This is a genomic window from Mycobacterium sp. NGS68 (genome assembly GCF_059812195.1).
In genome coordinates, this window is the sequence record NZ_JCALCE010000018.1 from 55,970 (window position 1) to 113,067 (window position 57,098).

Here is a 57,098-nt window from a genome sequence, read left to right on the forward strand (position 1 = left end):
GACAGCAAGGGCAACGTCTACGTGACCGACATCCAGGCCAATCGCGTTCTGAAACTTCCCGTCGGCTCGACCCAGCAGGAAGAAGTGCACTTCGGGCCCCTCGACGGTCCGTGGGGCCTGGCGGTCGACAACAACGGCAACGTGTACGTCGCGGACCGCACCGACAAGATCCTGGAGTTGAAGGCGAAATAGTCGCCTGCGACCGTCTGGTGTGCGGTTTTGCGCCGAGAACGGCGTTGCGGGTAAGGTGGGACAACGGTGCGGCCTCCCGTGCCGACTCTTGGCGTGCCTGTCCTGAGATTTTCGCGATAGCGGAATTTCCACCACCGGCTCACGTTTTAGTAGTCCGGACACATGCTGCGCCCAAGCAGGTTACTGACGAGGGATAGAAAAGGATCGCCGGAAAGTAATGGCCAAAAAGGACGGTGCCATCGAGGTCGAGGGTCGCGTGGTCGAGCCCCTGCCCAATGCCATGTTTCGCATTGAGCTCGAGAACGGCCACAAGGTGCTCGCCCACATCAGCGGCAAGATGCGGCAGCACTACATCCGCATCCTCCCCGAGGACCGGGTGGTGGTGGAGTTGTCTCCCTACGACCTGTCGCGGGGCCGCATCGTGTACCGGTACAAGTAACGAAGACTTTTAGAGAACAGGACCGAGACTGCCGTGAAGGTGAACCCGAGCGTCAAGCCGATCTGTGACAAGTGCAGGGTGATCCGTCGGCATGGGCGGGTCATGGTGATCTGCTCCGACCCGCGCCACAAGCAGCGGCAAGGCTAGCCGGGGCGGGCACGCCCGCCCGACACAACTGAATGCAGACCTCCCAGCACCACCGAGCGAATTCGTCGCTCGGACACGCCCGGACGGAGGCCGGGCCCCATGGCCGAATGTGATTTGGGCAGGGAACGGACTGGGAAAAGACCTCCGCTTGAGAAAAAGAGGAAACGCCACCTATGGCACGACTAGTAGGCGTCGATCTGCCGCGCGACAAGCGGATGGAGATCGCGCTGACCTACATCTTCGGCATCGGCCGTACCCGTTCCAACGAAATCCTGGCAGCCACCGGCATCGACAAGGACTTGCGTACCAGGGACCTGTCCGATGACCAGCTGACCCATCTGCGTGACTACATCGAAGCCAACCTCAAGGTGGAGGGTGACCTGCGCCGCGAGGTGCAGGCCGACATCCGTCGCAAGATCGAGATCGGCTGCTACCAGGGTCTGCGGCACCGCCGTGGCCTGCCGGTGCGCGGCCAGCGGACCAAGACCAATGCGCGGACCCGCAAAGGCCCCAAGCGCACCATCGCCGGCAAGAAGAAGGCCAGGTAACCGATGCCACCCGCAAAGAAAGCTGCAGCCGCGAAGAAGGGTCAGAAGACCCGGCGGCGGGAAAAGAAGAACGTCCCACACGGTGCCGCGCACATCAAGAGCACCTTCAACAACACGATCGTGACGATCACCGACCCGCAGGGCAACGTCATCGCCTGGGCGTCGTCGGGCCACGTCGGTTTCAAGGGGTCCCGCAAGTCGACCCCGTTCGCCGCGCAGCTGGCCGCCGAGAACGCGGCGCGCAAGGCGCAGGAGCACGGGGTGCGCAAGGTCGACGTGTTCGTGAAGGGCCCGGGCTCGGGCCGGGAGACCGCGATCCGGTCGCTGCAGGCCGCCGGCCTGGAGGTCGGCGCGATCTCCGACGTCACCCCCCAGCCGCACAACGGCGTCCGTCCGCCCAAGCGGCGCAGGGTTTAGGAGTAGATACAGATGGCTCGTTACACCGGACCCGTCACCCGCAAATCGCGCCGGCTGGGCACCGACCTCGTCGGTGGCGACCAGTCGTTCGAGAAGCGCCCCTACCCGCCCGGCCAGCACGGCCGCGCGCGGATCAAGGACAGCGAGTACCGCCAGCAGCTGCAGGAGAAGCAGAAGGCCCGCTTCACCTACGGCGTGATGGAGAAGCAGTTCCGCCGCTACTACGAAGAGGCCACCCGCCACTCCGGCAAGACCGGTGAAGAGCTGCTGAAGATCCTGGAAAGCCGGCTGGACAACGTCGTGTACCGCGCCGGGCTCGCGCGGACCCGCCGGATGGCCCGTCAGCTGGTCACCCACGGCCACTTCACGGTCAACGGCGTGCGCGTCGACGTCCCCAGCTACCGGGTGTCGCAGTACGACATCATCGACGTGCGGGACCAGTCGCTGAACACCGTGCCGTTCCAGATCGCCCGGGAGACGGCGGGTGACCGCCCGACGCCGAGCTGGCTGCAGGTGGTGGGGGAGCGTCAGCGCATCCTGATCCACCAGCTGCCCGAGCGCGCGCAGATCGACGTCCCGCTCACCGAGCAGCTGATCGTCGAGTACTACTCGAAGTAATCACGGTCCTCCGTCACCGCGACCGCGGCGTCGGATCACTTAGCGGCATCAAATAGCGGGTGCCGAGAAGGAGAAGAAGAAACACATGCTGATCTCTCAGCGACCCACGTTGGCCGAGGAAATCCTCACCGACAACCGCTCCCAGTTCGTCATCGAGCCGCTCGAGCCGGGATTCGGTTACACCCTGGGCAATTCGCTGCGGCGCACGCTGCTGTCGTCGATCCCCGGCGCGGCCGTCACCAGCATTCGCATCGACGGTGTGCTGCACGAATTCACCACGGTGCCCGGCGTCAAGGAGGATGTCACCGACATCATCCTGAACCTCAAGGGCCTCGTCGTGTCCTCCGAGGAGGACGAGCCGGTCACCATGTACCTGCGCAAGCAGGGTCCCGGTGAGGTCACCGCGGGCGACATCGTCCCGCCGGCCGGTGTCACCGTGCACAACCCCGGCATGCACATCGCGACGCTGAACGACAAGGGCAAGCTGGAGGTCGAGCTGGTCGTCGAGCGCGGCCGCGGCTACGTCCCGGCCGTGCAGAACCGGGCCTCGGGCGCCGAAATCGGCCGCATCCCAGTCGATTCCATCTACTCGCCGGTGCTCAAGGTCACCTACAAGGTGGACGCCACCCGTGTCGAGCAGCGCACCGACTTCGACAAGCTGATCCTCGACGTCGAGACCAAGAGCTCGATCACCCCCCGCGACGCGCTGGCTTCCGCGGGTAAGACGCTGGTCGAATTGTTCGGCCTGGCACGCGAACTCAACGTCGAGGCCGAGGGCATCGAGATCGGCCCGTCGCCGGCCGAGGCCGACCACATCGCGTCGTTCGCGCTGCCGATCGACGACCTGGACCTCACGGTGCGCTCCTACAACTGCCTCAAGCGCGAGGGTGTGCACACCGTCGGAGAGCTGGTCTCGCGCACGGAGTCCGACCTGCTCGACATTCGCAACTTCGGTCAGAAGTCCATCGACGAGGTGAAGGTCAAGCTGCACCAGCTGGGCCTGTCGCTCAAGGACAGCCCGCCGAGCTTCGACCCGTCGGAGGTCGCGGGCTACGACGTCGCCACCGGCACCTGGTCCACCGAGGGCGCCTACGACGACCAGGACTACGCCGAAACCGAACAGCTTTAACCACAATTCCGTCCCGGTCCTACCTGATACGGGGACCGGCCCCGAATAGGAGATAGTCGCAATGCCCAAGCCCACTAAGGGACCTCGTCTCGGCGGGTCGTCTTCGCACCAGAAGGCGCTTCTGGCCAACCTGGCCACGTCGCTGTTCGAGCATGAGCAGATCAAGACGACCGAGCCCAAGGCCAGGGCGCTGCGGCCCTACGCGGAGAAGCTGATCACGCACGCCAAGAAGGGCACGCTGCACAACCGGCGTGAGGTGCTCAAGAAGATCCGCGACAAGGACGTGGTGCACAAGCTGTTCGCCGAGATCGGGCCGTTCTTCGCCGATCGCAACGGCGGCTACACCCGCATCATCAAGGTCGAGGCGCGCAAGGGCGACAACGCCCCGATGGCCGTGATCCAGCTGGTGCGGGAGAAGACGGTGACGTCGGAGGCCGACCGTGCCCGCCGGGTGCAGGCCTCGAAGAAGGCCGCGCCCGTGGCGGCGGCCGCGGCGCCGCAGGCGGCGGTCGAGCCGGAGGAGGCCGTCGGCCCGACGGCGGACGAAGCCGCCGAGCCGACCGCGGAGGAGAGCACCGGCCAGACCGCTCCCGAGGCGGCGGCCGCCGCACCGCAGGCGGCTGTCGAAGAGGCGTCCGACGCCGACGAGGCCCCCGACGCCGACGAGGCCCCGAAGAATTAGTGGGGACGTCCGGCTTCGGCTTGACATCGCCTACGACGGAACCGGTTTCGCGGGCTGGGCGGCCCAGCCGGGACAGCGGACGGTCGCCGGCGTCCTCGATGACGCGCTGACGACCGTTTTCCGCACCCCGGTGCGGCTGCGGGCGGCGGGACGCACGGACGCGGGAGTGCACGCCACGGCACAGGTGGCGCACGCCGACGTGCCGGCCGACGCGTTGCCCCACGCGTATTCGCGCTCACCCCACGCCGAGGATGCGGAGTTCTCGGCGCTGCTGCGTCGTCTCGCCAGGTTTCTGCCCGCCGACGTCCGGGTGTTCCGGATCGCGCGTGCGCCGGCGGCTTTCGATGCCCGCTTTTCGGCGCTGCGGCGGCATTACGCCTACCGGCTGTCGACGGCGCCGTACGGCGTGGAGCCGCAGCGGGCACGCTACGTCACCGCCTGGCCGCGCGGACTGGACGTCGAGGCGATGAACGTCGCGTCGCGGGACCTGTTGGGACTGCACGATTTCGCCGCGTTCTGCCGGCACCGCGACGGCGCCACTACGATCCGCGAGCTGCAGCGGCTGGACTGGTCGCGCGACGGCGACCTGATCACGGCGCATGTCACCGCCGACGCGTTCTGCTGGTCGATGGTGCGATCGCTGGTCGGCGCCCTGCTCGCCGTCGGCGAGCATCGGCGCAGCGCGGCGTGGTGCCGCGAATTGCTCACCGCGACAGGCCGATCCAGCGATTTCGCGGCCGCGCCGGCGCACGGCCTGACGCTCGTCGGAGTGGACTATCCGCCCGACGACGAGCTGGAGTCGCGCAACCTGATCACCCGGGACCTGCGGTCGCGCTAGCGAGTTCTACAGCCGACCTGCGACGAAGGCGGCGGCCTGATCCACCAGGCCGGAGCCGATGTACGACGGCTGCAGGTGCGCGTTCCAATCCGTGCCGTTGCGACAGATAGGGTCACCCCTCGCGCACTGGTCGATCGTCTTGCCGGCGAAGGCGGGGGAGGGCCGCCTGGTGCCATTGCCGAACAACGCGACGGCCGCGACGTGGCCGTCGACCCCCGGCGGTATTCGACCCCAGGTCGCGACATCCGCGACCTCGGCACCGAGGGAATAGCCGCCGAGCACCTCGCGGGTGCCGGGGCAGGTCCTGGCCATGAATTGAACGTGGCCGGCCATGTCGTTAGCGCCGCTGTCGACGGTGATGTTGGCGGGGTAGTTGACGCCGTACACCCCGACCGGCAGACGCGTCTTGCCCCGCAGGGAATTGACGAAAGCGTCGCCGACCGCGCCGACGCCGGGGGGTTCCTCCCGTCCCCGGGCGAAGACGACCTCAGCGCCCGGGCACGCCGCCGCTGCCGCAGGTGGTGGAACGATCCCCAACGTCGGTGCAAGCAAAGCGACGGCCGCGAGGCGAAGCCTCATGACTCGATATTACGAGCGGTTTCGCGCAATCAAGCTGTGCGTTTTATATGCCTTTGGCTGCAGGTCAGTGCGCCTGGAGGCCGGCCCCGCGGGAGCCGACGACCGAGCCGTGCGCGACGTCCGCCGCCGGACCGGGCGACGCCGTCGGGCCGGGCGTCGGTGTCGGACCCGGCGCCGGGTAAGGGATGGGCGCCCGTGGGTCGGGGACCGGCGCCTGCGGGGAAGGGACGGGCGCCTGCGGGTAAGGGAGGGGCGCCTGCGGGGAAGGTACGGGCGCCTGCGGGTAGGGGCCGGGCGCCTGCGGGTAGGCCGGCCCGTAGCCGGGCACCTGCTGGCCGGATCCAGCCAATAGCTTGGAGGCGACGAACGCCGCGGCCTGGGTGGTGTACACGGGGACGTAGCCCTCGGTGTGCCCGCTCCACTCGTTACCCGGGCCCGCGTGGCAGATCGGATCGTTGGGGTTGCACAGGTCGATCGACTTGGAACCGAGCAGAGCGCTCTGGGTCGGCAGCGATCCGCCGGCACGGTCCGCCACGTCGCCGAAGGTCGCGACCGCCGCGACGTGGCTGGCCAGATCCGGTGTAATCGCACTGCCCCAGTTGATGCCGCCGATCGGGACGCCGGCCACGATGTCGATCACCGACGCGCCCTGCGAATAGCCGCCCAGCACAATCTTGGTGGTCGGGCACTTCTGCACCGCCTGCTTGATGCGATTGAGCGTGTCGTTGGCGCCGTCGCCACCGTGCAGCTGCAGCTTGCTCGCGGCGTAGTTGACGCCGTAGGTGTCGATGTTCAGGCCGCCGGTCTGCTGACGTAGCGAGGAGACGAAGGCGTCGCCGACGCGGCCCATGCCCGGCGGCTCGTTAGTGCCGCGGGCGAAGATCACCTCGACGTCCGGGCAGTCATCGGCCGACGCCGTGGGCAGGGTGCTGGGGACGCCGTTCGGCGCGACCAGCAGGACAGTGGCGGCGGCCAGGGCGACAGCTCCCGTGCTGGCCCAGCCACCTATACGGCGCAAATTCACGCCCAAATTTTACCCGCTACCAGGCCAGACGAAACGTCCCGAGCGTTGGCTCCGGCTTGTGCAGAACGGTCCACGCGTGGCCGTCGGGGGGCCTAGCTTTGGGCGCGTGCCGCGAAGACCGATCACCAGGCTGCACGTCAGCGGCCACCGGTTCCTACTGCGCCGCATCGAGTGCGCATTGCTGCGCCGGGATGTCGGCACCGTCAACGAACCCCTGCGCACGCGCGCAGCGTCGCTGGCGCTCGGTTGTGTCCTGGCGTCCGTCGCGGTGGCGGGATGCGGGTTGCTCGCGTTGCTGCGGCCCCAGCCGTCGCTGGATCGTGCACAGATCGCGATGGGCATGGAGTCCGGCGCGCTGTACGTGCGGGTGGGCGACACCTGGCATCCGGTGCTGAACCTGGCTTCGGCGCGGCTCATCGCGGCGACCGACGCCAACCCGCAGCCGGTGCGCGAGTCGGACCTGGCCCGCACCAAACGTGGTCCGCTGCTGGGCATTCCGGGTGCACCGCAACTGCTCGGCCACCCGCTGTCCGGTGCCGAATCGGGCTGGGCGATCTGCGACACCGGCGGCGGCGCGGCGACGACGGTTGTCGTCGGTCCGGTCGTCGGGCCGGCGCTGCGCGCCCTGACACCGGATCAGGCCATCCTGGCCGCGCCCGGCTCCGGCTCACCGGCCTACCTGCTGTACGACGGGCGACGCGCCCTGGTGGACCTCGCCGATGCCGCGGTTGTGCGCGCGCTGCGGCTGGAGGGCCGGACGCCGGTGCGGGTCGCGTCGTCGTTGCTGAACGCCGTGCCCGAGGCGCCGCCCATCACCACGCCGCGGGTGCGCTCGCGGGGCGCCCGGGGCCCGGGCGCGCTGGCCCGATTTCCCGTCGGCGGTGTGCTGCGGATCACGCGCGGCGACGGCGACGAGTACTACGTGGTGTTGGTCACAGGCGTGCAGCGGATCGGCCGGGTCGCCGCGGATCTGCTGCGGTTCAGCGACTCGCAGGGCTCCGCGGGTGTGGTCGCGGTGGCGCCCGACGTGATCCGCGCCGCCGCGGTGGCCGACGCGTTGCCGGTCACCACGTTTCCGGACCGGGCGCCGCTGGCCGTGGAGGGCGGGACCGCCATCTGCGTCACGTGGGCGCCCGGCACGCCCGGCCGACCGGGATTGCTGACCGGCGCCGGCCTGCCGGTGCCGGCGGGCCAGGCGCCGGTGCGGTTGTCGCAGGCCGACGGCGCGGGGCCGGCCCTGGACGCGGTCTACCTGCCGCCCGGGCGCAGCGCCTACGTGCGCGCGGGCGAGAAATACCTCGTCACCGACACCGGGGTGCGGTTCCCGATTCGCGACGACGGCGCGGCCCACGACCTGGGCCTGCCGCCGGCCGCGGTCCCGGCGCCGTGGCCGGTCCTGGCGGTGCTGCCGTCGGGACCGGAGCTGAGCCGGCGCGACGCGTCAGTCGCCCGCGACATCGTCGCCGCGGGACCGCCGTGACACGGCGCCGAGCGCCAGTGCGACCAGCAGCACCCCCAGGCAGATCGCCGCGCCCCGGAACGCCGCGGCCCGAGCGGAATCCGGCGGGGCGGGCGCCAGCTTGGCCGTCGGGACTCGGACCGGGTCGGGCCTCGCCGCGGGCGGCGGGACGGGGGTGCTGCTGAGCGCGGCGAGGACGTCGACCGTGCCGCTGCCGACCAGCGAGTCCCAGCCGCCGGGCGGGTGATGCGCGGTGGACTCGACGCGCTGCATCACCTGGCGGGCGGTCAGCTCGGGGAACCGGGCGCGGATCAGCGCGGCCAGGCCGCTGACCAGCGGCGCCGCGTAACTCGTGCCCGACAGCGGCGCCGAGCCGAGCGAGATCGTCCCCTCGCCGACGGCCGCCACATCCACCCACGGCCCCGGCATGGTGAACGCCGACGCCGTGCCCTCGGCGTTCACGGACCCGACGGTCAGCACGTAGTCGTCGTACCAGGCCGGGCTGACCGTAACCGTGACGGTGTCCCAGGTGGCGTCGGGCCGCTGCGGCGGGCACTGCGCGGCGCCGCCGGTATTGCCGGCCGCGGCGACGACGACCGCGTTCTTGACGTCGACCGCGTAGGCCAGCGCGGCGCCGAGAGCGCGATCATCCAAGGCCGAGGTGGCGGCGACGCACGCGACGGTCGAGATGTTGATCACCGACGCGCCGAGATCGGCGGCCGTGCGGACGGCCTTCGCCATGGTGTCGACGTCGCCGGACCCCGCGGTCGACCGGTCGAGCGGAGCGAACTTGGCGCTGGACTGCCGGATGCTGATCACGGTGGCATCGGGGGCGACGGCGGCGGCGATGCCGGCCACCATCGTGCCGTGCGCGTCGCAATCCTGGGTGCCGTCGCCGGTGGACACGTAGTCACCCCCGGCCACCAGGTTGGGTAGCCGCGGATCGCGCGCCACGCCGGTGTCGATGATCGCGATCCGCTGTCCCGCGCCGCGCGTGAGCGGCCACACCTGCGCGAGGTCGAGGCCGGCGAACTGCGCCGACGCGCCGGTCGTCTCGGTGGCGGTCGGCATCGGTGCGCACACCTCGCGCTGCACGGTAGGCCGCGGCGGCGCCGGCGGTCCCGCGCGGGGCAGCCACTTGTCGTCGACCGCGGGCGGCGAAACCGCGTGTGCCGTCGGCGCGGCGCACTGCGCCGCGAGCGCGATGCCCGCCAGTAGCCGCGCGAGGCGCCTCACGGCAGATCCAGGCCGCGAACGGCGGTGAAGACGCCGCAGACCCAGCACGCCAGCGGAGCCAGGGCCGTCAGCGTCAGGCACTCCAGCACCTCGACGCGCCGATGCGCGACGGGGGACAGCGGCCGCGCGGGAGCGACGAAACCGAGGTAGATCGCCGCCGCGGCTCCCGCTGCCGTCGCCGCCGCAATCCACGGCCCGTGTTCCGGATCCGCTGCGGCGGCCGTCAATGTCGCTCCGGCCGTGGCGATTCCGCCGACCACCAACACCAGCCTTCGGCTCCTCTCGGGATGCGCCCGCGCGCGCAGCAGGAGCAGCGCGGCAACCAGGGCGGCAAGCGTGAAGCGGCCGGCGCGCGGCGCCTCGCGGGCGAACGCGGTGACGACGGCGCCGGCGGTCGCCGACGCCGCGAACGCGGTCAGCAGGCTGGTCAGCCAGTTGTCGGCGCGGACCGCCCTGGCGCCCAGTTCGCCTGCCGCATCTGGGGATAGGCCCGCCAACGCGATCGACAGCCGCGCGGCCGCCTCCAGCAAGGCCAGCGACAGCAGCGCCGTCGCCGCTGCGACGACGTGCGGCGGCGCCTTGGCGACCGCACCGGCCAGTGCGGCGCCGGCGACCACAACCGCGAAGCACGACAGTGCCGTCAATGTGGCGACGCCGCAGCCGATTACGCGGATCCCCAGCACGCACGTGGCGGCCACCGCCATCGCGGCCAGCAGCGCGTGGGGAAAGCCCGGAGGGCCCGGGACCGCCAGCAGTCCGGCGACGGCCGCGAACCCGGCGGCGACGACGCCGAGCGCCAGCCCGGCGACCGGGTCGTGGTAGACCCGCTGCGCGAGCGCACCGCCGATCAGGGCCGCCAGGCCCGCCACCCCCGCGATCAGTGCCGTGCCAGCCAGGTTGGCGCCCGGCGCATTTCGGGCCAGCGCCAGGCACCCGACGCCGGTGCTGCCGCACGCCGCCACCGCGCCGGTGAGCCGCGTCGCGCGCCGGTTCCACACCGGGGTGCCGGTATCGAGGGTGACCGCGACTGCCTCGGCGACGTCGTCGCAGCGGGGCCCGGGCACGTCGGCGGCGGAGCGGGTCAACAGCAGGACGGCGCCGTCGCGGACATCGTGTTGCGCCAGCGTCGTCGAGGCTGGAAACGCGGCGGCGCCGGGCCGCGACAGTTGGTAGCGCCCGGGCGCTTCGGGGAGCTGCACTTCGAGGATTTCGATCATCGACGGGATCAGCGTGGCGATGGGCACCGCGGCGGGCAGGGACAGGTCGACGACGGCGGCGCCCGAATGGACGCAGACGCGGCGCAGCCCCGCATCGGTTGTGGACGACATTGGGCGCACGGTAATCGGACTGCGGGGGAGCGGTGTGCGTCGATCCACAGGTGACTTGCGGTGCCTCCCGGCGTCACTTAGCGTCCCCACACTGTCAAGAAAGGGCAGGTATGACAAGCAGTTTCACGCCGGCGGTGCGGCGGCCGTCCCCGGTGCCGGGCGGGGCCGACGTCGCGATCGCCGCGCCGCCGGAGGTCGCGCGGCCCACGGCGTCGGGCCTGCTCGTCCGGCTGTTGCCCGCCGTGATGGCGGTCGCGAGCCTGGGTGTGATGGTGGCGTCGGCCTCCTCGGGGGCGGCACTTGCGCGTAACCCCACCTTCCTGGCGCTGCCGCTGCTGATGCTGATTTCGGTGCTGGCGACGGCCGTTGCGGGGCGTGGCCGCGGGGCGGGTAGGGGGATCGACGCCGATCGGGCCGACTACCTCGGCTACCTCAGTGGATTGCGTCGCACGGTGACCGAAACGGCTGCGGCACAGCGCGCGTCGCTGCGCCGTGACCATCCGGATCCGGATACGTTGTGGACGCTGATCGGCGGCCCGCGGATGTGGGAGCGGCGCGCCGCCGACCACGATTTCTGCCTGGTCCGCGTCGGCATCGGAACCGGCCCGCTCGCAACGCGTTTGGTGGCACCGGATACCCGGCCCGCGGAGCGGTCGGATCCGGTCACCGACACCGCGCTGCGCCGGTTTCTGGGCGCCCACTCCCAAATCGCCGACGCGCCGGTAGCGGTGGCGCTGCGCGCGGGCACGGCGGTCACGATCGACGGTGATCCGGGGCGGGCGCGCGCCTTTTTGCGGGCGATGATCTGCCAGCTGGCGGTGCTGCACGCCCCGGATCAGCTGCTGATCGTCGGCGCGATCGCCGACCGGTGGCGTGCGGAGTGGGATTGGCTGAAATGGTTGCCGCACAACCAGCATCCGCACGCGGCCGACGCCCTCGGGTCGGTCCGGCTGCGCTATCCCACGCGGGCGGCGGCCGAAGCGGCGGTGGCCGGCTGCGGGCGGCACGTCGTGCTCGTCTGCGACCTCGACGAGCCTGCGCGCGCTTTCGAGTGCGCGAGCGTCCTCGCGGTGGGCACCGGCGGCGACGCGGCATCCCTGACGGTCCGGTGTCCCGCCGTCGTCGCGGGCCTGTCCTGCCCCGACCAGCTCGACCTCGTCGACGCGCTGGCCTGTGCCAGGCGGTTGGCGGCCTACCGGGTGGGCGTCCCGGGTCGTCGCGAGGGGGGCGCGGGCTGGCCGGATCTGGTCGGTGTCGACGTCGGCTCCTTCGAACCGAGTGCGCTGTGGCGCGGTCAGGACCATCGCGACCGGCTCCGCGTCCCCATCGGCACCACCCCCGACGGCGCGCCGCTGGAGTTGGACATCAAGGAACCCGCGGAAAACGGCATGGGCCCGCACGGGCTCTGCATTGGCGCCACGGGGTCGGGCAAATCGGAGCTGCTGCGGACCGTCGCGCTGGGCATGATGGCGCGGAACTCGCCGGCGGTGCTCAACCTGCTGCTGATCGACTTCAAAGGCGGCGCAACATTTCTCGACCTGGCCGACGCTCCGCACGTCGCCGCGGTGATCACCAACCTGGCCGAGGAGGCGCACCTGGTGGCCCGCATGCGCGACGCGTTGGCCGGCGAGATGAACCGCCGCCAACAGCTGCTGCGGGCGGCGGGCAACTTCGTCGGTGTCGCGGCGTACGAGGACGCGCGGCGGGCCGGCGCCCGCTTGGCCCCGCTGCCGACGCTGTTCATCATCGTCGACGAGTTTTCCGAGTTGCTCAGCCAGCATCCCGATTTCGCCGATATGTTCGTGGCGATCGGGCGGCTCGGGCGGTCGCTCGGCATGCACCTGCTGCTGGCCAGTCAGCGGCTCGACGAGGGCCGGCTGCGCGGGCTGGAGGCCCACCTGTCGTATCGGGTGTGCCTGAAAACGCTGTCCGCGAGCGACTCCCGGGCGGTACTGGGGACGCTCGACGCGCAACAGCTGCCCAACACCCCGGGCGCGGGTCTGCTGCGGACGCCGGGCGGCGAGTTGATCCGCTTCCACACCGCATTCGTGTCGGGACCGGCTCCGGCACACGCCGAACCGGTCGGCGCCGCCCCGTCGGTGCGGGTGTTCACGGCGGACCCCGTGGGCGGCGTCGCGCTCCAGCGCGGCGGGACGCGCCCCGTCCTGCGGGAGGTGCTGGAGCGCCTGCGGGGGCATGGGCCGGCCGCGCATCCCGTGTGGTTGCCGCCGCTGGACGCCGCACCCGCGCTGGACAGCGTGCTCCGCGACGCCGGTCCGGGGCGTGGCGCCCTGACGGTGCCGATCGGTGTCGTCGACCGGCCCTTCGAGCAGCGCCGGACACCGCTACTGGTCGACTTGTCCGGCGCCGCGGGCAATGTCGCGGTCGTCGGCGCTCCGCGGTCCGGCAAGTCGACCGCGCTGTGCACGCTGATCACCGCGCTGGCCGCCACCCACGACGCGGGTCGGGTGCAGTTCTACTGCCTGGACTTCGGCGGCGGATCGCTGGCGTCCCTGCGCGCCCTGCCGCACGTGGGTGACGTCGCCGGCAGGGGCGATCCGCGACTCGTCGAGCGCATGGTCGACGAACTCTTGGCGCTGGTCCGATCCCGGGAGGCTGCGGCGTGCCGGCGCCCAGATGTGTTCCTGGTGATCGACGGCTGGGCGGGCTTGCGCCACGAGTTCGAGTGGCTGGAGGCACCGATCACCGCCCTTGCCGGCCAAGGGCTTTCGTTCGGCGTGCACGTAGCGGTGTCCGCATCGCGCTGGGCCGAGATCAGACCGTCGCTGCGGGACCAACTCGGCACCCGCATCGAGCTGCGCCTCGGCGATCCCGCCGAGTCCGAGGTGGATCGCAAACGGGCCCAGCAGGTACCCCACGACCGCCCGGGCCGCGGCCTTTCCCGCGACGGACAACACGCGCTGATCGCGCTGCCCGCCGACGTGGCACGGTACCAGGACGGCGGGGCTGGTGCGCCCCCGATCCCGCTGCTGCCCAATCGGATCGACCACGACGCCGTCGTCCGGAGCGCGGGTGACCGACTCGGGTCGAGCATCCTGCTCGGCATCGACGAGCGCCGACTGCAACCCGTCACGGTCGATTTCGACCACAGCCCGCACCTGCTGATCCTCGGCGACAACGAATGCGGGAAAACCAGCGCGCTGCGCCTGCTGTGCCGCGAGATAGTTCGGACCAGGACCGCCGCGCAGGCGCAGCTTTTGATCGTCGACTATCGCCGCGCGCTGCTCGGCGTCGTCCGGTCGCAACACCTTGGCTGCTATGCACCGTCGCCGGCCGCGGTCAACGCGAGCCTGCCGGGCATGCTCGAGTCGCTGCAAGGCCGGATGCCGCCGTCGGACCTGAGCCACGCGCAACTGCTGACCCGGTCGTGGTGGTCCGGGCCGGACATCTACGTCGTGGTCGACGACTACGACCTCGTGGCGGCCCCGGCGTCCGCCAATCCGCTGTTGGCATTGCTCCAATACCTGCCCTACGCAACCGATCTCGGCCTGCACCTAGTCGTTGCACGGCGCAGCGGCGGAGTTGCGCGCGCCCTGTTCGAGCCGCTGCTCGCAGGCCTGCGCGACCTCGGCTGCCAGCAGCTGATGATGAGCGGCAGCCCGGACGAGGGGCCCGCGCCGGGATTCGCCCGTCCGGCGTCGCTGCCGCCCGGCCGTGGTGTGCTGATCACCCGGCCCGGCGACGAACGGCTGGTGCAGGTGGCCTGGAGCCCGCGCCGATGAGCGGGCACCGCACGGTGGTCGAGACCGGTCCGGGCGTCGTCCGCCGGTTGTGCTGCGGCGCAAAGGTAGCCACCGCGGACGCGGCGCTGAGCGCGATCGACGACCCGGTGGCGCTGGTCGACGGCCGCCCGGTTCGCGTCGACTCGCTGTGGCGTTCGGTGTTGCGGTCGGTGCGCTGTGGCGACTCGGACGGCGCGGTCGTCGTGCACCCGTCGTGGTGGTCGGCCTCGCGGGTCGGCGTGGTCGCCGCGGCGGCGCGAACCCTGTTCGAGGAACCGGAAAGCGTCGTGCTGCGCCCGCGCTCGTGGCTGCTGGCACACGCCGCGCCGGACGGGGCCGTGATCGTCGAGATCGCCGAGCGGCTGGTGGCGATCGGCGAGGGGCAGGCCTTGGCAGCGGTACCCCGCCGGATTGACGAGGGCATGGCCGAGCAAGTCGCGGCAGTCATGGCAGCGGTGTCCTCGCCGGTGGTCCTGATCGACGGGCCGGGCGCGGTCGCCGGGGCGCCGGCGCTGGCGACGGCCATCGCTGCGGCCGTTCGGGCCGCCGGCCGGAAGGTGGTGCACGTCGACGACGCCCAGCTGCCGCGACTGGCCCGGCTGGCCGCGGCGACCCCGCCGCGCGAGCCCGCCGAGCCGTCCGACGCACGCTTTCCCGGGCGCGTCCGGGCGATGGTCGGTCTGGGGACCGTCGGTGCCGCCGGTGCCGCCGTCACGGTGCTGAGCCTGGCGGCGCCGGCGCCGGTGAGTCGGCACGAAGGGGTCCCGGCGGGCACGACGTATCTGGTGGAGGGCCGGGTGGCGCTGTCCGTGCCGGCGGGGTGGTCCACCCAGCGGGTGATCGCCGGACCCGGCTCGGCGCGGGTACAGGTCACCTCGCCGACCGATCCGGAGGTGGCGTTGCACGTGACGCAATCGCCGGTGCCCGGTGAGACGCTGGCGCGCGCCGGCGAGCGGCTGAGGCAGGCGATCGACGCGGAGCCGGCGGGCGTGTTCGTCGACTTCAACCCCGCCGGATCCAGCTCCGGCCGGCCCGCGGTGACCTACCGGGAGGTGCGTGCCGCGCATCACGTGCGGTGGGCGGTGGTGCTGGACGGGCAGGTGCGCATCAGCGTCGGATGCCAGAGCAGGCCCGGCCGAGAGGACGCCGTGCGCGGGGTCTGCGACGAGGCCGTGCGGTCAGCGCACGCGGTCGGATAACTCGATGGAACCGAATCGGGCCCGCGGCCGTCGTACCTGCGATCGAGAGGAGAACGTGTGACAAGCAACGCGCTGAGCGCCGACTTCGACCTGATGAGGGCGGTCGCGGGGACAACGGACGCCCGCAACGAAGAAATTCGGGCGATGCTGCAGGCATTCATCGGCCGGATGAGCTCAGTGCCGCCCTCGGTGTGGGGCGGGCCGGCGGCCGTCCGCTTCAAGGACGTCGTGGACCGATGGAACGTCGAGTCGACGCGGCTCTACCACGTGCTGCACTCGATCGCCGAGACCATCCGCTACAACGAGGCCACGCTGCGTGAGGCCGGCCAGCAGCATGCCCAGCACATCGCCGCCGCCGGCGCGGACCTGTGATCGGGGGATGACCGTGGACCCGCTGCTGTCGTACAACTTCGGCGAAATCGAATACTCCGTCCGTCAGGAGATCCACCACACCGCGGCCCGCTTCAATGCGGCGCTGCAGGAGTTGCGCTCCCAGATCGCGCCGCTGCAGCAGCACTGGACTCGGGAGGCCGCGGCCGCATACCAGGTGGAGCAGCTCAGCTGGCACCAGGCGGCCACGGCGCTCAACGGGATCCTGCTCGACCTCGGCAACGCGGTCCGCGACGGCGCCGACGAGGTGGCGGACGCCGACCGGCGGGCGGCGGGCAGCTGGACGCGCTGAGACTGCCAAGACCCCTGTGGGTCCCGGCGGAGGAGAGCCGCCGGGGCCCACAGTGACTTATCAGCGCGGGAGGATTTTTGACCTGCGGGGATGCGCCTCGGTAAGCTGCTCCGTTGGCGTGCGGGTACGCGGGGCCTCGGGTCAATGTCGGTCGCCGAGACCAGCCCCACCGCCAACGCCTGACCGGCCCCCGGCGAGCACCGGGATCCACTCGAGGGAAAAGAAGGTAAGCGCTGTGCCTACATACGCGCCCAAGGCGGGTGACACCACGCGGTCGTGGTACGTCATCGACGCCACGGACGTGGTGCTTGGCCGTCTTGCCGTCGCGGCAGCCAACCTGCTGCGTGGCAAGCACAAGCCGACGTTCGCGCCCAATGTCGACGGTGGTGACTTCGTCATCGTCGTCAACGCCGACAAGGTCGCCATCAGTGGCGACAAACTGCAGAGCAAGATGGCCTACAGCCACTCGGGTTATCCCGGCGGCCTGCACAAACGCACGATCGGCGAGCTGATGCAAAAGCACCCCGACCGCGTCGTGGAGAAGGCGATCGTCGGCATGCTGCCCAAGAACAAGCTCAGCCGCCAGATCCAGCGCAAGCTTCGCGTCTATGCCGGCCCGGAGCACCCCCACACCGCGCAGCAGCCGGTTCCGTACGAGATCAAGCAGGTGGCCCAGTGACCGAGACAACCGAAGTGGTGGAAGTCGCGGAGGTCTCAGCCGAGGCTCCTGCCGCCAAGCCCGCCGAGTCGTTCGTGTTCGAGCGCCCCATTCAGACCGTCGGCCGCCGCAAGGAGGCCGTGGTGCGGGTGCGTCTGGTGCCCGGCACCGGCCAGTTCAACCTCAACGGCCGCAGCCTCGAGGACTACTTCCCGAACAAGGTGCACCAGCAGCTGATCAAGGCCCCGCTGGTGACCGTCGACCGGGTGGAAAGCTTCGACATCTTCGCGCTGCTGCACGGCGGCGGCCCGTCCGGTCAGGCCGGCGCGCTGCGACTGGGCATCGCGCGGGCGCTGATCGTGGCGTCGCCGGAGGACCGGCCCGCACTGAAGAAGGCCGGCTTCCTTACCCGTGACCCGCGTGCCACCGAGCGCAAGAAGTACGGGCTGAAGAAGGCCCGCAAGGCGCCTCAGTACAGCAAGCGCTGATCAACGACCACTTTCTGGCCGCAACCGTGCATCGGTTCGGCGTGTCTGCGCACAAACCTGCACGGTTTCGGTCAGAAATGAGTGGGCACAGTACGGCGTAGTAGGTCTTGGTAGGTGCGAGGCCCGCAATTGTGAGAGGTTAGTTCGCATGGGTCGACTATTCGGCACCGACGGTGTTCGCGGCGTCGCCAATCGTGAGTTGACCGCCGAGCTGGCGCTGGCGCTGGGCGCGGCGGCCGCTCGGCGCCTCGCGAGCTCGGGAGAGCCCGGCCGGCGGGTCGCCGTCGTGGGCCGCGATCCACGGGCCAGCGGCGAGATGCTGGAAGCCGCCGTGATCGCCGGCCTGACCAGCCAGGGTGTCGACGCGCTGCGGGTGGGGGTCCTGCCCACCCCGGCGGTGGCCTACCTGACCGGCGCCTATGACGCCGACTTCGGCGTGATGATCTCGGCGTCGCACAATCCGATGCCCGACAACGGCATCAAGATCTTCGGTCCCGGCGGCCACAAGCTGGACGACGAGACCGAGGACCAGATCGAGGACTTGGTCGCCGCCGGTCCCGGCCTGCGGCCAGTGGGCGCGGGTATCGGCCGGGTCGTCGACGCCGACGACGCGATGGACCGCTACCTGCGGCAAGTAAGTAAGGCCGCCACCGTCCGGCTCGACGGCCTGACTGTCGTCGTCGACTGTGCTCACGGCGCGGCGTCGTCCGCGGCACCGCGTGCCTACCGTGCGGCGGGCGCCCGAGTCATCGCGATCAACGCCGACCCCAACGGGCTGAACATCAACGACGCGTGCGGGTCGACGCACCTGGAGTCGCTGCGGTCCGCGGTGATCGCCCACCGCGCGGATCTGGGCCTGGCCCACGACGGGGACGCCGACCGGTGCCTGGCCGTCGACGCGACCGGTGAACTGGTCGACGGCGACGCCATCATGGTGGTGTTGGCGCTGGCGATGCGGGATGCGGGCGAACTGGCGTCGGACACCCTGGTGGCCACCGTGATGAGCAACCTGGGCCTGCACCTGGCCATGCGGTCGGCCGGCGTCGCGGTGCGCACGACCGCCGTCGGCGACCGCTATGTCTTGGAAGAGCTGCGCGCCGGCGACTTCAGCCTGGGCGGCGAGCAGTCCGGCCACATCGTGATGCCCGCGCTGGGCTCCACCGGCGACGGCATCGTCACGGGCCTGCGGCTGATGACGCGCATGGCGCAGACCGACCTGTCGCTGGCCGACCTGGCATCCGCGATGAAGACGCTGCCGCAGGTCCTGATCAACGTCACGGTGGCCGACAAGGCGACCGCCGCAGCGGCGCCCGCGGTGCAGACCGCCGTCGCCGAGGCCGAGGCCGAGCTGGGCGACACCGGGCGAATCCTGTTGCGCCCCTCCGGAACTGAGCCGATGATCCGGGTCATGGTGGAAGCGGCCGAAGAGGACGTCGCGCAGAGTCTGGCCAGCCGAGTCGCCGACGCGGTGAGCGCGCAGCGCTAATCCGCCAAGCATGGAACCCCGCCGCGGGCTTCGGCGTCGGATTAGACATGAGATCCGTTGACACCACCGTGGTCGACCGGGCGGCTGTGCGCGCCGCCGCCGACCGATTCAGCGCTGCCGCCGACCTTATCGACGACGCCGTCCACGACCACCTGGCGAGGCTGACCTTCGGCGCGTCCAGCGCGGGCCGCGCGCATGCCTCGCGGGGCGACGCGGTGCGCGCCGGGGTGCAGCGGCTCGCCGCCGAGTTGTCGCAATGGTCGCGAGCCGCCGGCGAGATCGCCGTCGCCCTGCGGGTCGGCGCCGACCGTTACGCCGATGCCGAACTGTATGCCTCGGCCCGGATCACCTGATCATGGCTGAGCGGTTGGACGTCGCCGGGCGCCTCGCCGAGGGCTGGCCCGCCGTCGAGCACACGCAGCGTTATGTGGACGCTTGCCATTTGCTGGGCTATCAGCATCCCGACCTGACCGCCCGTCCCGCGCAGGTACGCGACTGGTACGACAGCGAGGACGGCCTGGACCTGCTCGCGCTCGATCGCGACTGCGCGGAGCTGCGGGCCGCCGCGGCGGCGGTCGCCGAGGCGTCGCAGCTGCAGCGCGCCCAGATCGCCGCGCTGGACGCGGCCTGGACGGGGCTGGGCGCGGAGGCCGCGATCGGGTTTCTGCAACGGCACTGCGACGCGGCGAACACCCTGGCCGCCGAAGTTCGTGCGGCCGCGCAGCGGTGCGAGTCGCTGCGCGACAACCTGTGGCGGCTGGTCGACGGAAAGGTTGCGACGGCTATCGACGTCGACGACCGCACCCGAGCGCAGCGTCCGGCCTGGCTGGCTGCGGCCGATGCAGTCAGCGGCGGGCCGGCGGGCCGCGCGCCGGCCGGCGAGGTGATACTTGGGCAGGTAAAACCGCACGTGGACAACGACATTCGCATCGAGTGGTTGACCGCGATGCGGTCGGCGCAGGCCGGTGTCGCCGCGGCGTACGACATGGTGGTCGATCGGTTCGCCGCTGCCCCGGCGGTATCTTTCGAGATTCCCGGCGACCTCGCACCGGGCGGACAGCCGTTGCGGGCCGCCCCGCCGCCCGCCCCGATGGCACCCGCCGCCTCGGCCGGGCTCGCGCCGGTCGCGCCGGTCGCCGCTGTGCCAGCCGTCGCGCCGGCTCCCGCGGCGGCGGCTGCCCCGGATCCCGTGCCGGGCCTGCCTGCCGGCGGTGGGCTGGGCGTGCCGGGCAGCGGGCTCGAGGGACTCGGTGGGCTCGGTGGATCCGACGGGCTCGGCGGGGTCGGTGGACTCAGCGGGCTCAGTGGGCTGGCCAACCGCATCGTGCAGGCGATGGGCGGGCTGCTGGGCTCGTCGGCCGACGGGCTTCCCGACGAGTCGACGTTCGAGCAGGGCGTCGACCGCGAGCCCGACGGTGAAGGCCCCGACGAGGGTGAGGACGAGCCTCCCGAACACGCCGCGAAGGCCGAGCCGCCGGACGCGGCGCCGGGTGCGGCGGTGACGCCGGTGGACGCACCGCCGGCGGCCGACCCGCCACGGCCCGCGGTGCCGGTCGCCGCACCGGATGCGCCCGCCCCGACCGGGGTGTCGCCGCCCGTGCAGGGGCCACCGCCGCGGCCGGGAGGAGGGTCGACGCCCTGCGAGATCGCCGCCGACGAACTGCCGCAGGCGGGATAGCGATGGCCTTAAGCGCCAGCCAGCTCCAACAGCTGTTCGACGTAGCGCACGGACTCGGCGGGATCGGTGGATACCGGCCTGACCAGCAGCGTGGTGACCCCGGCCGCCGCGAAGGCGGCCAGCCGTTCGGCAACGTACCCGCGCGGGCCGATCAGCGAGATTCCGCGCGCCAACTCGTCGGGCACCGCGTCGATGGCCTCCCGCTTGTGGCCGGCCAGGTAGAGCTCCTGGATCCGGTCGGCGATCTCGCCGAACCCGTAGCGGGTCGCCAGGTCGTGATAGAAGTTGCGGCCTTTGGCGCCCATCCCGCCGATGTAGAGACCCAGCGTCGGCTTCGTCGCGGCCAGTCGGTCGTCGACGTCGTCGCCGATCGCCAGCGACGTGCCCACCATCACGTCCAGCGGTCCCAAGCCGGGATCCCGCTTGGCGGCCCCGGCGGCCAACGCATCACCCCACACCAGGTGCGCTTTGTCCGGATAGTAGAAGGCGGGCTGCCAGCCTTCGGCGATCTCGGCGGTAAGCTCCACGTTCTTGGGACCCAGCGCGGCGATGGAGATCGGAATGCGTTCGCGCACGGGGTGGTTGATCAGTCGCAGCGACTTGCCCAGGCCGGTTCCCCGGTCCGCGGGCAGCGGCACCTGATAGTGCTTTCCGGCGTATTGCACCCGCTCCCGACGCCACACCTGGCGGCAGATGTCCACGACCTCGCGGGTGCGGCCCAGCGGCGCGTCGAACTCGACGCCGTGGAACCCCTCGATCACCTGCGGCCCGGAGGTGCCGATTCCGAGGTTAAATCGCCCGCCGGACACGTAGTCCAGCCCCGCCGCCGACATGGCCAGCAGCGACGGGGTGCGGATGTAGATGGGAATCACGCCCGAGGCCAGCTGGACGGTGGTTGTCTTGGCGGCGAGATACCCGAGCTGGCTGATCGCGTCGTAGGCGTACGCCTCGGCCACCACCACCATGTCGACGCCCGACTTCTCGAGTTCGACGACGGTGTCCACGGCCTCGTGAAACCCGCCCGAATAGTCCAACGCGATCCCGATTCGCATCAACGATGCTTACCACAGCGGCGCCACCGGACCGCGTCGTCACTTCAGCAGCGCGACGATCTTCTCCTCGGGCGTGATGACGGGGGCCTCGGGGTCGATCGGGGTGGTCTTGGGCAGCTCCACGTCGGGGTCGGCGAAGTCGCGATACGTCTTGTCGCCGCCCAGTGTGAACAGCAGGTACCCGGTCAGCAGCGCCCGCACCGCCTTCTGCGTGCCGCGGTGGGACCCGGGCAGCCCGACAACGGTCGTCAGTCGGCGGCCCTCGGCCAAACCGCGGGCCTCGGCCTTGCTAACGATGCGCAGCATGGACGGCTGCCAGGCCGCGGCCAGGCTGAGAGCATTCGAGTTCAGCGTCTTCGGATCGTCCGGGGCGGTCAGGATCAGGCCCGGGACCCGCAGCGACCTGGCCGGTTGCTCGGCGGGCGGACTGGTGACGGTCGGGAACACCGCCGCCACCGCCGCGGGCTTGGCGGGCATCCCGGCCGCGGCGAACACGGCGGCCGAACCGCCGAAGCCGTGACCCGCCAGACCGAGCTTCGCGGGGTGCACGCTGATCTTGCCGGGACCCAGCCGCACACCGGCCACGATGTCGAGGGCCGTACCCAGGTCGAACGCGAGGTTGAGCACCGACGGCGCCAGGCCGCGCTGGGTCTCGGGCGCGCCGGCCACGATGCCCCAGGAGGCCAGATGCTCTAGCAGACCCGAATAGCGGGCCGCCGGGGTGAGCCAGTCGTGGCCGAAGGCGATGCCGGGCAGATTCAGCCCGGCCTCCGGCGTGTACACCACCCCGGGCAGGCCGGCAAACGCCAGGTCACCACGCAGAACCCGGTGCGGGCCACGACGACTGAGGGCGGCGACGAGCTTGCGGATGCGGGGCACGCGTCGACGTTAGCCCGCCGTCACTGGCCCCGGCCAGGCGGATTGGTCCACTGCGTCCAGTTGGACCCGTCCCAGTAGCGCTGGCCCGTGCCCGAGGGGCTGGGGTACCAGCCGGGGGGCGGCGCCTGCGGGCGCGATTGCGGCGCTGAGGCCGGCTGGCTGGCGGGCTGGGGCGGGAAAGCGGGCTGGCCGGCGGGCTGCGGCGGGAAAGCGGGCTGGACATAGCCGTCCTGCTGCGCCATCGTCCGCACCTTTCGGATGGAGCTCATGTTGGAGAACAGCGCGATCCAGTTCATGACGAGTAAGGAAGCCATGCTCCACCAGCCCGCGGCCAGGTTGTGCGTCTGGGCAGCCTTATACGCCCTTTCGCAGTCCTGCAGGGTGCCGGTGACGCCGACAGTCTGCTGGTGCCAGAAGATGAGCGCCCCGGTGTGCTTGATCAGCCGGATGTAATACAGGCCGCGCAGGTCCTGCTGGCCGGGATAGCCGGGTTGATAGGGGTTGGCCGGGGGATAGGCATTGGACAAGGCGGGCCTTTCACGCTGGTGGGGCAGCTAAACGATACCGACCGTCCAGGTCCAATGCCGCGCCCAAGAAGAAACGGGGGCCGGTTACCCGGCCCCCGCTCCGGCGTGCGGCAGTCTCCGCTTATGCGGTGACCTCGATCACACCGACGCGCCAAAGCACCGCGTAGAAGTGTCGCAACGGAATGCTGAGCACCCGGGCGGCCGCGTCGACCATCGGGTCGCCACCGCCGATCGGCTGGGCGGCGCGCTTGCCGGCCGGCCTGGGGGCGGACGCCAGCTTCAGCCGCGGCGCGGCGGGGGCTGCGGGGGTGACGGGGGTGACGAGCTCGTCGATGGCGTCGTGCATAACTGCGGTCATGATTTTCCTCCTGGAAGTTGGCGCGTTGGCAGCCGGATTTAAAGTTCGGCAAATTAATCGATCCGCTGCCCGCGCATCGAATTGCTATTGATTTGCTTAGGTTTGCTTCGCGGCATACATTGTCGCGTTACCTTCTGTATACATTTGCGAGGCCTGGAATTATTTTTCTCGTAAGAATCCGGCGCTCATTGGGTGGAGCGATACCGTTGATTCTTCGAGCCAATTGGCGGCAGAGAACAGGTATGCGGTTGTGCAGCTTGCGCCAGCCGTCAGCGAAGTCGTTGTTCCACAGCATGATTCGCCCGTGACAGTGGCTTCAAGACATTGCTCAGTCGCGATCAGGCGGGGGTCAAGACGTTGTCCTTTCCGCTGGCCCCAGTGCCGTCTTCCTGGTGGGGCGGCTCGCGGATAAGGCGCCACCCGGTGCGCGCATATCGCGGTTCACATTACCCCTCGGTGGTTGCCAGCATTGCCTACATCCCCGAGTTTAAAGCGCCCGTCTGGGCCACCCAATGACCCCGCCGAAAACGTCACAAATACATCAGGTAAATAGCTTTTCCGTCATTAGGAGATTCATATGAATCGCAATGCGGCAGTGCCGCGCCGGTCGTCGTCCGTGCTTTGCTGGAGGATCGTGCCTGCCGATGCGGCCAGCCCGCCGGCCACGCTGTGAGACTGTCCCGCGGCCATCGCTGCACTACCCTGGTCTGCTATGTGCGGAATCGTCGGCTACGTCGGGCAGCGTCCTGCCTGCCAGGTCGTCATGGATGCGCTGGCCCGGATGGAGTACCGGGGCTACGACTCGTCGGGCATCGCTTTGGTCGGCGGCGCAGGCGCTGCCACGCTCACGGTGCAGCGTCGGGCCGGCCGGCTGGCCAATCTGGAGGCGGCCGTGGCCGACGTGGCCGCGACGTCCCCCGCGTCGCTGAGCGGCACCACCGGCGTCGGCCACACCCGGTGGGCCACCCACGGCCGCCCCACCGACCGCAACGCGCATCCGCACCGCGACGCGGCGGGCAAAATCGCCGTCGTCCACAACGGCATCATCGAGAACTTCGCGACCCTGCGCCACGAGCTGGAGACGGCCGGCGTGGAGTTCGCCAGCGACACCGACACCGAGGTCGCAGTGCACCTGGTGGCCCACGAGTACCACCACGGCGAGACGGCCGGGGATTTCGTCGGGTCGGTGCTGGCCGCGCTGCGCCGGCTGGAGGGGCACTTCACCCTGGTGTTCGCCAACGCCGACGACCCCGGCACCATCGTCGCCGCCCGCCGGTCGACCCCGCTGGTGGTCGGCATCGGCGACGGCGAGATGTTCGTCGGCTCCGACGTCGCCGCGTTCATCGAGCACACCCGCGAGGCCGTCGAGCTGGGCCAGGATCACGCCGTGGTGATCACCGCCGACGGCTACCGCATCACCGACTTCGACGGCAATGACGACACCGAGAATGCTCGAGAGTTCCATATCGACTGGGACCTGGCCGCCGCCGAAAAGGGCGGTTACGAGTACTTCATGCTCAAGGAGATCGCCGAGCAGCCCACCGCGGTGGCCGAGACCCTGCTCGGACACTTCGTCGACGGCCGGATCGTGCTCGACGAGCAGCGGCTGTCCGACCAGGAGCTGCGCGAGATCGACAAGGTGTTCGTGGTCGCCTGCGGGACCGCCTACCACTCGGGGATGCTCGCGAAGTACGCCATCGAACACTGGACGCGGCTGCCGGTGGAGGTGGAACTGGCCAGCGAGTTCCGCTACCGCGACCCGGTGCTGGACCGCAGCACGCTGGTGGTGGCCATCTCGCAGTCCGGCGAGACCGCCGACACCCTGGAGGCCGTCCGGCACGCCAAGGAACAGAAGGCCAAGGTGCTGGCGATCTGCAACACCAACGGCTCGCAGATCCCGCGGGAGTGCGACGCGGTGCTCTATACCCGCGCCGGCCCGGAGATCGGGGTGGCCTCGACGAAGACGTTCCTGGCCCAGATCACGGCCAACTACCTGCTGGGCCTGGCTCTGGCGCAGGCCCGCGGCACCAAATACCCCGACGAGGTCGAACGTGAGTACCGGGAGCTGGAGGCGATGCCGGACCTGGTGGCCCGGGTGATCGCGGCCGCCGGACCCGTCGCAGACCTGGCCTACCGCTTCGCCCAGTCGCCGACCGTGCTGTTCCTCGGCCGCCACGTCGGTTATCCGGTCGCGCTGGAAGGCGCGCTGAAGCTCAAGGAACTGGCCTACATGCACGCCGAGGGGTTCGCCGCCGGCGAGCTCAAGCACGGCCCGATCGCCCTGATCGAAGACGACCTGCCGGTCATCGTGGTGATGCCCTCGCCGAAGGGTTCGGCGACCCTGCACGCCAAGCTGCTGTCCAACATCCGCGAGATCCAGAGCCGCGGCGCGATCACCATCGTGATCGCCGAGGAGGGCGACGACACGGTGCGCCCCTACGCCGATCACCTGATCGAGATCCCGTCGGTGTCCACGCTGCTGCAGCCGCTGCTGTCGACGATCCCGCTGCAGGTGTTTGCCGCGTCGGTGGCGCAGGCCCGCGGTTACGACGTCGACAAGCCCCGGAACTTGGCAAAGTCGGTTACCGTCGAATAGTCATCCGGGGGAGACCATGAGACGAAGCGTCAGCGCTGTCGCGATCGTCGGCGCGGCGTATGTCGGCCTGATCGCGCTGTATGCCCTGACCGGTATGGGCCCACCGCATCCGGTCAGCGGAGGCCGACCGGCCGGTGACGGAACCACGGTGACCGTGGACATCGAAGGCATCCAGCCGTACCGCAGCGTGCTCGTGGCCAACGTGACCGTCTCGCCCGGATCGGGGATGGTGGACCCGCAGACCGGCGTCCTCAATGAAGACCTCAGCGTTTCGGTCACGTCGGCGACGACCCCGACCACCCGTTCCTGGCCGAAGGGCACGCAGCCGGGCGTCTTCCCGGTATCGCTGAACATCAACGGCGACGTGTCGGATTGGCCCTTGGACAGTTACCGCTCTGGGCCCATCTCGGTGGACATGTTCCGCGGCGCCGCGCGGGTACCCGAACGGCAGTCGGTGACGTTCGTCGACCGTCTGCCCGGCTGGAAGGTCGAGGTGCCTGACGGCCAGGCAAACGGTGTCCCGAGACCGTACCGGGTGCAGCTGGAGCGGTCGCCGAGCACGGTGGCGCTCGCCGTCGTGCTCCTCGGTGTTCTGGTGACACTTGCCGGCGTAGCGCTGTTCGTGGCCGTGCAGACGGCGCGCGATCGCCGCAAATTCCAGCCGCCGATGGCGACCTGGTTCGCGGCGATGCTGTTCGCGGTGATGCCGCTGCGCAACGCCTTACCTGACTCCCCGCCGTTCGGGGCCTGGATCGACGTCACGGTCGTGGTGTGGGTGATCGTGGCGTTGGTGGCATCGATGGCGCTCTACATCTCCTGCTGGTGGCGCCATTTGAGACCCGAAGCGGAAAAGCCGGTTTCCAGCGCAACCGACAGGTAGCGGGCGCTGCGGTGCGGGTGTGCGCGCTACTCGTCCCGCGTGCAAAAGTGGATGTCGTGGCGAGCAAGTCAGTATCGGCGCGGGCGCGGGCCCTGGTGCGCGCGACCTGGAAATACGTCATCACCGCTCCGCTGACGTACGGCTGGCTTTTCGCGCTGGCCGTCACGACGGTCGTCCAGAACGTGCTGACCGGCCACCAACTGCACTCGGTGCTGCTGCACCGCTACACCAATCTCCATGCGCTCGCGACCGACCCGCTCGGTGTGCTGTTCTCCAGCCTGTTGTGGATCGACGGCAAGAGCCTCGAGCCCTACCTGCTGCTGTTCACCCTCTTCCTCGCGCCGGCCGAGCGATGGCTCGGCCAACTACGTTGGCTCACCGTGGGATTGAGCTCGCACATCCTGGCCACCTACATCAGCGAAGGCTTGCTCTACTGGTCGATCGAGCTGCGCGAGGCGTCCGAGAGATCGGTGCGCGCACACGACATCGGGGTCAGCTACTTCCTGGTGGGGGTGATGGGCGTCCTCACCTACCGCATCGCGCGGCCCTGGCGCTGGGGCTATCTCGCGGTGCTGCTGCTCATCTTCGGGTTCCCGGTGCTCCTGATGGACCGCATAGAGCTGAGCTTCACCGCCATCGGCCACTTCGCGGCACTGGTGATCGGCCTCGCGTTCTATCCCATGGCCCGCGAACGTCGGGTGCTGGCATGGAATCCGGCGGAGAAGCTCAAGAATATTTTCAGCAGGCGCAAGCCGGAGGAGGTGTCGAGCTGATGCGGCATTACTACTCCGCGGACGCGATCCGCGACGCCGAAGCGCCGCTGCTGGCCAGCCTCCCCGACGGGGTCCTGATGCGGCGCGCGGCCTTCGGCCTGGCGACCGCGATCGGCCGCGAGCTCAGCGCGCGCACGGGCGGGATCGCCGGGCGCCGGGTGTGCGCGGTCGTCGGATCCGGTGACAACGGCGGCGACGCCCTGTGGGCCGCCACCCTCCTGCGTCGTCGCGGCGCGGCCGCCGACGCGGTGCTGCTCAACCCGGAGCGCACCCATCGCAAGGCGCTGGCGGCATTCCGGCGGGCCGGTGGCCAGGTGGTGGACGTCGTCCGACCGGCAACGGATCTCGTCATCGACGGCGTCGTGGGCATCTCCGGATCCGGGCCGCTGCGGCCGGCGGCGGCCGAGGTGTTCGCGGATGTTCAAGCGGCCGGCGACATCCCGGTCGTGGCCGTCGACATCCCCAGCGGGATCGACGTGGCCACTGGCGCGATCACCGGCCCCGCGGTGCACGCCGCACTGACCGTGACGTTCGGCGGCTTGAAACCCGTGCACGCGCTGGCCGACTGCGGTCGCGTGGAACTGGTCGACATCGGGCTGGACCTGCCGGACACCGACGTGCTGGGTTTCGAGGCGGCCGACGTAGTCGCGCGCTGGCCGGTGCCCGGCGCGCGCGACGACAAGTACACCCAGGGTGTGACCGGGGTACTGGCCGGCTCGTCGACGTATCCGGGTGCGGCGGTGCTGTGCACGGGCGCCGCCGTCGCGGCGACCTCCGGCATGGTCCGCTACGCCGGCAGCGCCAAAGACCAGGTGCTCGCGCACTGGCCGGAGGTCATCGCGTCGCCCACCCCGGCGGCGGCGGGGCGGGTGCAGGCGTGGGTCGTCGGGCCGGGGTTGGGCACGGATGACGCGGGAGCGGCCGCGCTGTGGTTCGCGCTGGAGACCGACCTGCCGGTGTTGGTCGACGCCGACGGCCTGACCATGCTGGCGGCCCACCCAGACCTGGTGGTTGGCCGCGCCGCGCCGACGGTGCTGACTCCGCACGCCGGCGAATTCGCCCGGCTGGCCGGGTCGCCGCCGGGCGAGGACCGGGTGGACGCGTGCCGCAGGCTGGCCGACGCGTTCGGCGCCACGGTGCTGCTCAAGGGCAACGTCACCGTTATCGCTGAGCCGGGCGGTGCCGCCTATCTCAACCCCGCCGGGCAGTCCTGGGCGGCCACCGCGGGGTCCGGCGACGTGCTGTCCGGGATGATCGGTGCGCTGCTGGCGTCCGGCCTGCCCTGCGGCGAGGCAGCCGCGGCCGCGGCCTTCGTGCACGCCCGCGCCGCGGCTCTGTCGGCCGCAGATCCCGGGCCCGGTGAGGCGCCCACGTCGGCGTCGCGCATCCTGCACCACATCCGGGCCGCCCTGGCCTCCCTGTAACACCCCCCGAAAGGATCGCCGTGTCCCACAGTCACCCCTCGATGTCCGCGCATTCGATCGCCCCGGCGTACACCGGACGGCTGTTCAATGCGCCGGTGCCGGCGTTGCGGCTTCCGGATGAATCGATGGATCCCGACGCGGCGTACCGCTTCATCCACGACGAGCTGATGCTGGACGGCAGCTCGAGGCTGAACCTGGCCACCTTCGTCACCACGTGGATGGATCCGCAGGCCGGCAAGCTGATGGCCGAGACTTTCGACAAGAACATGATCGACAAGGACGAATATCCGGCGACCGCGGCGATCGAGCAGCGCTGCGTGTGCATGGTTGCCGACCTCTTCCACGCCGAGAACCTCAGCGACTCCGACCCGTCCAGCGCCTGCGGGGTGTCCACCATCGGCTCCAGCGAAGCGGTGATGCTGGGCGGACTGGCGATGAAATGGCGGTGGCGCGAGAAGGTCGGCAAAGACTGGCGCAAGCGCACCCCGAACCTGATCATGGGTTCCAACGTGCAGGTGGTGTGGGAGAAGTTCTGCCGTTACTTCGACGTCGAACCCATCTACCTGCCGATGGAGGAGGGGCGCTACGTCATCACCCCCGAACAGGTGCTCGACGCGGTCAACGAGGACACCATCGGCGTGGTGGCGATCCTGGGCACGACGTACACCGGCGAGCTCGAGCCTGTCGCGGAGATCTGTGCCGCGCTGGACAAGCTGGCCGCCGGCGGCGGCGTCGACGTCCCGGTGCACGTGGACGCGGCCAGCGGCGGCTTCGTGGTGCCGTTCCTGCATCCGGAGCTCAAGTGGGACTTCCGGCTGCCGCGGGTGGTGTCGATCAACGTCAGCGGTCACAAGTACGGCTTGACCTATCCAGGTATCGGCTTCGTGGTGTGGCGCAGCCCGGAATACCTGCCGGAGGACCTGGTGTTCCGCGTCAACTATCTGGGCGGTGACATGCCCACCTTCACGCTGAACTTCTCCCGGCCCGGCAACCAGGTCGTCGGCCAGTACTACAACTTCCTGCGGCTGGGCCGCGAGGGCTACACACAGGTGATGCGGTCGTTGTCGTCGACCGCGCGCTGGCTGGGTGAGCAGCTGCGCACCGGGGAGCACTGCGAGCTGATCTCCGATGGCACCGCCATCCCGGTGGTCAGCTTTCGACTGGCCCGGGACCGCGGCTACACCGAGTTCGACGTCTCCCATGAGCTGCGGACCTTCGGGTGGCAGGTGCCCGCCTACACGATGCCCGACAACGCCACCGACGTGTCGGTCCTGCGGATCGTGGTGCGCGAGGGACTGTCCGCCGACCTGGCCCGCGCGCTGCACGACGACGCCGTCAAGGCGCTGGCCACCCTGGACAAGCTCAAGCCCGGCGGGCATTTCGACGACCAGCACTTCGCGCACTAGCGGCGCGCCGGGTGGGTTTGGCGGGGCGGGCGTGGTTTGGCCCGCGAGCGTAACGTCACTGCGATTTCGCGGCGCCGCCAAACCGCACTGCGGTTACGCTCGCGGCCCGGCCGCGCGGGTTCTGGGACAATGGTCGGCGTGCCCGCGCAGCCGATAGCCCAGCCGATATCCCAGACCCCGGCCCTGCTGGCCGAGGCCGTGGTGGACCTGGGCGCCATCGAGCACAACGTGCGGGTGCTACGCGAGCACGCGGGCAGCGCGCAGGTGATGGCGGTCGTCAAGGCCGACGGCTATGGCCACGGCGCGGTCCGGGCGGCGCACACCGCGCTGGCCGCCGGCGCGGCCGAACTGGGCGTCGCGACGCTGGACGAGGCGCTGGCGCTGCGCGCCGACGGCGTCACCGCGCCGGTGCTGGCTTGGCTGCATCCGCCGGGCGTGGACTTCGCCCCCGCGCTGCAGGGCAACATCGAGATCGCGGTGTCCTCGGCACGCCAGCTCGACGAGCTGCTGGACGCCGTGCACCGCACCGGCCGCACCGCGACGGTGACCGTCAAGGTGGACACCGGGCTGAACCGCAACGGCGTGGCCCCGGCGCAGTTCCCGGCGGTGCTGACCGCGCTGCGCGCCGCCGTCGCCGAGGAGGCGGTCCGGCTGCGCGGCTTGATGTCACACATGGTCTACGCCGACCAGCCGGACAATCCCATCAACGACCTGCAGGCCCAGCGGTTCACCGAAATGCTGCGGCAGGCCCGCGAGCAGAAGGTGGCGTTCGAGGTGGCGCACCTGTCGAACTCGTCGGCCACCATGTCGCGGCCGGACCTGGCGTTCGACCTGGTGCGGCCCGGCATCGCGGTGTATGGCCTGAGCCCGGTGCCCGAGCGTGGCGACATGGGGCTGGTTCCGGCGATGACGGTGAAATGCCCCGTCGCGCTGGTGAAGTCGATCCGCGCGGGGGAGGGCGTGTCGTACGGCCACACCTGGGTCGCGGAGCGCGACACCACGCTGGCGTTGCTGCCGGTCGGCTACGCCGACGGCGTCTTCCGCTCGCTGGGCGGGCGTCTGGACGTGGCGATCAACGGCCGGCGCTACCCGGGCGTCGGACGCATCTGCATGGACCAGTTCGTCGTCGACCTCGGCCCGGGCGCGCATGACGTCGCCGAGGGCGACGAGGCGATCCTGTTCGGGCCCGGCGCGGCGGGCGAACCCACGGCGCAGGACTGGGCGGATCTGCTCGGCACCATCCACTACGAAGTGGTCACCAGCCCCCGCGGGCGGATCACCAGGACCTACCGCGAGGCGCAGGGCTCTTGAGCGGTGAAGAGACCCGCAAGCGCAGCGCCTGGCTTGCGGGGGGTGCCGGGCTGACCGCGGTCGCCACGATCGTGGGGGCTTCCGCGCGCCGGTCCATGGCCGAACGCGCGAGCACCCTCGAAGACCCTTGGGCCGACGAGGATTTCGAGCGGCTCGACAGCGACCGCGGTCGGGTGGTGAGCACGGCCGACGGGGTGCCGTTGGCGGTCCGCGAGGCCGGCCCGGTGGACGCGCCGCTGACGGTCGTCTTCGTACACGGATTCTGCCTGCGCATGGGCGCCTTCCACTTTCAACGGATGCGGCTAGGGCCGCTGTGGGGCCCCGACGTGCGGATGGTGTTCTACGACCACCGCGGGCACGGTCAGTCCGGCGAGGCCGACCCCGACACCTACACGCTGACCCAGCTCGGCCAGGACCTGGAATCCGTCCTGGCGGCCGTCGTGCCGGACGGGCCGATCGTGCTGGTCGGCCATTCGATGGGCGGCATGACGGTGTTGTCGCACGCCCGGCAGTATCCCGAGCAGTATGGGCGGCGGATCGTCGGCGCGGCGGTGATCTCGTCCGCCGCCGAAGGCGTTTCGCAATCGCCGCTGGGCGAGTTCCTGAAGAACCCGGCGCTGGGGGCGGTCCGGTTCACGGCCCGGTCCGCGCCGAAGCTGATGCACCGCGGCCGCACGGCCTCGCGCTCGCTGATCGGCCCGATCCTGCGCGCCGCGTCCTACAGCGACCTGCGGGTCAGCCGCAGCCTGGACGCGTTCTCCCAGCGGATGATGAACGACACCCCGATCGCCACCATGGTCGGCTTCCTGCACGCGCTGGAGGTGCACGACGAGACCGCCGGCCTGTGGTCGCTGCGCAAAATCCCCACCCTGATCGCGTGCGGCGACCACGACCTGCTTACCCCGCACGAATACTCGCAGAAGATGGCGGCCTGCATGCCACAGTCCGAACTCGTGATCGTCGGCGGGGCCAGCCACCTGGCGCTGCTGGACAAGCCCGACGCCATCAACGACGGGCTGGTCCGGCTGATCGACCGGGCCGCCCCGGGCAGGTTGCAGCGTTTCCGGGACAGGTTCCGTCGTGCCCGATAAAGCGACTTTGGAGCGCGTCGAGGACACCGTGGCGCTGGGATCCCGGCTCGGCGAGCAGCTGCGCGCGGGCGACGTGGTGGTGCTCTCCGGTCCGCTCGGCGCCGGAAAGACGGTGCTGGCCAAGGGCATTGCCGCGGCGATGGACGTCGACGGCCCGGTCACGTCGCCGACGTTCGTGCTGGCGCGGGTGCACCCGGCGCGCCGGCCCGGCCGCCCGGCGCTGATTCACGTCGACGTGTACCGGCTGCTGGACCAGGGCGACACTGACCTGCTGGCCGAGCTGGACTCGCTGGACCTCGACACCGAACTCGACGACGCCGTCGTCGTCGTGGAGTGGGGCGAGGGCCTGGCCGAGCGCCTGTCCGACCGGCACCTCGACGTCCGGCTGGAGCGGGTCAGCCACTCCGATGTGCGGATCGCCACCTGGGAGTGGGGCCGCCCGCGTTAGACACCGAGTTCCGCGTCGATCTGCGGCCAGTAGTGCATCCCGTCCGGGCTGAGGAAGATCCAGTCGTGCATCTCGCCGTTGACCATCGCGAAGCTGATCGGCGCGCCCTGGGTCACCGCCTGCTGTTGGAGGACGAGCGCGTCGGGTGAGACCTCGTCCAGCGAGCCCGAGTAGACATAGGTCGGCGGGAGCCCCTTCAGCGACCCGTACAGCGGGCTCACCTCGTAGTCGTTCTCGGGGAGATTGCCCGCCCACACCTTGCCGATATTCGAAGCGCCGCTCCCCAGCGGGGGGAGGTACGGATCGTGCACGTAGGCGATGTTCGGGTTGGTGTCCGACACGTCCAGCCAGGGCGACAGCAGCACCATCGACGCCGGCACGGGCTGGTTGTTGGCCACCAGGTACTCGACCGACGCGAGCGCCAGGGTGCCGCCCGCCGAGTCTCCGAGCACGCTGACCTGGGCGCCCGGGTGCGCGGTGATCTCCGAGGAGATCAGGCCGGCCATCTTCGGCACCACCACACCGGCGGTGCCGCCCTGTTGCATCAACGGGTAGATCGGCACCTCGACCGTCGCGCCGGTCTGGTAGGCGATCATCGAGTAGTCGATCCAGTGAAAGAGTGTCGGCGGCAGGATGAACGCGCCGCCATGGATGGCGATCACGTAGTTGCCGTCGGGATGCGCGGGCGTGATCTGCACGACGTTCATCCCGTCATACGTGTTGTGCTGCAACGTTTCTCCGAGCAGCGCCGGCAAGATCTTCGGTGGGCTGTTGCCGAGGAACAGCGACAGCCCCGGCGCGTTGCTGGCAAGCACCGCGAGCAGCGGGGAGTTCGGATTGCCCCACTGGTCGTAGACACCCGTGACGGTCAGGAGCTCTTTGAGGGGATAGAACGCCGCGGTCTCGATCCTGGTCGCCAGCGACGGCGTGCCGGTAAAGGTGGGGTTCAGCGCGGCCGGAACCGGGGCGACGGGGGGCGCTGCGAAGAGGTCGTCGACGAGCTTGTTGTTCAGCCAGGGGAGTCCCGCGGCCACCGGCGTCGCATTGTTACCGGCTCCCCCGAAAAGGAGCCCGCCGGCGCCGCCGACGCCGGGACTGCCGGGGGGCGTGCCGAGCCCGGGGTTGCCGCCGTTGCCGCCGGCGCCGAGTAGGCCGGCATTGCCGCCGTGGCCGCCGTTTCCGCCGGGCCCCATACCGTTTCCGCCGGCGCCGCCCGCACCGCCGGTGCCCAACAACAAGCCGCCGCCCTTCCCGCCGGTGCCGCCGGCCCCGCCGGCCGCGCCGATGCCGGCTCCGCCGTTTCCGCCGGTTCCGCCGGGCCCCAGAAGCAGGCCCGCGCCGCCGCCGTCCCCGCCGGCACCGCCGGTTCCCGTCGAGCTGTATCCGCCGGCCCCGCCGCCCCCGCCGCCGTTGGCGATCAGTACCGCGTTGCCGCCGTTGCCGCCATGGCCACCGCCGGCCGCGCCGAATCCGCCGTCGCCGCCGCCCCCGCCGGCGCCCTGCAGCAGGCCCGCGTTGCCGCCGCCCCCGCCGGCTCCGCCGGTGCCGGCCGCTGCGATGCCGAGCGCACCGTCCCCGCCGGCGCCGCCGTTGCCGGCGAGCAGGCCGGCGTTTCCGCCGTGCCCTCCGGCACCCCCGGAGACGTAGCCGAAGCTGCCTGCGCCGCCATGCCCGCCGCCGGCGCTCACCGCGCCGCCAACCCCGCCGGCACCACCGGAACCGCCGGAAGCGCCGGCGAAGCCGACCCCGCCGACCCCGCCGGTCCCGCCGGCGCCCAGCAACCCGCCGGTTCCGCCGGTCCCGCCGACCCCGCCGACCCTGTTGGCGCCGAACGTGGCTCCGCCGTCGCCGCCGACCCCGCCGCCGCCGGACAGCAGGCCGCCGGCCCCACCGGCCCCGCCGGCCGCGCCGTTGCCCAGCAATGAGCTGCCGCCGGCCCCGCCCGCACCGCCGACGCCCAGCAACCCACCGGCCCCGCCGGCGCCACCGGCTACGTCCTGCGCGCCGGAGCCGCCGGCGCCGCCGTCGCCCATCAACCAGCCGCCCGGCGTGCCGCTGTCTCCCGTGCCCGCGACAGCATTGCTGCCGTTGCCGATCAGCGGGCGCCCGGTGAGCGCCTCGACGGGACCATTGACGACGTTGAACAACGGCTGCAGCGGTGAGGCGGTGCCGCCGTGGCCGGCGGTGCCGATGGGGATGCCGGACCCGCCGTTGCCGGCGTTGCCGGCGGTGCCGACCAGCGCGGCGGCGCCGCCGCTGCCGCCGAAGCCACCGGTCCCGAGGTGGCTCTCACCGCCGGCTCCGCCGGCTCCGCCGTCGCCCACCAGCAGACCGGCGTGGCCGCCGTTCCCGCCTTCCCCACCGGCGCCGAAGCTGAAGCCGCCGGTCCCCCCGGCCCCGCCGTAGCCGAACAGGACGGCGTTGCCGCCCTTGCCGCCCGACCCGCCAGCGCCCAGGCCGGCCCCCTCCGTGCCGCCACCGGCGCCGCCGGCTCCGCCGCTGCCGAACAGGCCCGCGTTGCCGCCGGCTCCACCGTTTCCGCCGGTGCCCAGCCCGGTGATGCCGCCGAATCCACCGGTCCCGCCGACGCCGCCGGCGCCCTCGAGCAGGCCCGCATTGCCGCCGGACCCGCCCGTGCCGCCGTCGGCGCCGCCGTATCCACCGGTCCCGCCGGCGCCGCCCGGGCCGACCAGCAGGCCGGCGTTGCCACCCGCCCCGCCGGCACCCCCGACGCCGTCACTGCTGAATCCGCCGGCGCCGCCGTTCCCGCCGCCCGCACCGAACACCCCGCTGAGCAGCCCGCCGGTCCCGCCCGCTCCGCCGGCGCCGCCGTTGCCGAGGATGGAGCTACCGCCGGCGCCGCCGGTCCCGCCTGCGCTGAATAGCAGGCCCCCGTTGCCGCCGCGGCCGCCGGCCCCGCCGACCCCGCCGGGCGCCGTGCTGGCTCCGCCCGCGCCGCCGGCCCCGCCGTAGCCCAGCAGTGGGTCGCCAGAATTGCCGCCGGCGCCGCCGGCCCCGCCGTTGCCCGTCGCGGAGCTGCCGCCGGCCCCGCCGGCTCCGCCGTAGCCCAGCAGACCCGAAGCGCCGCCATTGCCGCCGGCCTGACCGCTGCCGGGCGCGCCGGAGCCGCCGGCGCCGCCGTTGCCGAGCAGCCACCCGCCGGGCGACCCGGCCAGGCCCGTCCCCGCGGCGCCGTTGGCGCCGTTGCCGACCAGCGGGCGCCCCGTCAGGTCCTGTACCGGCGAGAAAAATGCCAGGCTCTGGGCGGCCTGGGCCACACCCGCCAGCGGTGCGGCGTTGGCTGCCTCGGCGGCCGCATACGCGCCGCCTACCGCGTTCAGGTTCTGCGCGAACTGGGCATGAAACGCCGCCGCGCGGGCGCTGAGCACCTGAAAGTCCTGGCCGTGGGCCGAGAACAGCGCCGCAATGGCCGCCGACACTTCGTCGGCCGCGGGGGCGATCACCTGAGTGGTCGAGGCCGCGGCCGCCGCGTTGGCCTGGCTGAGCGACGAGCCGATGGCAGTCAAATCCCTTGCCGCCGTTGTGAGGAACTCCGGCGCCGCGATCACATGCGACATGTCATCCACCTGCTAGCTCGTCGAGCCGACCACACACGCGTGAGGAGGTATTGCGCGATTCAGCCTCACACCGGCCGGCCGGGCGGGGCGGAGTAGTCGGCTACTCAACGACGGGGCCGCCGGCGTAATGACTACTCAGCCGGCGGGTCGGCTGCACCGACGCTAAGCGCGTGCGTCCCGGCGGGGGAGCAGCGCGGCCAGTTCGTCGCGGCTGGTGGTGCCGGTCTTCAACATCGCGCGATAGACGTGGTTTTCGACGGTGCGGATGGACAGGGTCAATCGCTCGGCGATTTCGCGGTTGGACAATCCCTCGGCGACCAGCATCACGATCTCGCGCCCGCGGCCCGTCAGCGGCACGGACTCGCCAACCTGACGAAGCGCCGACGTGCAGGCGCCACATCGTTCGGCCACAGCGCTGGCGCGTGTCGAGCAGTTCAATGCCGATCCTCGAAGGCCTTGCCGGCGGTAGGCCAGGGCGGCGTGGGCGGCCGCGTCGACGGCGGCCACGAGATCGCCGATACGCTCGAATTCGTCTGATACATCGGCTAATTGGGCGGCGTCGCCATCGCGCAGGGCCTCGGCGAACCGCGCGGCCACACCCACGCGGGGTCCTTCGACGATCCCCTCGAGCTCACGCAACCGAGTTGCGACCGATCGCTCCCCGAACTGGGCGGCGGTCTGCAGACACATGACCTCCGCTGCGAATTGTCCTTTGTCGGAAGCCCGTTGGGCCGCAGACAGCAAGACGGCGATCGCCACACTGACCGCGCCCCTGCTGGCGGCCACCCAGGCCCGGGCCAGGCTCACCTCGTAGTCCAGCGACCGAAATGGACGTCGTATCTTGTCGAGCGCGGCAAGCGCGGCGGCCGCCTCGTCGGTCGACCCGCGGATGGCCAGCGCCGTCGCCCGTGGAACGTGGTAGCGGTACCCCCAGCCCGACGCGTGGGTGCGGGACATCGCTACCGCGGCCTGTTCCAGCAAGGTGCATGCGCAGTGCAGGTCGCCCGCGCCGAGGGCGGCCCGGCCCGCCACCGCGGCACCGAGCATTTGGGCCGCTCCCGGAAGGTCGGCTGCCTGCTGCTGTACGCGTTCGGCCACCTGCGCGGCGTCGCCGATCCGGCCCGCCAGGACGAGCGCGCTGACGTGCGAATCGGCGATGTTGAACCTCATGTGCGGCGCGTCGAATGACCGAGTCGCGGCGACGTATCCCTGTTCCGCCGTGGCCGCTGCCGTGGTGGTGCGGCCGGCGTCCGCGGCGATGGTCGTGAGGGCCCAGGTTATCTCCGCGCCGACCACGGCGGGAAGGTCGTCGAACGTGAGTTTCTCCGACGCCTCCAAGGCCTTGTGGGGTTGGTCCATCGCAAACCAGAACACCGTCAGGAAGGCGTCGATATAGCTATGCGCCTGCGGTGGCGTGGTTCGCGACGCGTCGTCGATGACGTCCTTCGCGGTTGCGGGGTCGCCGAGCGCCCACAGTAGGTTGCTCGCGCGGAAGAACGCGAACCTCGCGCGGTCGCCGTCGGTCAACTCGCCGGTGTCGATCTCGGCGAGCACCGCATCCGCCGCGGCACCGCGGCCAAGCCACGAAAGAGCATGCGCGCGAACGATATTCGGTTCCAGACCCGCTTCGACGTGGCTGGCCGCCTCCGCGAGCCGATCGGCCAGGGGCAGGTCCGCCAGCCAGACCGCACCGTGGGCCGCCCTGACGAGCAGGTTCACGTCGGGCTCCAGGTCGGAGTCGAGGCTCAACGTAGCCCGCCGCACGACGACATGGATGTCGTCACGCTCGTCGGACGCGGCGAGTTCGGCGGCGACCAGGCCGCGCAGCCGCCGCAACTTTGTGGGTGGCGCGCCCCTGCGGCGCACCTCTCCGTAGAGCGGATGCGCGACCCGCACCTGAACACCCGCCGCGCCGGATTCGAGCGTGATCAGGCCGCGGGAGTCGGCCGCCTCGACGGCGGCGGGATCGGCGATCCGCCGCAGCGCCGACAGTTCGATCGGCTCCCCGACGGCCAGCGCGTCGACCACGTCATTGACGGGCGCGGGTAGGTCCCCGATGCGGGATTCGATCAGCTCGACCAGGCTGGGCGGCATGATCGGATCACCGATCCAGCGCCAGTACCCGTGCTGATTCACCAGGCGGCCGTCGGCGACCTCCTGCTCGACGATGTTCTGCAGGTACAAGACGTTGCCGCGGGTCAGCCTCCACAGGCGCCGAGCGGCATCCGGATTCACGGATCCGCCGAGCGTCGTCGACAGCAATACGGTGGTCTCGTCGAGCGACAGTGGCTGCAGATCGAGCCGCTCGAACCGGCCGCCCTTCCATATCTCCTTCACCGCGGCGGGAATTGGTTCACCGTCGAGAACCGTCAGCAACACCTTCGCCGTGCCGCGCTGCATGATCTGTTCGACGACGAATATCGACAGATCGTCGAGCAGGTGCACGTCGTCGACGCACACCACCGCGGTGGCGTCCGGGGCCGCGGCGGTCAGCGAATCGATCACGCCGCGCAGCAGCTGGACGGTATCGGTGACACCCGACGGCGCCCACGCGGTGAAAGCACCGAGCGGGATCGCCCGGGCCGAAGACGTGGCGACCGCCCACCGGCATTCGCATCCGTGCGCCTCGGCAACGGACAAAGCCTCACGGGCGACCCGGCTCTTTCCCACGCCGGCCGCCCCGTAGACAACCATCCCGCAAGCATTCGAAGCCAGGATGGCCGCCTGGATGGCTTTCATTTCCTCCGAGCGGCCAACGAGCGGCCACGGCAAGCGCACCTAGCGAGCCTACGTGCCTGTGGCCAGCGCAAACAATGGTCGTATGGCCCTTGCGGGCGTGGCAAACGGTGACACGATAAGGGGCGTGAACGACAGCGGCTTGCCGCGTGGCGCGAGGCCGGCAGCCTTGTTGTGCGGGTCCTGCGGGACCGAGCTGCTGGCGAATTCGAAATTCTGTTACGAGTGTGGCGCGGCGGTTGTCGCCACCCCCGCGCCGGCGGAGTACAAGCAGGTCACGGTGCTGTTCGCCGACGTGGTGCACTCGATGGACATCGCCGCGGCGTTGGGTGCGGAGCGGCTACGCGAGGTCATGGCCGAGCTTTCCGACCGCTGCGCCGCGGTGGTGCGGCGGTACGGCAGCACGTTCGCGCAGTGGACCGGCGACGGGATCATGGCCGTGTTCGGCGCACCGGTGGCGTTCGAGGACCACGCCGTACGCGCCTGCCTGGCGGCCCTGGACCTTCAGGAGGAAACGAAGCGGCTCGCCGTCGCTGTCGGCGAGAGCGACGGTGTCGACCTGCGGATGCGGGTCGGGCTGAACTCCGGTCAGGTGATTGCCGGCGAAATGGGCTCGGGATGGTTTGGCTACGCCACCGTGGGCGAGCAGGTCGGAATGGGCCAGCGGATGGAGTCCGTGGCCCCGCCGGGTGGGGTGATCCTGAGCGCGTCGACGGCGCGACTGGTCGAGGGCGCGGCGAAGCTGGGCGAGGTGGAATTGGTTCGGATCAAGGGTGCCGAGACGCCGGTGCCCGTCCGTCGGCTGCTGGGCATGGGCGACGGCCAGCGCGGTCTGAGGCGTGCGGACTCGGGTCTGGTCGGCCGACGCCGGGAGATGGCCGAGGTCGAGGGGCTGTTGGACAAGGCCATCGCGGGACGCGGCGCGGTGGTCGGCGTGGTGGGGTCCCCGGGAATCGGCAAGAGCCGGCTGGTGCGCGAGGTCACCGCGATGGCCGCGGCGCGGGGTGTGGAAGTGATTTCGACCTTCTGCGAATCACACGCCGGCGACGTCCCGTTCCGCGTCGTGGCACGGCTGCTGCGCGCCGCCGCCGGCGTGCGCGGCCTCGACGACACGGCCGCTCGGACGGCGCTACGGGCTCAGTTTTGCGACGCCGACCCCGAGGACGTGCTGCTACTGGAGGACCTGCTGGGCATCGCTGCCCCCGAGGTGGCGCTGGCCAGGGTCGATCCGGACGCGCGCCGGCGGCGGCTGACCGCGCTGGTCAACGCCGCGTCGCTGGCCCGCGAATCCCCGGCGGTCTATGTCGTCGAGGACGCGCACTGGATCGACCAGGTCAGCGAATCAATGGTCGCCGACTTCATGGCGGTGATCCCGCAGACCCACGCGCTGGTGCTGATCAGCTACCGCCCCGAATATCGGGGGGCGCTGCGCGAAGTGCCCGGTGCGCGGAGCATCGCCCTGGCCCCGCTGAGCGACGCGGAGACCGCCGCGTTGATCTCGCAGCTGCTCGGGCCGGACCGCTCGGTCTGCGGGCTGGCCGTCGCCATCGCCGAGCGGGCCGCCGGCAACCCGTTTTTCGTCGAGGAGATGGTGCGCGACCTGGCCGAGCGCGGTGTGCTGGCCGGAGCCACTGGCGACTTCGTCTGCCAGGTCGAGAATGTCCTGGATGCCCCCGACGCCGCCGTGCCGGCGACCCTGCAGGCCACCATCGCCGCCCGCCTCGACCGGCTCTCCGTTCCCGCCAAGCGGACACTGCATGCCGCCGCGGTGATCGGGTTGCGTTTTGGCGCAGAGCAATTGGCGTTGCTCGACGGCGAGGCCGAGCTGGGCGGATTGATCGCCGCCGACCTCGTGGACCAGGTGCGGTTCACCCCGCACGCCGAGTACGCCTTCCACCATCCCCTGATCCGGACCGTGGCCTACGAAACACAGCTGAGGTCCCAGCGCGTCGAACTGCACCGGCGCCTGGCCACCGCGCTCGCGCAACGCCGCCCGGAATCGCAGGACGAGAACGCGGCGCTGATCGCCGAGCACTTCGAGGCCGCCGACGACCTCCGCTCCGCCTTCGGCTGGCACATGCGCGCCGGGGCCTGGGCGCAAGCCCGCGACATCAGGGCCGCGCGCACCAGCTGGGAGCGGGCCAAAGCCGTCGCCGACCGGTTGCCCGACGACGACCCGGGCCGGGCGCCGATGCGCATCGCCCCGCGGACTCTGCTGTGCATCAACACCGTCCGGGTCGCGGGCACCATCGCCGACGCCGGTTTCGACGAGTTGCGGGACCTCTGCACCGCGGCCGGAGACAAAGTGTCGCTGGCCATCGGGATGGCCGGCCTGATGATGGCGCTGGTGTTCCACAACCGTTACCGGGAAGCCGCACGGCTCGCGTCGGACTGCAGCCGGCTGCTCGATTCGATCGTCGATCCGCCACTGACGATTCTGACCTGGGCGAGCAGTCCAATGTGGCAAGCAGGCCGGGCGACCGAAGGTCTGCGCTTGGCGGAGCGGGCCATCGAGCTGGCCGACGGCGACGCCACCAAGGGCGCTCTGGGCCCCATCGGGTCGCCGTTGGCGATGGCGATCCTCATGCGCGGCTGCTGTCGATACTGCCTCGGCGTTTCGGGCTGGCGGGATGACCTCGACCAGTCGATCGCGATGGCGCGCGGCGTCGAACCGGCGTCGTTGATCGTCCCGGTGGTGTTCAAGTACCGCTTCGCCGTCCACGCCGGGGTGCTGCTCCCCGACGCCGCGGCTGACCGGGACACCGCCGAAGCGATGCGGGTGGCCGAGCATTCCGGCGATGACTTCGTGGTGGACGGCGCCCGGGTGAGTCGCGGCCTGTTCCTCGTCAATCAGGGTGGTCCGCAGCGCTCGGCCGGTTTCGCGCTGCTCGACCAGTATCGCGAAGCTCACTTGTCGCACGGGTACGCGACCACCGTGGTGCGGACCGCCGACACCGAGATCGCGAAGGAAAAAGCCAGAACCGGCGATGTCGACGGCGCCATCGAGTTGGCGCGCGCCGTCGTCGACTACACGTTCGGCGCGGGCGATGCGCTCTCCCTCGGCGAGGCCGTCAGGGTGTTGGTGGAATCGCTGTTGCAGCGCGGCACGAGCGCCGACCTCGAGGAGGCGCACGCCGCGATCGACCGACTGGCGGCGGAGCCGACCGAGCCGGGATTCGTGCTGTTCGAGGTTCCGCTGTTGCGGCTGCGGGCGCTGCAGGCGCGGGCTCACGGCGACGACGCGGCGTACCGGCAGTTTCGGGATCGCTACCGTGACACGGCGGAAGCGCTTGGGTTCGAGGGACATATCGCCTTGGCGCAGTCGATGGCGTGACGGTGGCATGCTGTGGGCGTGGTCTGTAGGCATTCCAGATGAGCGTTGTCCTGGCGCTCGATACGTCCACGCCGGCTGTGACGGCGGGGATCGTCAGCGTTGGCGACCTGACCACGCTGGCCGAACGGGTCACCGTCGACGCCCGCGCGCACGCCGAGCGGCTCACCCCGAACGTCCTGGCCGCGCTCACCGACGCCGCCTTGACGATGGCCGACCTCGACGCCGTGGTGGTGGGCTGCGGCCCCGGCCCGTTTACCGGCCTGCGGGCCGGGATGGCCACGGCCGCCGCCTACGGCCACGCGCTGGGCATCCCGGTGCACGGCGTGTGCAGCCTGGACGCCATCGGCGGGCAGACCGCCGGCGAGCTGCTGGTGGTTACCGACGCCCGCCGCCGCGAGGTCTACTGGGCGCGCTACCGCGACGGGGTGCGGGTCCACGGGCCCGACGTCGCCGCCCCCGCCGACGTCGATCCCGGCCCGGCGCGCGCAGTCGCCGGTTCACCGGCGCATGCGGCGCTGTTCGGCCTGCCAGTCATCGGGGCGGCCGCGCCGACGGCCGCGGGGCTGGTCGCCGCCGTCGCGGACTGGTCCGCGCAGCCCGCCCCGTTGGTGCCGCTGTATTTGCGCCGTCCGGATGCCAAGCCGCTGGCGGCGCGGGCATGAGCAGCGTCCTCGAGCCCATCGCCATCGGTGCGCTGACCCGCGCCGACGCCGCCCGCTGCGCCGAGCTGGAGGCCCAGCTGTTCCCCGGCGACGACCCGTGGCCGGCGGTGGCGTTTCACCGCGAACTGGCCGCCAAGCACAACCACTACGTGTGTGCGCGCGACGCCGCGGGCACGCTCGTCGGCTACGCCGGCATCTCGCGGCTCGGCCGCAAACCGCCCTTCGAGTACGAGGTGCACACCATCGGCGTCGACCCGGCCTACCAGGGCCGGGGCATCGGCCGTCGGCTCCTGGGTGAACTGCTGGCCTTCGCCGACGGCGGCGTCGTCTACCTGGAGGTCCGCACCGACAACGAGGTCGCCATCGCGCTGTATCGCAGCGTGGGGTTCGATCAGGTCGGATTGCGCAAGCGCTACTACCGGATCAGCGGCGCCGACGCGTACACCATGCGGAGGGACCCCGAATGACGACAATCCTGGCCATCGAGACCTCCTGCGACGAAACCGGAGTCGGCATCGCGCGGCTGGGCCCCGACGGCGTCGTGACGCTGCTGGCCGACGAGGTGGCGTCCAGCGTCGACGAACACGTCCGCTTCGGCGGCGTGGTGCCCGAGATCGCCTCCCGCGCGCACCTGGAGGCGCTGGGTCCGGCGATGCGGCGCGCGCTGGCGGCGGCGGGGTTGCAGCGGCCCGACATCGTCGCCGCCACGATCGGGCCGGGCCTGGCCGGCGCCCTGCTGGTCGGAGTGGCCGCGGCCAAGGCGTATGCGGCCGCCTGGGGAGTGCCGTTCTACGCCGTCAACCACCTGGGCGGGCATCTGGCCGCCGACGTCTACGAGCACGGACCGCTGCGGGAGTGCGTGGCGCTGCTGGTGTCCGGCGGCCACACCCACCTGCTGCACGTGCGCTCGCTGGGCGAGCCGATCGTCGAGCTGGGCAGCACCGTCGACGATGCGGCGGGGGAGGCCTACGACAAGGTGGCGCGGCTGCTGGGCCTGGGCTATCCCGGCGGCCGGGTGCTCGACGAGCTGGCCCGCACCGGTGACCCCGACGCCGTGCCGTTTCCGCGCGGCATGACCGGGCCGCGCGACGACCCGTACGCGTTCAGCTTCTCCGGTGTGAAGACCGCGGTGGCCCGGTACGTCGAGAGCAATCCCGGATATGTGCCCGCGGACGTCGCGGCCGGTTTCCAGGAGGCCGTCGCCGACGTGCTGACCCGCAAGGCGGTGCGCGCGGCGACCGAGCGGGGCGTGTCGACCCTGCTGATCGCGGGGGGAGTGGCCGCGAATTCCCGACTGCGGGAACTGGCCGCCGAGCGTTGTGCGGCGGCGGGCCTGGAGCTGCGGATTCCGCCGCTTCGGCTGTGCACCGACAATGGGGCGATGATCGCCGCGTTCGCCGCGCACCTGGTGGCCGCGGGGGCTCCGCCGTCGCCGCTGGACGCGCCGAGCGACCCGGGTATGCCCATAGTGAAAAGCCGCGTTGCCTGACTTTCACCGGGGTAGCCTTGAGTGCTAGCACTCGCGTGTATAGAGTGCTAGGTGGCGATTCGGACGGGCCCTCTGCCGGCACCCGCGACGACGGTGCGAGGACACGGACGGAAGCCGAAACACCTGGTAATTCGGACGGTTCGGGGTGAGCCCCGGACCGACCGCCAACTCTGGCCGGGGCGAAGGCCCCGGACCCGACATAACTAGTGGAGGGCCCCAATCGTGGCGAAGGTTAACATCAAGCCACTCGAGGACAAGATCCTCGTACAGGCCAACGAGGCCGAGACCACGACCGCTTCCGGTCTGGTCATTCCTGACACCGCCAAGGAGAAGCCCCAGGAGGGCACCGTCGTCGCAGTCGGTCCCGGCCGCTGGGACGAGGACGGCGAAAAGCGGATTCCGCTCGACGTCGCCGAGGGTGACACCGTCATCTACAGCAAGTACGGCGGCACCGAAATCAAGTACGGCGGCGAGGAATACCTGATCCTGTCGGCACGCGACGTGCTGGCTGTCGTCAACAAGTAAGACACCGTGTTCCGCCCCGGGATCCCCGCGCTTGCGCGCGGGTGATTTCCGGGGCGGCACGCGTCTGAGGGAGAGCCTGATGAGCAAACTTATTGAGTTCGACGAAACCGCGCGTCGCGCCCTGGAAGCCGGCGTGGACAAGCTCGCCGACGCGGTACGCGTGACGCTGGGGCCGCGCGGTCGCCACGTGGTGCTGGCCAAGTCCTTCGGCGGGCCCACGGTGACCAACGACGGCGTCACCGTCGCGCGTGAGATCGACCTGGAAGACCCGTTCGAGAACCTGGGCGCCCAGTTGGTGAAGTCGGTGGCCACCAAGACCAACGACGTCGCCGGCGACGGCACCACCACCGCGACCGTGCTGGCGCAGGCGCTGGTGAAGGCCGGCCTGCGGCTGGTGGCTGCGGGTGCCAACCCGATCGCGCTGGGGTCCGGCATCGGCAAGGCCGCCGACGCCGTGTCCGAGGCGCTGCTCGCGGCGTCGACGCCGGTCTCCGGCAAGGACGCGATCGCGCAGGTGGCGACGGTCTCGTCGCGCGACCCGCAGCTCGGTGAGCTGGTCGGCGAGGCGATGAGCAAGGTCGGGGCCGACGGCGTGGTGAGCGTCGAGGAGTCCTCGACGCTGGCCACCGAGCTGGAGTTCACCGAGGGCGTCGGCTTCGACAAGGGATTCCTGTCGGCGTACTTCGTCACCGACTTCGACTCCCAGGAGGCCGTGCTCGAGGACCCGCTGATCCTGCTGCACCAGGACAAGATCAGCTCGCTGCCGGACCTGCTGCCGCTGCTGGAGAAGGTCGCCGAGGCCGGCAAGCCGCTGGTGATCATCGCCGAGGACGTCGAGGGCGAGGCCCTGGCGACCCTGGTGGTGAACTCCATCCGCAAGACCCTGAAGGCCGTCGCCGTCAAGTCCCCGTACTTCGGCGACCGGCGCAAGGCGTTCCTGCAGGACCTGGCGGTGGTGACCGGCGGTGAGGTGGTCAACCCCGACGTCGGCCTGCTGCTGCGCGAGGTGGGGCTCGACGTGCTGGGCACGGCACGTCGCGTGGTCGTGACCAAGGACGACACGATCATCGTCGACGGCGGCGGGGACAAGGACGCGGTGGCGAACCGCGTCAAGCACCTGCGCGCCGAGATCGAGGCCAGTGACTCGGAGTGGGACCGCGAGAAGCTGGGTGAGCGGCTGGCCAAGCTGGCCGGCGGCGTGGCCGTCATCAAGGTCGGTGCCGCGACCGAGACCGCGCTGAAGGAGCGCAAGGAAAGCGTCGAGGATGCCGTCGCGGCGGCCAAGGCCGCGGTCGAGGAGGGCATTGTCGCCGGTGGCGGTTCGGCGCTGATCCAGGCGGGCAAGGGGCTGGCCGAGCTGCAGGCGTCGCTGTCCGGCGACGAGGCGGCCGGCGTCGGCGCGTTCGCCGAGGCGCTGCGCGCGCCGCTCTATTGGATCGCCACCAACGCGGGGCTCGACGGCGCGGTCGCGGTGCACAAGGTCAGCGACCTGCCGTCCGGGCAGGGCCTGAACGCCGACTCGTTGACCTACGGCGACCTGATCGGCGAGGGCGTCATCGACCCCGTCAAGGTCACCCGGTCGGCGGTGCTCAACGCCGCGTCGGTGGCCCGGATGGTGCTGACCACCGAGACCGCGGTCGTCGACAAGCCCGCCGAGGCGGCCGACGACGGTCACGGCCACGGGCATCACCACCACTAGAAGTTGCCACTGGAAGTACTGACACGAAACACCCCCGGTCCCGTTGGGCCGGGGGTGTTCTCGTGGTCGGTGTCCGGCCAGGCGAACCCGAGGGCGACGGCCAGGGCAGACCCTGGACGCGATGACCAAAGACTCTGCGAGGTCGTTACTTTGTCCGCTGCCGCTCGGCTCAGGTCGAGGCAAGGATGGGAATACATCCACGAGTCAAAGGGAGCCGAAATGATCGATTGCCAGTTGGACAAAGCCCACTCGATTCTGCACCTGCGGCCCGAATCATCGCTCGACAAGAGTGACTTCGCCGAACTCGCCAGGGTCGTCGACCCCGCGATCGAGGCGGGCGGCGATCTGGCCGGCGTCATCATCGAAGCGCCTCACTTTCCGGGGTGGGACAGTTTCGGGGCGCTGGTGAGTCACATCCGTTTCGTGCGCGATCACCACAAGCACGTCAAGAAGATCGCGGTCGTCACGGATTCACACATCGGGGACTTCGCTCAGCATCTGGGCTCGCACTTCGTCGCGGCAGAGGTCCGTCATTTCGGCGCCGGCGAGGCCGAGCAGGCCGAAGGCTGGATCACCGGCGGCGAGTAGCTACCTGCTCCCCGCTCACCAGCAATCCGGCGGACGCGAACTTCAGTCCGGCCCGCAGTTCGTCGAGGCTGATCGGGTCGTCGGATTCGATGTAGCGCAGGGTGGTCGCGACGGCCATGTTGAAGAACAACCACGCCAGCGCGCCGGGACTCAACTCGTCGCGGTATTGGCTGCGGTAATGGTTCATGTGCAGCTTGGTCATCGCGAGCAGGGTGGCGTTGAGTCCTGAAATGTTCTCGAAGGTGCGGATGTGATCGGGCCGTTCGGCGAGGTAGCGGATCAACCGCCGGTTGGCGATGGTGTAGTCGATGAGGATGTCGATCGATGACTCCATCGCGGATTCCGGCTGGTCGAGGGTGATCGCCCGGAGCATGTCCTCGATAGCGGGCGCCTGTTCGGCCGCGAGCTGCTCGATCGCGGCGTTGATCATCTGCTCCTTGTTCGCGAAGTACTGGTAGATCGATCCCTTGCTGATGCCCGCCTTCTCGGCGATCAGGTTGGTGGTGATCTGGTCGGGTGCGTGCTTGTGCAGCAGCGCGACCGTCGTCGACACGATTTTTGCGACCATCTCGCGGGAGCGCGCCTGTTGCGGGGCCTTTCGGCGCTCTGAACTGGGATTTATACCGCTCACGAGCTCTCCTGACGCGACTTGAATGCGACCTGACGGTCATATTAGCGTCATTGTGATCAGTCGACAGAAGGGTTGCCGATGACCGCCACCGATCTCTATGTTCATCAGCACGCCGAGGATGCGCAGGGTTCAGGGGCCGTCGAACTCGTCCCGCTGGATTCGCTGACCGCCGAGCACACCGGGCGATGGACCTTCCTCGTTCTCGAGGGTGCCGCGTTCATGATGCAGGCCATGCATCCGGTCATCGCCGAGATCACCGGCCGGTACTCCGCGGCATTCCACGGTGACCCGGGCGGCCGCGCGATACGTTCGGTCGACTCGGTGCTGCGCTGGACTTACGGCGGGACCGAGGCCGCCGCCGAGGGTGACCGCGTGCGCGCGATGCACCAGCCGATCGCGATGAAGAGCGCCGAAACCGGCAAGCGGATCAGCGCCCTGAACCCCGAGGCCTACCAGTGGGTGATCGCGACGGGCTACATCGTCAACGCGCAGGCGGGGCGGTTGCTGATCGGCCGGGAATTCACCGACGCCGAGAAAGAGGAACTGCTGCGCGACAACCGCCGGCTGGCCCGGCTGCTGCACGTGCCGATGCGCGGTTACCCCGAGACGCAGCAGGAAATGACCGACTACTTCGAGTCGATGATCGACACTCTGCAGGGCACCCCGCAGGCGCTGCAGTTGATGCACGACCTGCAGACCGGCAAGGTCGACCTGCCGCCGTCGTTCCCGAAGGCGTTGGCGCCTCTGGCGAGGGCCTCGGCTCGACCCGCGCTGCGGCTGAACTACCTGTCGATCGTCGGGCTGCTCGACCCGCGCCTTCGCGAGAAGCTCGGCGCCACGTGGAGCGCGGAGGAGGAGCGCCAGCTCACCCGGCGCTACACCGCGATCCGGACCGCCTACCGGGTGCTGCCCGACCGGCTGACGTATTTTCCGTTGGCGTACCACGCCCGTAAGCACCACCAGTGCCTCGAGAAGATGAAGAAGCGCCAACAGAAGTCGTACGCCTACAACCTGCCGAAAGGCGCCGAATAACCGAGCTAGTCTCGCCCCATGGACCGCATCCTGCAGGCGGCGTGGGACCGTCACGGCGCACGGTATTCGTGGGCGCTGGCCGGGGTTGTGGTGATGCTGGCCTTGCCGATTTACCTGCTGTTGGCGCTGGTCATCGTCGCCTTCGAGAAGTCCACTCGCTACCTCGAGGCGACGGGCATCACCGTGGTCGCCGTGCTGATCCTGGTGTGCTCGCTGGGTCCGCCGGGTCGAGGGGTGTGGCGGCAGTTCGAGCGCTGGGCCGCGGGCGAAGAGATGGATCGGCGCGCGATGTTGCAGACCACGTATGTGTGGGCGCGTAACGCGCCGGTCCGCTGGGTGATCGGCAACGGCGCGCTGGCCGCGGCGCTGGCGGTGGCGGTGGGCATGGTCGCCGGGGCTACCCCGTCACGGCTGGTCCAGTACGCGATCGTGGGGGCCACGATTCAGGGCCCGTGCCAGCTGATCGGGGTGCACAGCCTGGTCGAGGCGGTGATGCGGCCGGTGCGGGCGTCGTTGATCGGCGGCACGGCCATCGGCGACTCCCTGCCCCGTTCCCAGCCGACGTTCGCCACGTGGTCGAAGCTGTCGATGCTCGGCGTCGCGCTGGCGTTCGCGATCGAGAGCGCGATGCTGGCCGCGGTTTTCGACGGGACGAGCCGGCTGCCCATCCTCTGGGTGGTGATCGGTTGCGCGTTGACGCTGGGCATCGGCTTCCCGTTGACCGTGGGCGCGGCGTTCGCGCCGTCGCTCCGGCCGATCCGGGACCTGGCCGACGGGACCAGACGCGTTGCGGCTGGGGACTACAGCGTGCGGTTGCCTGTGGTCCAGGACGATGACCTAGGCGTGCTCGCGGCGTCGTTCAACCGCATGCAGGCCGGTTTGGCCGAGCGGCAGCGGCTGCAGGTCGCGTTCGGCTCCTACGTCGACCCCGCGTTGGCGGCGCGTCTGCTCGAGCAGGGCGACGACGTCTTCACCGGTGAGCGGCGCCAGGTGACCGTCATGTTCATCGATATACGTGAGTTCACGTCGTATGCCGAGGCCCACACCGCCGAGGACACCGTGATCCGCCTCAACGCGTTGTTCGAGATCGTCGTGCCCGCCATCGTCGACGCGGGTGGGCACGTCAACAAATTCCTCGGCGACGGCGCGTTGGCGGTCTTCGGCGCCCCGAACGAACTGCGCGGCCATGCCGACGCGGCATTGGCCGCCGCCGTCGCGATACATCGTCTCGTCGCGGAGCGCTTCGTCGGCGAGCTTCGCATCGGCATCGGGATCAACACCGGCCTGGTGATCGCCGGCACCATCGGTGGCGCGGGCAAACTGGAGTTCACCCTGATCGGTGACACCGTCAACGTCGCCGCCCGGGTGGAGCAGCTCACCAAGGCCACCGGCGACGACATTCTGCTCACGCAGCAGTCGGTCGACGCCCTCATCGACCGCTCAGTCGACCTGGTGGATCGGGGTTTTCACGTCGTGAAGGGCAAAGCGGCCGCCGTGCAGGTTTTCGGTCTGGCCGGCTTATGACGACCGCCCAGTCATCTTCACAGCCTCCTCGGTGAGGACCCTGCCGCCCACGCCGTCGACAGCCCGGCGGAAGGCCTGTACGCCGAGACCCATTGCCAGGGAACGCAATTGGATGGTCTGGTCGGTGACGGTATGCCACTGGTCGGCGGGCAGTCCGGCCTCGACGAACGGTCCCCAAATGCCGTCGCGGCAAAGGTCGACGAGGGCCTGTGCGCTCGCAGTCTGCTGCTCGGCCATCAGGATCAGGGTCCGCGTGACGTCACTCAGCGCTAGCCCGAGGTCGACCAGCTTCTCGACGTAGTCGAACGTTGCCGTATCGGTGATGACGAGGAGTTCGTCGTCGACAACTTCGACCAGTCCGCACGACGACAGGTCCTGCTCGGCGTCGGCGCCGAACCGGTCGGCCAAGTCGGTCCTTTTCATCTCCATCGATCCGGTGGGATTGGCCGGGCTGAGCACTTCGGCGGCGAGGCGGCGTATGTCGGGTGCCGACTCGGCCGACTGGTCCAGTATCCGTCGGCTGACATCAAGCGGAAAGCCTTGCGCCCGAAGTGATTTGATCCGCTCGATGCGGGCCAGGTGATCGTCGGTATAGATCCCGATGCGCCCGCGGCGCTGCGGCGGTGGCAGCAGGCCGAGCGTTTGCCACTCGCGGATGTTCCGCGCGGTCATGTCGACGCGGCGGGCGAGTTCGTCGATCGTCATCTCCAACGCGGCCGGGCTCCCTTGTCAATTACGGACTCAACAGTTACGGTCCGATCTGTAATCGTAGCTCGGAGGCGTGACCGATGGCAGTTGCTAGCGCAGTCCAATTCACCGGCTCGGCGATCAAGGTGCTCAGCGGTTCGGTGCGGGGCAACAAACGGGGACCCCGCCGGCCGGTCGGGGCGGCGATCACCAGCTACGACCCGCTGGACCCGGCGACGGCGGCACAACCGCACGAGGCCTTCCGGCGACTGCACGCCGGCAGTCGGGTGCAGTACAACTCGAGACGATCCGTGTGGATCCTGAGTCGGCTGGACGACGTCCGCTCGGCCCTGCGCGACTCCGCGTCGCTATCCAGCGCCGACGGCCCCACCCGGGTCCGGTTGCGGGTGCCGACGCTGGTCTCGAGCGACGGTGAAAAGCATGCTCAGCTGCGCCGCCAGGTGATGCCCGCCTTTACGAAAGCGGCATTGGAGGGATGGCGGGCAACCGTCAACGCGCTGGCTGCCGAAACGGTGTGCGATGTGTTGGACCACCCCGGTTGCGACGTCATGCAGCGGTTGGCGATACCGGTGCCGGTGCGGCTGATAGCCCAACTGTTGGGCGTCCCCGACACGGACGTGGCCGATTTCCGACACTGGTCGGAAGCGTCCGTGCAGATCACCGATCTGGCGCTGACGGCGGACGGTGCCCGCAAGCTCGCAGGTGTGCTCAGGGGCGCGTGGGCGATGAATCGCTATTTCCGGCGGCAGTTCGCGGTGGGCGGGTTGAAGGGCTCGGCCACCATCCTCGGACGGCTTTTGGCCGAGAACGAGGCGGGCTCGCTTACCGACACCGAGCTCTTCCAGTTCGCGATGCTGTTGCTGCTGGCGGGCAACGAGACGACCACCAATCTGCTGGGTGGGATGTTCGCCACGCTGGCCGACGACCCCGAGCAGTTCGATCTCTTGCGCTCCGATCCCACGCTGGTCCCGATGGCGGTCGAGGAAAGTCTGCGGTACCTGTCGCCGGCCCAGAATATCTATCGCACGGCGCTCAGCGACTACCGAGTCGGGGAGGTAACCATTCCGGCCGGCGCGCGGATCCTGCTCTGCATCGGCGCCGCCAACCGCGATCCGCGGGTCTTCGACGAGCCCGACCAGTTCCGGGTGCAACGAAACCCCACCCAGCACATCGCCTTTGGGTTCGGCGTCCACCTGTGTATCGGCGCGCAACTGACTCGCATGGAGGCCCAAGCGGTGCTTCGTGAACTCGTGACACGAGCGAGCGGGATGTCCGCGGCCGGTGAAACGAAGTGGTCGACCGGGAGCCTGTTGCGGGGTCCGACGCGCGTGCCGGTTCGTCTCACGCGGGCCTGACGGGTTGAGCGGTACAGCTCGCGCGGCTCGGAAGGTACTGAACTCGACAGAGTGAAGTGGCATGGTCGACGCGATGGCCGATGAAAATTCTTGCCCGGAGGTGTCATAACCGGCGTATCGCGTTCGTAGCGATCATGAAGGGCGGCCACCGCGGTTGCCCCACCATCCGAAGGAGCACGATCATGCCTCAGTATTTTCTGGGCGTCATCCACGACACAGCCGCCATTGCCGCCATGGCCGACATGACGCCGGAACAGAAGCAGCCCGTCTTCGACGCTGTCGACGTCTTCAACGCCAAGTTGCAGGCCGAGGGCGCCTGGGTCTTCGCCGGCGGCCTGACTACGCACGAGTCGACGGTCGGCGTTGACAACACCGGCGAGGCACCCCTCATCACAGACGGCCCGTTCACGGAGTCCAAGGAATACCTCTGCGGTTTCTGGATCATCGATGCCGTCGACCTCGACGCCGCTCTCGACTGGGCCAAAGCGGGCTCCCAGGCCTGCGGGACCCGTGTGGAGGTGCGGCCGTTCGAAGACGAAAGCTAGGCGCGAATCTTGCTGCGACGCTTCGGCGATAACGACCTCGCCGAGGAGTCGGCCAGCGTGGCCGCGGGGGCCCAACTGCGGTGACTTCGTTGAGTCTGCGGTGAGTGCGCTGCCTACTCGCACTCTTGCGCAGTGGACGCAGAGTGAGCGATGTGGCGTGGGGTCGCGGTTGTTGAGTCTGCGGTGAGTGTGGTGTCTTCTCGCACTTTTCCGCAGTGGACGCAGAGTGAGTGGTGTGGGCGCAGACTCGGCAGCAGCCGCAGACTCGGCAGCGGTGTCAGCCAGCAGCGGCAGCCCAGCAGCCCCGCCCGACCCCCACGTCTGCTCGCGGGATTAGGCCGACCGTCGGCGCCCCAGGGAGCCCTTCAGCAGCAGGTCGCGCTCGGCTTCGGACAGCCCACCCCAGACGCCGTAAGGCTCACCCACTTCCAGGGCATGCGACCGGCACTGCTCGATCACCGGGCAACGCCGGCACATCTCCTTGGCGCGCTGTTCGCGTTGCATGCGGGCACGGCCGCGCTCACCGTCGGGGTGGAAGAACATGGACGAATCCTGGCCACGGCACAGGCCCTGCAGTTGCCAGTTCCAGATGTCGGCATTCGGTCCAGGTAGCTGCTCAGGTTGCGGCATTGGATGTTCCTCTCTGCACGACACGCTCAAGTGAGTGATCGACTGATGTGAGTGGCGTCCCCGATGACTACCCGTCAAGATTACAAGTTAGGTGGGCTGTTGAAATTCAGTCAACATGTGTCTACTGTGACCAAAATCCGAAGCGTTGCAAGAGAATTAACTTTGCGTTCATCTCCCACGCATTTGTGGAACGCTAGCTGTGCTAACAGCAAGCCGGGTGTCGGGATATCCATGCAGCTCAAGCGGGTGACACCCGGCGTTGTCAATAACACACCGGCACTTGTGAGTAATATTCCGGTAACACAGATACCACAAACTTTTTACCACTGACGCGCAGTGCTATCACCGTGATTGAAACCCATCTCAGTCTGATCAATGAGGAGGCCCTGGTCGCGGCCGCCTTTGGAAATCGGCCCGACAGTTGGCCGCTGCCAACGGCGTCCACGCCCTACCAGTTGTGGCTGCGTGCCGTCGCCGCCGGCGGGCAGGGCCGCTACGGCAGCGCGTACCGCGACCTGGAGACGCTGCGGCGCGATATTCCGGCCGGGCCGCTGGTCTCGCTGGCGCACAGCACGCAGGGATCGTTCCTGCGCCAACTCGGGTGGCACACTCTGGCGCGCCGCTGGGACGGCCGCGCCCTGGCCCTGGCCGGCGGCGATCCGCAGGCCCGCGCCGACGCACTGGTCGGGCTGGCGGCCGACGCGCTGGGCGTCGGCCGCTTCGCCGCGTCCGCGACGTTGTTGACCCGCGCGGACGCCGCCGTGCAGGCGGCCGAGCTGCCCCAGGCCGTCGCGGAGCGGCTGGCGGTGCGCCGCCGCTGGGTGGGCGCCGAGCTGGCCATGTTCTCCGGGGCGGGCCCGACGGCGGTGCGGCACGCCGAGCAGGGCGTCGAGCTGGCGAGCGCCATGACCGTCCCGTCGGCCCGGCATCGGGTGAAAAGCGACGTGGTGCTGGCCGCGGCGCTGTGCAGTGCCGGTGACATCGAGCGCGCCCGCACCGTCGCCGACGCCGCGCTACATGCAACCGAACGATTTGCGCTTATACCACTTCGGTGGGCATTAGCCCGCTTGCTGGCCGATATCGGAAGCGTCACATTTACGGCACAAGAACTACACCAATTTCGCGATATCTGTGCAGGTCAGGTGCGGCGTGCGGGTGGGACCTGGCATTCTGCTTGAAATGGATTTCGGCATTTATTGCCGGTCCGTGAGTTAGCCCCGGGATGTGTCCAGTTCGTAACGTTGGAGATACCGCCGTCGATGACAATTCAAGGGGAACGTCTCGACGCTGTGGTTGCGGAGGCCGTGGCAGGAGACCGGAACGCGCTTCGGGAGGTGCTGGAGACCATCCGTCCGATCGTCGTCCGATATTGCCGAGCGCGAGTCGGCACGGTCGACCGGGGAGGCCTATCAGCGGATGACGTGGCTCAGGAGGTTTGCTTGGCCACCATAACGGCGCTGCCGCGATACCGGGACCGGGGACGCCCTTTCCTGGCCTTCTTGTACGGCATCGCGGCCCACAAGGTTGCCGACGCCCATCGGGCCGCCGGCCGCGATCTCGCCTACCCCGCCGAGACTGTTCCCGAATGCCGCTCGGCCGACGCCGGCCCGGAACAGCTGGCCATCGAAGCCGACTCGGTCACCCGGATGAACGAACTGCTCGACATCCTGCCCGCCAAGCAGCGCGAGATCCTGATCCTGCGGGTGGTGGTCGGCCTGTCCGCCGAGGAGACCGCCGCCGCGGTGGGCAGCACGACGGGCGCGGTCCGGGTGGCCCAGCATCGGGCGCTTCAACGGTTGAAAGACGAGATTGTCGCGGCAGGTGATTATGCGTGATCTAGGTTCTGATTTGGGTTTTTCCGGCGACGATCGGCCGGCCGGCCTGGACGAGTTGGCCCGCACCGATCTGCTGCTCGACGCGCTCGGCGAGCGCGCGGACCCGGTGTTCGACGACACTGACGACCCCATGGACGAAGCGCTGGCCGCCCTGATGGGGCAGTGGCGCGACGACCTGCGGTGGCCTCCGGCCAGCGCACTGGTTTCGCCTGAGGAGGTCGTCGAGGCGCTGCGCACCGGAATAGAGGACCGCCGCCGCGCGCGGCACGGCCTGGCGGCAGTCGGGTCGGTCGCCGCGTCGCTGCTGGTGCTCAGTGGCTTCGGGGCGGTGGTGGCCGAGGCCCGGCCCGGCGACACCCTCTACGGCCTGCACGCGATGTTCTTCGACGAGCGGCACGTCAACGAAGACCACGTGGTGCTGTCGGCGAAGGCCGATTTGGCGAAGGTGCAGCAGATGATCGACGAGGGCCGGTGGACGCAGGCCCAGAATCAGCTCGCCGAGATCAGCAGCGCCGTGCAGTCGATGAACAACGACGGCCGCCGGCAGGACCTGATCAACGAGCTGAACCTGCTGAACACCAGGGTGGAGAGCCGCGACCCGAACGCGACGCTGCCGCTGGCCGCGCCGCCGCCCCCGGCGGTGGCCCAGGTTCCGCAGTCGAAGGTTCCGCAGTCGAAGGCTCCGAAATCGAGACCGGCCCCGCCCGTCGCCTCGACGACCCCGCCCAGCACGACGGCGGTGACCACGTCGCCGCCGACAACCACCGCGCCGCCGACAACCACGACGAACCCCACTACGACGTCGTCAACCAAGCACCATCATCACGACAAGTCGTCGACTTCAGCGGAGCCGACTCCGTAACGTCGCCGAGACCCAATGCAGCGCCGCGGCGACAGTCCTCACATTGCAGG

Annotated in this window: 53 protein-coding genes and 1 pseudogene (1 of these 54 cut by a window edge); 41 read left to right on the forward strand and 13 right to left on the reverse strand. The window is 70.1% G+C overall.

Annotated elements, in window-relative coordinates; translation table 11 throughout:
• From AC5Y5V_RS19720 to truA, 9 genes are all read left to right on the forward strand, one after another.
• Positions 1-192, forward strand: partial view of a serine/threonine-protein kinase PknD gene (locus tag AC5Y5V_RS19720; RefSeq protein WP_499938748.1) — the 3' portion only. 1,830 nt of this gene lie to the left of the window's left edge; only the last 192 of its 2,022 coding nucleotides appear in the window; its start codon lies off the left edge, out of view; the stop codon is at positions 190-192.
• A gap of 217 nt (positions 193-409) precedes the next feature.
• A complete protein-coding gene (gene infA / locus AC5Y5V_RS19725) occupies positions 410-631 on the forward strand; it encodes a translation initiation factor IF-1 (RefSeq protein ID WP_003418601.1) in 222 nt (73 codons plus the stop codon).
• Between the two features lie 33 nt (positions 632-664).
• A complete protein-coding gene (gene rpmJ / locus AC5Y5V_RS19730) occupies positions 665-778 on the forward strand; it encodes a 50S ribosomal protein L36 (RefSeq protein WP_003879483.1) in 114 nt (37 codons plus the stop codon).
• A gap of 173 nt (positions 779-951) precedes the next feature.
• The gene (gene rpsM, locus AC5Y5V_RS19735; protein WP_085233506.1) at positions 952-1,326 is read left to right on the forward strand and encodes a 30S ribosomal protein S13; all 375 of its coding nucleotides are present in this window, start codon (positions 952-954) and stop codon (positions 1,324-1,326) included.
• Positions 1,327-1,329: 3 nt separating this feature from the next.
• Complete coding sequence (gene rpsK / locus AC5Y5V_RS19740; protein ID WP_067378322.1) at positions 1,330-1,743, forward strand: 30S ribosomal protein S11; 414 nt, start codon at positions 1,330-1,332, stop codon at positions 1,741-1,743.
• A 12-nt stretch (positions 1,744-1,755) separates the two neighbouring features.
• Positions 1,756-2,361, forward strand: coding sequence for a 30S ribosomal protein S4 (gene rpsD, locus AC5Y5V_RS19745; RefSeq protein ID WP_499938751.1), 606 nt, complete (start codon positions 1,756-1,758; stop codon positions 2,359-2,361).
• 85 nt (positions 2,362-2,446) lie between these two features.
• Positions 2,447-3,490 (forward strand): DNA-directed RNA polymerase subunit alpha, encoded by a 1,044-nt coding sequence (locus AC5Y5V_RS19750; protein ID WP_499938753.1) that lies wholly within the window; start codon positions 2,447-2,449, stop codon positions 3,488-3,490.
• Positions 3,491-3,551: 61 nt separating this feature from the next.
• The gene (rplQ, locus tag AC5Y5V_RS19755; protein ID WP_499938755.1) at positions 3,552-4,172 is read left to right on the forward strand and encodes a 50S ribosomal protein L17; all 621 of its coding nucleotides are present in this window, start codon (positions 3,552-3,554) and stop codon (positions 4,170-4,172) included.
• Positions 4,111-5,010 carry a tRNA pseudouridine(38-40) synthase TruA gene (truA, locus tag AC5Y5V_RS19760; RefSeq protein ID WP_499938913.1) on the forward strand — a complete coding sequence of 300 codons (900 nt, stop codon included), beginning with the start codon at positions 4,111-4,113 and terminating at the stop codon, positions 5,008-5,010. Before rplQ ends, truA begins: the two co-directional genes overlap by 62 nt.
• A gap of 6 nt (positions 5,011-5,016) precedes the next feature.
• On the opposite strand, the gene AC5Y5V_RS19765 is transcribed toward truA, so the two are convergent.
• Both AC5Y5V_RS19765 and AC5Y5V_RS19770 read right to left on the reverse strand, forming a co-directional pair.
• Complete coding sequence (locus AC5Y5V_RS19765; protein WP_499938757.1) at positions 5,017-5,589, reverse strand: cutinase family protein; 573 nt, start codon at positions 5,587-5,589, stop codon at positions 5,017-5,019.
• 64 nt (positions 5,590-5,653) lie between these two features.
• Complete coding sequence (locus AC5Y5V_RS19770; RefSeq protein WP_499938759.1) at positions 5,654-6,613, reverse strand: cutinase family protein; 960 nt, start codon at positions 6,611-6,613, stop codon at positions 5,654-5,656.
• A gap of 106 nt (positions 6,614-6,719) precedes the next feature.
• On the opposite strand from AC5Y5V_RS19770, the gene eccB reads away from it, so the two are divergent.
• On the forward strand, positions 6,720-8,093 hold the full coding sequence (gene eccB, locus AC5Y5V_RS19775; RefSeq protein ID WP_499938761.1) for a type VII secretion protein EccB: 1,374 nt from the start codon (positions 6,720-6,722) through the stop codon (positions 8,091-8,093).
• On the opposite strand, the gene mycP is transcribed toward eccB, so the two are convergent.
• Together mycP and eccD are read right to left on the reverse strand one after the other, a co-directional pair.
• On the reverse strand, positions 8,055-9,308 hold the full coding sequence (gene mycP, locus AC5Y5V_RS19780; RefSeq protein ID WP_499938764.1) for a type VII secretion-associated serine protease mycosin: 1,254 nt from the start codon (positions 9,306-9,308) through the stop codon (positions 8,055-8,057). The two genes, eccB and mycP, sit on opposite strands and share 39 nt — an antisense overlap.
• A complete protein-coding gene (gene eccD / locus AC5Y5V_RS19785; RefSeq protein WP_499938767.1) occupies positions 9,305-10,636 on the reverse strand; it encodes a type VII secretion integral membrane protein EccD in 1,332 nt (443 codons plus the stop codon). The genes mycP and eccD overlap by 4 nt, the downstream gene beginning before the upstream one ends.
• Positions 10,637-10,746: 110 nt before the next feature.
• On the opposite strand from eccD, the gene eccCb reads away from it, so the two are divergent.
• From eccCb to AC5Y5V_RS19830, 9 genes are all read left to right on the forward strand, one after another.
• Entirely contained in the window at positions 10,747-14,379 is a 3,633-nt protein-coding gene (gene eccCb, locus AC5Y5V_RS19790) for a type VII secretion protein EccCb (RefSeq protein ID WP_499938769.1), read from the forward strand.
• On the forward strand, positions 14,376-15,578 hold the full coding sequence (locus tag AC5Y5V_RS19795; protein WP_499938771.1) for a type VII secretion-associated protein: 1,203 nt from the start codon (positions 14,376-14,378) through the stop codon (positions 15,576-15,578). Before eccCb ends, AC5Y5V_RS19795 begins: the two co-directional genes overlap by 4 nt.
• Before the next feature lie 57 nt (positions 15,579-15,635).
• A complete protein-coding gene (locus AC5Y5V_RS19800; RefSeq protein WP_499938776.1) occupies positions 15,636-15,950 on the forward strand; it encodes a WXG100 family type VII secretion target in 315 nt (104 codons plus the stop codon).
• Positions 15,951-15,957: 7 nt separating this feature from the next.
• Complete coding sequence (locus AC5Y5V_RS19805) at positions 15,958-16,260, forward strand: WXG100 family type VII secretion target (protein WP_499938780.1); 303 nt, start codon at positions 15,958-15,960, stop codon at positions 16,258-16,260.
• Between the two features lie 235 nt (positions 16,261-16,495).
• Entirely contained in the window at positions 16,496-16,939 is a 444-nt protein-coding gene (gene rplM, locus AC5Y5V_RS19810; protein WP_499938782.1) for a 50S ribosomal protein L13, read from the forward strand.
• Positions 16,936-17,406 (forward strand): 30S ribosomal protein S9, encoded by a 471-nt coding sequence (gene rpsI, locus AC5Y5V_RS19815; RefSeq protein WP_499938784.1) that lies wholly within the window; start codon positions 16,936-16,938, stop codon positions 17,404-17,406. The genes rplM and rpsI overlap by 4 nt, the downstream gene beginning before the upstream one ends.
• 148 nt (positions 17,407-17,554) lie before the next feature.
• Positions 17,555-18,892 (forward strand): phosphoglucosamine mutase, encoded by a 1,338-nt coding sequence (glmM, locus tag AC5Y5V_RS19820; RefSeq protein ID WP_499938786.1) that lies wholly within the window; start codon positions 17,555-17,557, stop codon positions 18,890-18,892.
• Between the two features lie 47 nt (positions 18,893-18,939).
• On the forward strand, positions 18,940-19,245 hold the full coding sequence (locus AC5Y5V_RS19825) for a type VII secretion target (protein ID WP_499938788.1): 306 nt from the start codon (positions 18,940-18,942) through the stop codon (positions 19,243-19,245).
• A gap of 2 nt (positions 19,246-19,247) precedes the next feature.
• Positions 19,248-20,570 (forward strand): hypothetical protein, encoded by a 1,323-nt coding sequence (locus AC5Y5V_RS19830; RefSeq protein WP_499938790.1) that lies wholly within the window; start codon positions 19,248-19,250, stop codon positions 20,568-20,570.
• An 8-nt stretch (positions 20,571-20,578) separates the two neighbouring features.
• Here the strand turns inward: AC5Y5V_RS19830 and AC5Y5V_RS19835 are convergent, their stop codons facing one another.
• From AC5Y5V_RS19835 to AC5Y5V_RS19850, 4 genes are all read right to left on the reverse strand, one after another.
• Complete coding sequence (locus AC5Y5V_RS19835; protein ID WP_499938792.1) at positions 20,579-21,622, reverse strand: LLM class F420-dependent oxidoreductase; 1,044 nt, start codon at positions 21,620-21,622, stop codon at positions 20,579-20,581.
• Positions 21,623-21,661: 39 nt separating this feature from the next.
• Positions 21,662-22,501: a dienelactone hydrolase family protein gene (locus tag AC5Y5V_RS19840; protein WP_499938797.1), complete on the reverse strand. Its 840-nt coding sequence runs from the start codon at positions 22,499-22,501 to the stop codon at positions 21,662-21,664.
• Positions 22,502-22,521: 20 nt separating this feature from the next.
• On the reverse strand, positions 22,522-23,028 hold the full coding sequence (locus AC5Y5V_RS19845) for a DUF2510 domain-containing protein (RefSeq protein ID WP_499938799.1): 507 nt from the start codon (positions 23,026-23,028) through the stop codon (positions 22,522-22,524).
• Between the two features lie 121 nt (positions 23,029-23,149).
• Positions 23,150-23,386: an Rv1535 family protein gene (locus tag AC5Y5V_RS19850; protein WP_499938802.1), complete on the reverse strand. Its 237-nt coding sequence runs from the start codon at positions 23,384-23,386 to the stop codon at positions 23,150-23,152.
• 712 nt (positions 23,387-24,098) lie between these two features.
• Between AC5Y5V_RS19850 and glmS the strand changes: the two genes are divergently transcribed.
• The 8 genes from glmS to tsaE all read left to right on the forward strand — a co-directional run bounded on the left by glmS (position 24,099) and on the right by tsaE (position 33,315).
• Positions 24,099-25,982 (forward strand): glutamine--fructose-6-phosphate transaminase (isomerizing), encoded by a 1,884-nt coding sequence (gene glmS / locus AC5Y5V_RS19855; protein WP_499938804.1) that lies wholly within the window; start codon positions 24,099-24,101, stop codon positions 25,980-25,982.
• 16 nt (positions 25,983-25,998) lie between these two features.
• Entirely contained in the window at positions 25,999-26,862 is an 864-nt protein-coding gene (locus AC5Y5V_RS19860) for a DUF4436 domain-containing protein (RefSeq protein ID WP_499938807.1), read from the forward strand.
• A gap of 56 nt (positions 26,863-26,918) precedes the next feature.
• Positions 26,919-27,635 carry a rhomboid-like protein gene (locus AC5Y5V_RS19865; protein ID WP_499938809.1) on the forward strand — a complete coding sequence of 239 codons (717 nt, stop codon included), beginning with the start codon at positions 26,919-26,921 and terminating at the stop codon, positions 27,633-27,635.
• Positions 27,635-29,059, forward strand: coding sequence for an NAD(P)H-hydrate dehydratase (locus AC5Y5V_RS19870; RefSeq protein WP_499938812.1), 1,425 nt, complete (start codon positions 27,635-27,637; stop codon positions 29,057-29,059). Before AC5Y5V_RS19865 ends, AC5Y5V_RS19870 begins: the two co-directional genes overlap by 1 nt.
• Before the next feature lie 20 nt (positions 29,060-29,079).
• On the forward strand, positions 29,080-30,465 hold the full coding sequence (gene gad, locus AC5Y5V_RS19875) for a glutamate decarboxylase (protein WP_499938816.1): 1,386 nt from the start codon (positions 29,080-29,082) through the stop codon (positions 30,463-30,465).
• A 129-nt stretch (positions 30,466-30,594) separates the two neighbouring features.
• Positions 30,595-31,776: an alanine racemase gene (gene alr / locus AC5Y5V_RS19880; protein WP_499938821.1), complete on the forward strand. Its 1,182-nt coding sequence runs from the start codon at positions 30,595-30,597 to the stop codon at positions 31,774-31,776.
• A 50-nt stretch (positions 31,777-31,826) separates the two neighbouring features.
• Positions 31,827-32,867 carry an alpha/beta fold hydrolase gene (locus AC5Y5V_RS19885; RefSeq protein ID WP_499938915.1) on the forward strand — a complete coding sequence of 347 codons (1,041 nt, stop codon included), beginning with the start codon at positions 31,827-31,829 and terminating at the stop codon, positions 32,865-32,867.
• Positions 32,857-33,315, forward strand: a complete 459-nt coding sequence (gene tsaE / locus AC5Y5V_RS19890) for a tRNA (adenosine(37)-N6)-threonylcarbamoyltransferase complex ATPase subunit type 1 TsaE (protein ID WP_499938825.1) — start codon at positions 32,857-32,859, stop codon at positions 33,313-33,315. Before AC5Y5V_RS19885 ends, tsaE begins: the two co-directional genes overlap by 11 nt.
• 11 nt (positions 33,316-33,326) lie before the next feature.
• Here the strand turns inward: tsaE and lipY are convergent.
• Positions 33,327-36,893: pseudogene (gene lipY, locus AC5Y5V_RS19895) on the reverse strand (triacylglycerol lipase LipY); the annotation flags it as partial.
• A 162-nt stretch (positions 36,894-37,055) separates the two neighbouring features.
• The gene (locus tag AC5Y5V_RS19900; RefSeq protein WP_499938828.1) at positions 37,056-39,671 is read right to left on the reverse strand and encodes a LuxR C-terminal-related transcriptional regulator; all 2,616 of its coding nucleotides are present in this window, start codon (positions 39,669-39,671) and stop codon (positions 37,056-37,058) included.
• A gap of 85 nt (positions 39,672-39,756) precedes the next feature.
• Between AC5Y5V_RS19900 and AC5Y5V_RS19905 the strand changes: the two genes are divergently transcribed.
• From AC5Y5V_RS19905 to AC5Y5V_RS19935, 7 genes are all read left to right on the forward strand, one after another.
• Positions 39,757-42,963 carry an adenylate/guanylate cyclase domain-containing protein gene (locus tag AC5Y5V_RS19905; RefSeq protein WP_499938831.1) on the forward strand — a complete coding sequence of 1,069 codons (3,207 nt, stop codon included), beginning with the start codon at positions 39,757-39,759 and terminating at the stop codon, positions 42,961-42,963.
• A 38-nt stretch (positions 42,964-43,001) separates the two neighbouring features.
• A complete protein-coding gene (tsaB, locus tag AC5Y5V_RS19910; RefSeq protein WP_499938835.1) occupies positions 43,002-43,625 on the forward strand; it encodes a tRNA (adenosine(37)-N6)-threonylcarbamoyltransferase complex dimerization subunit type 1 TsaB in 624 nt (207 codons plus the stop codon).
• On the forward strand, positions 43,622-44,092 hold the full coding sequence (gene rimI, locus AC5Y5V_RS19915) for a ribosomal protein S18-alanine N-acetyltransferase (RefSeq protein WP_499938839.1): 471 nt from the start codon (positions 43,622-43,624) through the stop codon (positions 44,090-44,092). The genes tsaB and rimI overlap by 4 nt, the downstream gene beginning before the upstream one ends.
• Positions 44,089-45,114, forward strand: coding sequence for a tRNA (adenosine(37)-N6)-threonylcarbamoyltransferase complex transferase subunit TsaD (gene tsaD, locus AC5Y5V_RS19920; RefSeq protein WP_499938841.1), 1,026 nt, complete (start codon positions 44,089-44,091; stop codon positions 45,112-45,114). Before rimI ends, tsaD begins: the two co-directional genes overlap by 4 nt.
• A gap of 222 nt (positions 45,115-45,336) precedes the next feature.
• Complete coding sequence (gene groES, locus AC5Y5V_RS19925; RefSeq protein ID WP_065156784.1) at positions 45,337-45,639, forward strand: co-chaperone GroES; 303 nt, start codon at positions 45,337-45,339, stop codon at positions 45,637-45,639.
• A gap of 79 nt (positions 45,640-45,718) precedes the next feature.
• Positions 45,719-47,338 (forward strand): chaperonin GroEL, encoded by a 1,620-nt coding sequence (gene groL, locus AC5Y5V_RS19930; protein ID WP_499938844.1) that lies wholly within the window; start codon positions 45,719-45,721, stop codon positions 47,336-47,338.
• Positions 47,339-47,557: 219 nt separating this feature from the next.
• The gene (locus AC5Y5V_RS19935; RefSeq protein ID WP_499938847.1) at positions 47,558-47,926 is read left to right on the forward strand and encodes a SpoIIAA family protein; all 369 of its coding nucleotides are present in this window, start codon (positions 47,558-47,560) and stop codon (positions 47,924-47,926) included.
• Here the strand turns inward: AC5Y5V_RS19935 and AC5Y5V_RS19940 are convergent.
• Positions 47,910-48,494: a TetR/AcrR family transcriptional regulator gene (locus tag AC5Y5V_RS19940; protein ID WP_499938849.1), complete on the reverse strand. Its 585-nt coding sequence runs from the start codon at positions 48,492-48,494 to the stop codon at positions 47,910-47,912. The genes AC5Y5V_RS19935 and AC5Y5V_RS19940 overlap by 17 nt on opposite strands.
• 141 nt (positions 48,495-48,635) lie before the next feature.
• Between AC5Y5V_RS19940 and AC5Y5V_RS19945 the strand changes: the two genes are divergently transcribed.
• Both AC5Y5V_RS19945 and AC5Y5V_RS19950 read left to right on the forward strand, forming a co-directional pair.
• Positions 48,636-49,589 (forward strand): oxygenase MpaB family protein, encoded by a 954-nt coding sequence (locus tag AC5Y5V_RS19945; RefSeq protein ID WP_499938851.1) that lies wholly within the window; start codon positions 48,636-48,638, stop codon positions 49,587-49,589.
• A gap of 18 nt (positions 49,590-49,607) precedes the next feature.
• A complete protein-coding gene (locus AC5Y5V_RS19950) occupies positions 49,608-51,113 on the forward strand; it encodes an adenylate/guanylate cyclase domain-containing protein (RefSeq protein WP_499938853.1) in 1,506 nt (501 codons plus the stop codon).
• Here AC5Y5V_RS19950 and AC5Y5V_RS19955 read toward each other — a convergent pair.
• On the reverse strand, positions 51,108-51,818 hold the full coding sequence (locus tag AC5Y5V_RS19955; protein WP_499938855.1) for a MerR family transcriptional regulator: 711 nt from the start codon (positions 51,816-51,818) through the stop codon (positions 51,108-51,110). The two genes, AC5Y5V_RS19950 and AC5Y5V_RS19955, sit on opposite strands and share 6 nt — an antisense overlap.
• An 83-nt stretch (positions 51,819-51,901) precedes the next feature.
• On the opposite strand from AC5Y5V_RS19955, the gene AC5Y5V_RS19960 reads away from it, so the two are divergent.
• Positions 51,902-53,176 (forward strand): cytochrome P450, encoded by a 1,275-nt coding sequence (locus AC5Y5V_RS19960; protein ID WP_499938857.1) that lies wholly within the window; start codon positions 51,902-51,904, stop codon positions 53,174-53,176.
• Positions 53,177-53,358: 182 nt separating this feature from the next.
• A complete protein-coding gene (locus tag AC5Y5V_RS19965) occupies positions 53,359-53,721 on the forward strand; it encodes a YciI family protein (RefSeq protein ID WP_499938859.1) in 363 nt (120 codons plus the stop codon).
• A 333-nt stretch (positions 53,722-54,054) separates the two neighbouring features.
• On the opposite strand, the gene AC5Y5V_RS19970 is transcribed toward AC5Y5V_RS19965, so the two are convergent.
• A complete protein-coding gene (locus AC5Y5V_RS19970) occupies positions 54,055-54,351 on the reverse strand; it encodes a WhiB family transcriptional regulator (protein ID WP_499938861.1) in 297 nt (98 codons plus the stop codon).
• 347 nt (positions 54,352-54,698) lie between these two features.
• On the opposite strand from AC5Y5V_RS19970, the gene AC5Y5V_RS19975 reads away from it, so the two are divergent.
• From AC5Y5V_RS19975 to AC5Y5V_RS19985, 3 genes are all read left to right on the forward strand, one after another.
• Entirely contained in the window at positions 54,699-55,529 is an 831-nt protein-coding gene (locus AC5Y5V_RS19975) for a hypothetical protein (protein ID WP_499938863.1), read from the forward strand.
• An 81-nt stretch (positions 55,530-55,610) separates the two neighbouring features.
• Positions 55,611-56,186, forward strand: a complete 576-nt coding sequence (sigD, locus tag AC5Y5V_RS19980) for an ECF RNA polymerase sigma factor SigD (RefSeq protein WP_499938917.1) — start codon at positions 55,611-55,613, stop codon at positions 56,184-56,186.
• A complete protein-coding gene (locus AC5Y5V_RS19985; RefSeq protein WP_499938867.1) occupies positions 56,179-57,048 on the forward strand; it encodes an anti-sigma-D factor RsdA in 870 nt (289 codons plus the stop codon). The genes sigD and AC5Y5V_RS19985 overlap by 8 nt, the downstream gene beginning before the upstream one ends.
• The last annotated feature ends 50 nt before the right edge of the window (positions 57,049-57,098 follow it).

Bases quoted from the DNA above. Each gene is read 5' to 3' on its own strand.
- AC5Y5V_RS19965 (WP_499938859.1), top strand. From the start codon at position 53,359: ATGCCTCAGTATTTTCTGGGCGTCATCCACGACACAGCCGCCATTGCC.
- AC5Y5V_RS19750 (WP_499938753.1), top strand. From the start codon at position 2,447: ATGCTGATCTCTCAGCGACCCACGTTGGCCGAGGAAATCCTCACCGAC.
- groL (WP_499938844.1), top strand. From the start codon at position 45,719: ATGAGCAAACTTATTGAGTTCGACGAAACCGCGCGTCGCGCCCTGGAA.
- AC5Y5V_RS19970 (WP_499938861.1), bottom strand. From the start codon at position 54,351: ATGCCGCAACCTGAGCAGCTACCTGGACCGAATGCCGACATCTGGAAC.
- AC5Y5V_RS19765 (WP_499938757.1), bottom strand. From the start codon at position 5,589: ATGAGGCTTCGCCTCGCGGCCGTCGCTTTGCTTGCACCGACGTTGGGG.
- AC5Y5V_RS19945 (WP_499938851.1), top strand. From the start codon at position 48,636: ATGACCGCCACCGATCTCTATGTTCATCAGCACGCCGAGGATGCGCAG.
- AC5Y5V_RS19805 (WP_499938780.1), top strand. From the start codon at position 15,958: ATGACCGTGGACCCGCTGCTGTCGTACAACTTCGGCGAAATCGAATAC.
- AC5Y5V_RS19950 (WP_499938853.1), top strand. From the start codon at position 49,608: ATGGACCGCATCCTGCAGGCGGCGTGGGACCGTCACGGCGCACGGTAT.
- AC5Y5V_RS19935 (WP_499938847.1), top strand. From the start codon at position 47,558: ATGATCGATTGCCAGTTGGACAAAGCCCACTCGATTCTGCACCTGCGG.
- glmM (WP_499938786.1), top strand. From the start codon at position 17,555: ATGGGTCGACTATTCGGCACCGACGGTGTTCGCGGCGTCGCCAATCGT.
- rpsD (WP_499938751.1), top strand. From the start codon at position 1,756: ATGGCTCGTTACACCGGACCCGTCACCCGCAAATCGCGCCGGCTGGGC.
- eccCb (WP_499938769.1), top strand. From the start codon at position 10,747: ATGACAAGCAGTTTCACGCCGGCGGTGCGGCGGCCGTCCCCGGTGCCG.
- eccD (WP_499938767.1), bottom strand. From the start codon at position 10,636: ATGTCGTCCACAACCGATGCGGGGCTGCGCCGCGTCTGCGTCCATTCG.
- rimI (WP_499938839.1), top strand. From the start codon at position 43,622: ATGAGCAGCGTCCTCGAGCCCATCGCCATCGGTGCGCTGACCCGCGCC.
- rplQ (WP_499938755.1), top strand. From the start codon at position 3,552: ATGCCCAAGCCCACTAAGGGACCTCGTCTCGGCGGGTCGTCTTCGCAC.
- infA (WP_003418601.1), top strand. From the start codon at position 410: ATGGCCAAAAAGGACGGTGCCATCGAGGTCGAGGGTCGCGTGGTCGAG.
- alr (WP_499938821.1), top strand. From the start codon at position 30,595: ATGGTCGGCGTGCCCGCGCAGCCGATAGCCCAGCCGATATCCCAGACC.
- AC5Y5V_RS19850 (WP_499938802.1), bottom strand. From the start codon at position 23,386: ATGACCGCAGTTATGCACGACGCCATCGACGAGCTCGTCACCCCCGTC.
- AC5Y5V_RS19985 (WP_499938867.1), top strand. From the start codon at position 56,179: ATGCGTGATCTAGGTTCTGATTTGGGTTTTTCCGGCGACGATCGGCCG.
- AC5Y5V_RS19960 (WP_499938857.1), top strand. From the start codon at position 51,902: ATGGCAGTTGCTAGCGCAGTCCAATTCACCGGCTCGGCGATCAAGGTG.
- tsaD (WP_499938841.1), top strand. From the start codon at position 44,089: ATGACGACAATCCTGGCCATCGAGACCTCCTGCGACGAAACCGGAGTC.
- AC5Y5V_RS19940 (WP_499938849.1), bottom strand. From the start codon at position 48,494: ATGGTCGCAAAAATCGTGTCGACGACGGTCGCGCTGCTGCACAAGCAC.
- AC5Y5V_RS19830 (WP_499938790.1), top strand. From the start codon at position 19,248: ATGGCTGAGCGGTTGGACGTCGCCGGGCGCCTCGCCGAGGGCTGGCCC.
- AC5Y5V_RS19835 (WP_499938792.1), bottom strand. From the start codon at position 21,622: ATGCGAATCGGGATCGCGTTGGACTATTCGGGCGGGTTTCACGAGGCC.
- glmS (WP_499938804.1), top strand. From the start codon at position 24,099: ATGTGCGGAATCGTCGGCTACGTCGGGCAGCGTCCTGCCTGCCAGGTC.
- AC5Y5V_RS19825 (WP_499938788.1), top strand. From the start codon at position 18,940: ATGAGATCCGTTGACACCACCGTGGTCGACCGGGCGGCTGTGCGCGCC.
- rpsM (WP_085233506.1), top strand. From the start codon at position 952: ATGGCACGACTAGTAGGCGTCGATCTGCCGCGCGACAAGCGGATGGAG.
- rpsK (WP_067378322.1), top strand. From the start codon at position 1,330: ATGCCACCCGCAAAGAAAGCTGCAGCCGCGAAGAAGGGTCAGAAGACC.
- AC5Y5V_RS19870 (WP_499938812.1), top strand. From the start codon at position 27,635: ATGCGGCATTACTACTCCGCGGACGCGATCCGCGACGCCGAAGCGCCG.
- AC5Y5V_RS19860 (WP_499938807.1), top strand. From the start codon at position 25,999: ATGAGACGAAGCGTCAGCGCTGTCGCGATCGTCGGCGCGGCGTATGTC.
- AC5Y5V_RS19795 (WP_499938771.1), top strand. From the start codon at position 14,376: ATGAGCGGGCACCGCACGGTGGTCGAGACCGGTCCGGGCGTCGTCCGC.
- tsaB (WP_499938835.1), top strand. From the start codon at position 43,002: ATGAGCGTTGTCCTGGCGCTCGATACGTCCACGCCGGCTGTGACGGCG.
- sigD (WP_499938917.1), top strand. From the start codon at position 55,611: ATGACAATTCAAGGGGAACGTCTCGACGCTGTGGTTGCGGAGGCCGTG.
- AC5Y5V_RS19955 (WP_499938855.1), bottom strand. From the start codon at position 51,818: ATGACGATCGACGAACTCGCCCGCCGCGTCGACATGACCGCGCGGAAC.